Origin of the sequence: Paenochrobactrum pullorum (genome assembly GCF_041929845.1) — a bacterium.
Lineage (GTDB): Bacteria > Pseudomonadota > Alphaproteobacteria > Rhizobiales > Rhizobiaceae > Paenochrobactrum > Paenochrobactrum pullorum.
Window position 1 is genome coordinate 1 of the sequence record NZ_JBHEEH010000017.1, and the last position, 52,863, is coordinate 52,863.

Sequence of the window (52,863 nt, forward strand, 5' to 3'; positions counted from 1 at the left end):
GTGCTCGCTCTAGCGTTTTGTTTTTACGCATGTCTTTATCCCAAAACCGGTGCCCACTTTTGGGAGACATGCTCTAGAGTACGGGTAATATCAACCCGCATTCTGCTTCGCATTTTGAAGTGTTTCTTGCGCATGGCTGACTACAGAGATCCACTCTTGATGATTGCAATCAACAAGGCCGAGTCCGCGCAGAAAAAATAGCCCTTCAATTGCCAGAATGGCTTGTCGGATATCACGACCCTGCTTGGTATCGTTTTGAAAATACTTAAAAATAGCCCAATAAAATTCCCTAGCCGGCTCCGACACTGTCGGAGCATTCGAGAGCGCTGTCATCAATAATGAGGCAGTGCGTAAATGGGTTTCTTCCTGACTTTGGATTTCGGCAATATAGGCTGTCAGCATAGATGCGTCAGAGCGATCCATAGGATCGGATTTTGCCTTCCACGATAGAATGAAGCGGTTTAACTCACGCGCCAGCGCCGCTTCAATCAACGCATCTTTCGTCGGAAAAGCATAAACAAGCCCGCCCTTGCTGACGCCGGCTCTTTCGGCGACAGCATCCAGTGTAAAGCCTCGTCCCATGCTTTCAGCAATGATTTCTTCTGCTGCATCAAGAACGCGATCTTTATCTATTTCTCTCGGGCGGGCCATAAATACATTTCTTTGTTATATCAGCTCCAAATCAGTGTCTGAACACAAATTCCGAGCCGTCAGTAAAGCGGTTCAGACGATAAATTGACGGATCAGCTGTGGTTTTTTCTCCGGCAATCATCTGTGCGATCATTTCGCCCGAAGCAGGTGCGGTGGTCAAGCCGTTTCCGGAAAAGCCTGTGATGACAAAAAGTCCGGGAATATCGGATGTTTCATCAATATATTGGGTGGAATCCGGTGTGGCATCAATCATACCGGCCCATTTTTCCCGAACAACAGCTTGTTCATATTGCGGATAGGCTTTGCGTAAACTGGCCAGAGCGCGATCCGTTTCCTCATTGTCCACGCGGGCTGAAAGCATGCGCACATCTTCAAAAGGTGTTATTTCATCGGCATTCCAACTGGATTTTAAGTGTAATGACGCGAATAAGTCACTTGAAGCACGGACATTGATCAATCCGCCAGCATTTTTAAGTGCGGGTAAAAAATCAAATAAATATCTGAAACTATCTTTTGTGATCGGTGAATTATTGCTTGAAACACCAACAGCCGTTTCACCATTGGCCATATGACGCCATGCAAAATCCGGACCGTAGCCCGCACCGGGCAATGCATTATCTATGCGGCCGAGACGTTGCATCGAAGAATTAATAGCAAGTTGCGGCAGCTTTATGCCCAGATTTCCGGCAAAAAGTGAAGACCATGCACCACCTGCAATTACGACTGCTTTGGTTTTGATATAGCCGTGTTCGGTATGAACGCCAGCCACCCGTCCACCTTCGCGCTCGATTGTCCGTGCCGCAACCGGTGCAAAAATTTGTACACCTTCGCGCATCGCGCCTTTGGCAATTCGAGAAACAGACCAGACCGGTTCGGCGGTACCGTCACTTGCTTGGTAAAGAGCGCCATGATATTTTTCAGAAGCGCCCGGAATTAACGCATCAAGTTCGCTGCCGGTTACCACGCGTGCATCCATTTGAGGTTGCACTTGCAATGCGCTTGTCAGCCATTCGCGGCTTGCATCAACTTCTTCATCTGAACCAAGAAGTGAATAATTACCTGATTGGCGAAAGCCAATATCTTCTCCAAAACGTGCTGCAAAGCCCTGCCAAATTTCTTTTGAACGGTTGCAGAGTTCTAATTTGCCCAAGTCCCAGCCATTGGAATAAATCCAGCCAAAGGCACGGCTTGATTGCTCACCTGCGATAACGCCTTTTTCAAGCACGACAGTGTTTAAACCGCGCTCATTCAAAAACAGGGCGGTAGACAATCCGGCTATGCCGCCACCTATAACAACAACATCGGCACTTGCCGGAATATCTGTTCTGGTGGCGACAGATTCTGCCAGCGGTATATCGGATGGTGCACGCCAGCCATCAGTAGAAGCAAACAGACTTCCACCCGCGCCGCCAAGCACAGCACCGCCTAAAAATAAGCCGCTGCTTTTGAGGAATTTTCTTCTGGATATCGACATAAATAACTCCTTGAGTGCGTCAAAGGGCACTTGGAAAAACACTTAATATGAATGTTGCTCATATATGACTGACCAGTCGAAAATGCAATTATAAATATTTTTGCGACCTGAAACGTCAATTTTGATAAGTATTTTTAAAGTTTGATACGTTGAATTTATAGACTGGAATAGCAGATGGTTTAAATGTATTTTTATTTAACCATTTGAAAACAAATCGCTTTTTAAAGAGCTTCGCAAGTTTCGTTGTGCTTTCTTATTTGCATTATCAAAAAAGTGTGACGTATCAGGCACAGCAGCAGCCGGAAAGAAATGAATGCTTTTTTCTTGTGTTGAAATGTCATCCGTTATCAGATTAAACATGATAAAATAGGTCAACAAATATTAAGTAATGGATGCTATTTCTTTGCAAGACAGGTGATTGGGCAAAACCGGATGGTGCGTGTAATTACATTCTTTCTTTCGGTCGTGTGGCGCGACTTTTCGTAATTTCTAATGCGCGGAGTTTGCTGTCATTTCATATTGAGATGAGTGTTTAAGGTGCAATGATGATTGTACGCAAGAGAGAGTTCGAGACACTTTATCTGGACGAACAACCCGGCTTGTTGCGTCGTGCTATGCGACGTCTGGGCTCTGCCGCTGTCGCAGCCGACTTGGTGCAGGATGTTTTTTTAAGGCTTTGGGAGCGCCGCTCTGAGCCATTGGTGGATGAAGCCGCTTATCTCAATAAATCTGTCAAACACGCTATCATTGATCATATTCGTGCCGAGCGCGTTCGTCAGGATCTATCTGTTAATATATTGCCTGAGCAATATGCTGCTCCGGTTGCAACCCCTTTGGATATCGTGGTTCCACGTGATGAAATGCGCCATATGGATGATGTTATCCGCGCATTGCCGGAGCGTACAAGACATATATTTTTACTCAATAAAGTACATGGTTGCAAATATAGTGAAATTGCCGAAGTGCTGGGCATATCACGTAGTGCCGTTGAGAAACATGTTGCCCGCGCGATGTTGGCTTGTCGTAACGTAAGAGAGTAATTTTCCGGGTGCCTTTGTGGCTGAATGGGTTTAAAAGACAAAATCCGGGTCAGCAGCCATCATTGAAAGTGAGAATATCTTGCCGCAAGCAGAATTGAAGCGGATAAATCAGGAAGCGATAGCTTGGTTTACTCGTATGAACGGTGAACCTTCACCGGCTGATCGGCGAAATTTTGAGAATTGGCATCAAGCCAGTCCGGCCCATGCCAGTGCTTATCAGGAAGTTGTGACAACATGGTCTTCGGCTGATATGCCGGGCGCTGAGGTGGCAGCAGAAGAAGCTGATCAGCTGAACCAGTATTTACTGGCAGTGCAAGCTGTGCGGGTGCGCCGCAACAGGCGCAATGTCTTGGCAGGAACAGCGGCCAGTCTTTTTGTTTTGTTCGCTGGTTTTCATATTTGGCTCGACCATCCGCATTTTTTACAAGATTTGAGCGCTGATTATGTGACCGCGCGTGCCGAGCGCCGCACAATTTTATTGTCTGATGGCAGTCAGGTAACCTTGGATGCTGACAGTGCATTGGCATTTAAAACAAGCGATGGATTGCGTCACGCACAGTTGTTGCGTGGTATGGCTTATTTCGATGTTAAGTCCTCTTCAATACCGTTCGAGGTGGAAGCCGCTGATGGCAAAACCCGCGTGACGGGAACTGCTTTCTCGGTTGAAGTTCACGAGCAGGATGTTGTCGTCAATCTGGAACGCGGTGCGGTCACTGTTTCATCGGCCTCACAAGATCAGCAGGCACATTTAACACCTGGTCAAAGTGTAAATTATAATAAAAATGGTGTAGGTTCTGTTCAGTCTGTACTCATTGATGATGCATTGGCCTGGCGTGAAGGCCGCCTTATATTTGATAATTTCCGTTTGCAGGATGTGATCGAACAAATCGGACGATATCATAATGGCCGTATTGTTATGATTGGATCGTCGCTTGCTGAATATCGGGTGTCCGGCAATTTGCCGATTGATGACACAAAAGCCGCACTCGCCTCTTTACAAGCAACAGTTGGATTTGAAATTTACGAATTAGGCTCACGTCTCATGGTGATAAGATAATAAATATTTAATATAATCAATATGTTATAAAGTTGATGAAAAATACATATTTTTTTGATGTGTACTTTGCCTCTCTCAAACGTGGAGACTTATGAGAGGCAATAGAATGCGAGCCATCCGCACACCTCTCGATTTATTTACACGAGAAGGGTTGCGTTGATGAAAAAGAGCTTTTGTATGAGGGGACGGCTAGGCCTCCTGCTGACCAGCACAATGTTGGGCGCAGGCCTCTTCATGGCAATGGATGCGGTGCCTGCAAATGCGCAGGCAAGCATACAGCAGCAATATAATTTTAATATTCCTGCCAAGCCGGTTCGTCAGGCTCTGAATGACATTTCGCGCATAACAGGAATTTCTGTTGTTTACAGTGATGCTGCGGCAGGAACTACAAGCGGCAAGGCCGTTTCAGGCTTGATGACACGTGAGGACGCGATCCGGACATTGTTGTCGGGCAGCGGTTACACTTATTCCTTCTCGAACGGCAATACAGTTACCATTCATAATAAGGCGCAACAAACCAGTGGCGCTACAATTTCAGAAGATGGAGTAACGGTTCTTGACACGATTGTGGTGACTGGCGACGAGGCCAATATTTATAGTCCTTATGATACAGCGGGCGCAACCAGCTATATTACCTCACAGGAGATTGAGCGTTTTCGTGGCTCAAGTCCGGCTGATATGTTCCGTGGTACTGCAGGCGTCATGTCCGGTGAAGCGCGCAATGGCGCCGGTTCGATTGATGTCAATATTCGTGGCATGCAAGGGATGGGCCGCGTTGCCACCACGATTGATGGTGCTGAAAATGCTGTAACAGTTTATCAGGGCTATCAGGGCGTATCCAACCGCACCTTTGTCGATCCTGACTTTATTGGCGGCATTGATATTAATAAAGGCGCCGACAGTGCTTCATGGGGCAATGCTGGTTCGGTTGCCATGCGTACTGTTAGCGCAGAGGATATTGTCAAACCCGGCGATAGTTGGGGACTGCGCCTGAAAGGTGAAATCGGCAGCAATGCTTCATCGCCGAATGCAGGTGATAAAGCCGGTTATCTCTGGCCCTACGCGCCATGGGATCCAATGGGTGCCGTTCCGGTGGAATCATCTACCGGTATGGATCGCCCGTCCGCTTTGTCGCCAAGGCGTGCTTCAGGTAGTGTTATCGGCGCTTATCAGGGCGAGGACTTTGATCTATTGGCTGGTTATGCCCGCCGCAAACAAGGCAATTATCATGCTGGTAAATATGGCCCGTCTGTTGATCCCGTCAACAAAGGCCGTCAGCAATATTGCCCTAACGGGGTGTGCAATCCGAATGGCACTACCTATTGGGACAATTATTATGAGAACGAAGGCCTTGTAAATTATCGCGGTGGTGAAGAGGTTCTCAACACCCAGCTGGAAACAGAATCCTGGCTTGCTAAATTGACGGCCCGTTTTGCAGATGATCACACAATTCAACTGGGATATACCGGTTTTCGCAGTGAAGCGGGTGACCGCCTTGCTTCGCGCTTAAATGGTAAAAACGGACAATCAGAACAGCAGGCACAAACCGCGGGCACCAGCCTTGATACGGTGACAGCACGTTATCGTTGGAACCCTGAAGATAATGATCTTTTTGATCTGAAGGGTAATCTCTACTGGTCTCATTTGGAACTGCGCAATCCGGTGCGGGGTGGTCGTGGATTAACACCTGAGCAAATCGGTTTGCCATCCGGTTTCCGTGTTGGTTCAAATTCCGATATGTGGGGTGCTGATTTCAGCAACTTGTCCAGGTTTGCCACCGCTTATGGTGATATCGATTTGACCTATGGCTTGTCCTATCGCGGTGAGGATACACGCGCCAGCCGTCATACAGCAGCATTGGAAGCATGGAACTCAGCACGCGATGCGATACGCCATGAGGCGGCAGCCTATACAAAAGCGGCATGGAAGCCGGTTGATTGGGCAACACTCAATGCAGGCCTGCGTTATTCGCATTTCTGGTCGAAGGATCGCTTCGATCCATATGAGCGCGATGATATTGCCACGCGGGTGTTAGGTTTCAAAACCAATGATGGCGGTTTCAGTCCGTCGGTCGGCCTGACATTGGAACCGTTCGATGGCACACAATTCTATGTCAATTATTCAAACACCATGCGTGCGCCAAGCGTTATTGAATCTGTATCCGCATTCAATAGTGTGACAGCCAATGCGGATGTAAAGCCGGAGCGCTCCAGCAACTGGGAAATCGGTACCAATCTGATGCGCGACGACATCTTCACCGATGATGATCGCGGAATGTTGAAGCTTGGTTATTTCAACTGGAATGTTAAAGATTATATTTCCCGTTCCATGAAAGCGAGCGGCCCTTTAAGTCTCAATATTGAAAACATCGACAGGGCGCGGTTCTCAGGTCTTGAACTTTCCGCACGCTATGAGGTTGATGGTTTTACAGCTGATCTTTCGGCCAATTATTTCCTTAATGTGGAATATTGCCGAACTTTGAATTCCTGCGAAAACAAATCGCTTTATGGTGACTATGCCACCAATCACGTGCAACCGGAATATACTATTGACCTGACCCTTTCACAGAAATTGCTGGAAGAGAGATTGACAGTTGGTGGTCGAATTTCACATATCGGGCCGCGTGCGATCGGCCATGGCGATGTAACTGCACAGGGTGCTTCCGAGTTCATCTCAATGGTCAATTGGAAACCATATACGCTTGTCGATGCTTTTGCAGAATATAAGGTCAGCGATAATCTGACCGCTGCCGTGCGTGTCGAAAACCTGTTTGACCGTTTCTATGTTGATCCTTTGGGGCTTGTGACACAACCAGGGCCTGGGCGTACATTTTATGCCAGCCTGACCGGTACACTGAGAGGAGATCAAACATTTAGCGGGTTAAACTCACCGCTTGCAGGTTTGTTTGGCAAATCCGGCAATTCAAATAATCATGTTCAGGCTATTGACTGGACGGGGCTCTATGCGGGTTTCCATACAGGCGGATTGTTTGGTCATACAAAAGGCACGACCACAACGCTGGATGGTTCGGACAATAAAGCTGCCAATCGTGAATCTGCCGATCTGAAAATTGGGGGTGCTATGATCGGGATGCAGGCCGGTTATAATTGGCAGTTTGAAAATGGTGTCGTACTTGGCTTTGAAGGAGACTGGAGCAAAGTTTACAATGCTACCGCCTCCAGAAAGACCTTGGCACTTGATCCAGTTCTGGCGAAAAACGGTCATGTTAATGCCAGCACAAGCTATGATATTGACTGGACGGCGAGCCTGCGTCCAAAGCTTGGCTATGCATTCAATAATCGCTTCTTGGCCTATGCGACGGGTGGCCTTGCGCTGGCACGTGAAACCCAGTGGCGTGACCAATATGTATCAGATATGCAAGATGAGAGCCGGCCGTATGGTGAGAAGACCACTGTCGCTTCTACCGACAAAGCATCTACTACACGTCTTGGCTTTACGCTTGGTGGCGGCTTTGAATACGCTTTGAGCGATAATTGGTCGGTGAAAGCGGATTATGCTTATAGTCACTTCGGTAAAAACAGCTTCAAGTTTAAAACGGCAAGTGAGGGCACAGGACTTAACTATACCACCACTGAAGTGGTGGGCTGGGAAGAAATACCGCCAATGTTTGCACCTGATGATCCAATGTGCTCCGAGGCCGGTTGGGAGTGGGCATGTGAACCGGAGAAGAGACCGATTAGAGAGACAACGGAACATACAGGTTCGTCCAATGTTAAAAACGGACGTAAAGCTTCCAATTCATTGGATATGCATACATTCAAAATCGGTTTGAACTATCGCTTCTGATATTCAAAAAACTTTTGTTCAAACGGGTTATGATTAGTTGAAAAACAAAAAAAGGCGGCAATCATGCCGCCTTTTTTAATATTTTAGTTCAATTAAGCTGCGCTGAAAGAACCGGAGAAGTGACCGCACCAATCATTGGCGGTTACTACTGGCCACAAACCACGGGAGTTGGCTTCTGGCTGTGATACAGGTGGGTTGAAACGGCAAAGACCGGCGCTTTCAACCACTTTTTCAGTATTTGCAACGTGATCTTCATAAAAAGAACAAGCTTTACATGATGCAGAGTTTGACATGAGATATTCCTTTTATTGCTTAATAAGTATTCGAATTAAAGTTGAGACTGCTACTCAATGTTTTAGAATTATTCTAAATAATGAGCTTGTTTGCAAGTGTTTTTTATCGTCTGCGACAGTTTGGAACAATTCTAATGACGGGAAAACGGCGTTTAAAAACATGAGGTTATGAGGCAGGTTTAGTGAAGATGAGGAAATTATTACTATTTTTCACCTGACGATAAATTAGAGTTTTACACTCCAAAATTCTAAGCGCTAAAATTATTAATACTTGATCTATCGCTATTATAAACTGGTATGGCAGCAATGGACTTTGATAAATCCAATAAGCATTAATCTAAAAATGAAAACAAAGTCGGCGACTCGTCTATGGGCACGGCTTTTTCGTGGGTGAGCAGCCATTTTTTGCGTGTTAAACCGCCTGCATATCCTGTTAACGTACCATTACTGCCGATAACGCGGTGACAAGGCACAAACAAACTGACAGGATTGAGACCATTGGCAAGCCCGACAGCACGAGCGGCATTGGGCGTACCGAGTTTGGCGGCCAGTTCGCCATAGCTCCATGTTTTACCAACAGGAATTGTCCGTAAAGCTGCCCAGACACGTTGCTGAAACGGGGTGCCGCCACAATCGACCTCAACATCTTCAATGGCGTTAAGATCGCCATGCAGATAGTTTTCAATGTGGGTGTCAACGAAATGTTTGTCTTGGCTTATGGTTAAGGTCACATCATCACCGAAGCGGCGCTTTAATAATCGTGTCAGACGTGCGTCTGCGGGGCCAAAATCAAGCGCCACCAGAATATCGTTTCGGGTCACATAATAAAGCGGGTCAAGCACGGTGCCTGTTTGGAGATGATGCAATATCAGTTCGTTACTCATGGCGTCCTCAATGGTTTTTCTGCTTTTATCATCATAAATCAGCATGATTAAAGTGACGCTTTGATTCTAAATAACAGCTTATAAAATTAGTAATTGTTACTGTTTTCGACTATGGGCAGGTCAAAAATTCTTATTTTAGCTCATCAATAAGTATAATATTTGCCTTTTAAGCAGCGCCCCAAAGCCGTCATCTGCGCCGGTTGAAAAAGTCTTTATTGGAGCGCATTGAATGTAAGATAAAATTCATAATTGAATCAACCCGCTGCGCATTGGCTATATCATTGTGACAAGTTAACCAATAGCCTCTTTTGAGCTCTACTTCATCAGGCAAAACAATTTCCAGCTCCGGAAAACCTTGCGCGATAAAGTAGGGCAGGACACATAAACCACGATTGCAAAGGGCAGCTTTTAATTGTGCGCTGATGCTGGTTGACTGAAAGTTGGGACGCAAACCGGGCAAGACATCGCGCATGTAATCCAACCCCGGAGAAAAGACGAGATCCTGCACATAACCAATGAAAAAATGCTGCAACAAGTGCTTTTTCTGGGTAATAGGCGGGTGTTTTCTCAAATAAGCGCGTGTGGCATAAATATGCAGCGTATAATCAATAATTTTCTTGTTAATGTAAGGCCCGGCCTTTGGCGGATCAAGCGTAATCGCAACGTCAGCCTCTTTGCGCGAAAGAGCCATAATCTGTTGAATTGTAAGGAGTTCTACTGCAATATGCGGGTGCATTTCAGCAAATGCGGCAAGTTTCTCGACGAAGAAAAAGTTGGAAATTCCTTCTGGCGCACTCAGGCGTACGAGGCCGCGTAATTGGCTGACACTGTCGGAAATTTGTGCTTGTAAACGCTCCGCCTCTGCTTCGATTGTTTCGGCTGTATCAACTAATCTGCGTCCGATGGTGGTCAGCTCATAACCGCGGGGATTACGCTCGAATAATTTGGCTTTTAAAGCAAATTCAAGTTGTTCAATGCGTCGGGAAACCGTGACATGAGTTGTGCGTAAATTACGTGCGGCAGCCGATAATTGACCGGTGCGTGCAACGGCCAGAAAATATTGCAGGTCGTTCCAAGAAAACGCAGTCGTCATGTTTTAATCTTTCCTCCCCAGTGACAGGTTCTGTACAAAAATGAACAGAACCTGTTCGCATTCTGATCAGAGCCGGCTCTTGTGTCAACGCACCATTTGCTCAAACTTAAGTCGTCTGGCACCGCTGAACGGGAGTGGTCATATTAAGATTTTACAAAGCTAAGCTCGGCCTTGGTTTTTTTAAAAAGCTTATAGGCGAGTTGCCATTTTTATCTCTGGGAGGAGAAAATATGAAAACTGCAAAAATTTTTATGTCGGCCATGATGGCTTTGGCTGCAAGCACCAGTGTTTATGCTGCTGATATTTCAGACGGCAAGGTCAAAATTGGCATTTTGAATGACCAATCCGGCGTCTATGCAAGCTTTGGCGGTAAATATTCTTATGAGGCGGCCAAAATGGCTGCGGAAGATTTTGGCGGTACGGTTTTGGGCGCACCGATTGAAGTTGTGACGGCTGACCACCAAAATAAAACTGACGTTGCTTCTAACATTGCCCGCCAATGGTATGATACCGAAGGTGTTGACGTGATCATGGAGCTGACGTCGTCTTCTGTTGGTCTGGCCGTTCAGGCTCTGAGTAAAGAGAAGAAGAAAATCACTATCAATACTGCCGCCGCGACCAATGAACTGACCGGCGCGCAGTGCAGCCCTTACGGTTTCCATTGGGCATTTGACACCAACTCACTGGCTTATGGTACCGGTGGCGCCTTGGTTCAACAAGGTGGTGACAGCTGGTTCTTCCTCACAGCTGATTATGCATTTGGTTATTCGCTGGAGAACAGCACCTCTGAATTCGTGAAAGAAAAAGGTGGTACTGTCTTAGGTGCAGTTCGCCATCCACTTTCAACGGCTGATTATTCATCCTTCCTTTTGCAGGCGCAAGCCTCTGGCGCTAAAGTTATCGGTCTTGCCAATGCCGGCCTTGATACATCCAACGCTATTAAACAGGCTGCAGAATTTGGCATCACTGCCGGTGGACAGCGTCTGGCCGGTCTACTTTTCACTATCGCAGAAGTTCATGGTCTTGGCCTTGAAGCCGCACAAGGATTGACCTTGACTGAAAGCTTCTATTGGGATCGTGATGATGAATCGCGTGAATTCGGCAAGCGTTTTCTTGAGCGTACCGGTGCGATGCCGAACATGGTGCATGCCGGTACTTATTCCGCAGTTTTGAGCTATCTCAAAGCGATTGAAAAAGCTGGTACTGATGATGCGGATGCAGTTGCGAAAGCGATGAAAGAACTGCCGGTTAATGACGTTTTTGCCAAGAACGGCCGCGTTGCAGAAAATGGCCGCATGATCAGCGATCTCTATCTGCTGGAAGTGAAAAAGCCTGCTGATAGCAAAGGTGCATGGGATTATTATAATGTTCTGGCCACAATCCCTGGCGAAGAAGCTTATCTCGATCCGGCAAAAAGCGGCTGCTCCTTGGTATCGAAATAAGTGAGGTTGCTTTGATGATGAATGCAGCTTTGGATAAACATGAGAGCCCCCGTATTGTGCTTTCAGCCAAAGGCCTGACTAAGGTTTTCGGTGACTTTGCGGCGGTCAAAAATGTTGATCTTAATGTGGAACATGCCCGCGTACATGCATTGATCGGACCTAATGGTGCCGGAAAAACCACTGTTTTTAACCTGCTGACGAAGTTTCTTCAGCCCAGCAGCGGAACCATTGTTTTTGACGGCATAGATATTACCAACGCGCGACCTGACAAGGTCGCGCGTATGGGGCTTGTCCGTTCATTCCAGATTTCGGCCGTTTTTCCACATTTGACATTGCTAGAAAATGTGCGCGTTGCACTGCAGCGCCCTAATAAACTGGCAACGCAGTTCTGGCGCCCTTTGTCTTCGCTTAACAGTCTTAATCAACGCGCAGAAGAGCTCTTGTCATTGGTTGGCTTAACCAACGAAACCAATACTTTGGCGGCCGATCTTTCTTACGGGCGCAAGCGCGTTTTGGAAATTGCCACCACTTTGGCGCTCGATCCGAAAGTGTTGCTTCTGGATGAGCCGATGGCGGGTATGGGTGGCGAGGATGTCGAGCATGTCGCAAACCTCATTCGTGAAGTGGCGAAAACGCGCGCAGTTTTGATGGTGGAGCATAATCTGAAAGTCGTGGCGGATATCGGGCATAATATTACCGTGTTGCAGCGCGGGGAAATTCTGGCTGAAGGCAATTACGCGGAAGTGTCGGCAGACCCGCGCGTTCGCACAGCCTATATGGGAACGGAGGAAGACTAAAATGGCAGCACTCCTCGAAGTTTCCGGCCTTGAGGCATGGTATGGCGAAAGTCAGGCGCTTTATGGTGTTGATCTCCATGTCAATGAAGGCGAAATGATCACAATTCTTGGTCGTAATGGTGTGGGTAAAACCACCACTTTGCGTACCATTATGGGCATTATTCGCAAGCGTAAGGGTGTGATTAAACTGGGCGGCAAGGATTTAATGTCCGTGCCTTTGCATCGCACTGCCCGTTACGGTATGGGATTTGTGCCGGAAGAACGCGGAATTTTTGCAACCCTGACAGTTGAAGAAAACTTGAAGCTTCCTCCTGTTGTTGCCAGCGGCGGCATGAGCCTGGACGAGATTTACGAGCTTTTCCCAAATCTTTTGGAACGTCGCAACAGTCCCGGCACCAAATTGTCGGGTGGTGAGCAGCAAATGCTGGCAATGGCACGCATTTTGCGCACAGGTGTCAAACTTTTGTTGCTGGATGAGCCGACAGAAGGACTTGCTCCGGTGATTGTACAGCGCATTGGCGAAGTACTTTTGAAACTTAAAGAGCGTGGCATGACTGTGGTGCTGGTGGAGCAAAATTTCCGTTTTGCGCGCAAAATCGCCGATCGCTTTTATTTGATGGATCACGGCCAGATGGTCAGTGATTTTCCGGTTCATGAGTTGTCTGATCGTATGGACGAACTCAATAAAGTGCTGGGGGTTTGATATGACAATGATCTTCGGCGTACCTATTCAGGCATTGCTGGGCCAGTTGCTGGTCGGGCTGATCAATGGTTCTTTTTACGCACTCTTGTCGCTTGGGCTGGCGGTTATTTTCGGCCTGTTGCGGGTGATCAACTTTGCACATGGCGCGCAATATATGCTCGGTGCATTCGTGGCCTATTTGGGTCTGCAATATTTCGGCATGAATTTTTGGGTGGCATTGGTCGTCACGCCAATTGTTGTCGGTTTGTTTGGCGCATTTGTTGAGCGCTTTATGCTCTCGCGCCTTTATGATCTCGACCATCTCTATGGGCTATTGTTTACTTTTGGTTTGGCGCTTGCGGTGGAAGGTACTTTCCGCTGGCTCTATGGTGCAGCAGGACAGCCTTATTCTGTGCCGCCGCAACTTGCCGGTGGTACTAATTTAGGCTTTATGTTCCTGCCTAATTACCGCGCTTTTGTCGTCGTGGCATCCTTGATCGTTTGCATTGCAACATGGGCATTGATCGAAAAAACCCGCCTTGGCTCTTATTTGCGTGCAGCCACAGAAAACCCGACCCTCGTGCAGGTTTTTGGTATTAACGTACCGGTATTGCTAACGCTGACTTATGCCCTTGGAGCCGGTCTTGCAGGCTTCACCGGTGTACTGGCCGCACCAATTTATCAGGTTTCGCCATTGATGGGCACCAACCTGATCATCGTGGTGTTTGCAGTCGTGGTTGTCGGCGGTATGGGTTCCATTATGGGCGCAATTGTCACCGGCTTTATGCTGGGTGTCGCAGAAGGGCTAACGAAGGTTTTCTATCCGGAAGCTTCCAATATTGTGATCTTCGTGATCATGGCGATTGTTCTTCTTATCCGCCCTGCGGGTCTGTTCGGAAAGGACGCCTGATATGTCTAACACTCTTGATGCAACATCGGTGCAGCAACACGCAAAACAGGCATCATTCAGTCCGGTAAAAACACTGTTGATCCTCATTGGTCTGGCGCTTTTTCTGGTCGCACCAATGTTTGTCTACCCGATCTTTCTGATGAAGCTTTTAACGTTTGCGATGTTTGCCTGTGCATTCAATCTGCTGCTCGGTTATACGGGGCTCTTGTCCTTCGGTCATGCGGCTTTCTTTGGTGGTGCTGCTTATTTCACTGGTTATGCGGTGAAGGAGTGGGGCATTACACCGGAGCTGGGTCTTGTCGTCGGTATGGCAGGTGCGGCAGTGCTTGGACTGGTGATCGGCTTTTTCGCAATCCGCCGTCAGGGCATTTATTTTGCGATGATTACGCTGGCATTGTCGCAAATGTTTTACTTCTTCTGTCTGCAAGCGCCCTTTACCCGTGGTGAAGACGGTTTGCAGGGTATACCGCGCGGCTTTTTGTTCGGGCTCCTTGATCTCAATATCCAGCTCAACATGTATTATACCGTTTTGGCGATTTTCATTTTGGCTGTTTTCGTGATCTGGCGCTTTATCAACTCGCCCTTCGGTATGATATTGAAATCGATCCGCGAGAATGAGCAGCGCGCTATTTCGCTCGGCTATAATGTGCAGATGTATAAGCTTGGCGCTTTCGTGATGTCGGCCACACTGGCAGGTCTTGCAGGTGGTCTTAAAGCTCTGGTGTTCCAGTTTGCAACGCTTACCGATGTGACATGGCAGATGTCGGGTGAAGTGATCCTGATGACATTGCTTGGCGGCATCGGCACGATGACCGGGCCGATCTTCGGAGCAGGACTTGTTGTGACATTGCAAAACTATCTGGCAACATCCGACATACCGGTGACGATTATCACGGGCGTCGTGTTTATGGCCTGTGTGTTGGTGTTCCGTCGTGGTTTGGTGGGTGAGTTCTACGCATCAAGGCTTGGTCGGATGCTTGGTTTTGAACACCGCAAGTAAGTTTTAAATTGCTGAAACAGAATATCTCCGCCCGCGTCTTGGCTGACGCGGGACAGGGGAGGTGTGGAGAAAATTATGGGCGAATATGACTATATCGTCATCGGAGCGGGTAGCGCGGGTTGCGTTCTTGCCAACCGCCTGTCCGAAAATCCCGAAAACCGCGTATTGCTGTTGGAAGCGGGCGGCAATGATAATTATCACTGGGTGCATATTCCTGTCGGTTATCTCTATTGTATCAACAATCCACGCACGGATTGGTGCTTTAAGACTGCTGCCGAACCAAATCTGAATGGTCGCTCGCTGCTCTATCCGCGCGGCAAAGTACTGGGTGGCTGCTCCTCCATCAATGGCATGATCTATATGCGCGGGCAGGCGATGGATTATGATATTTGGCGCCAGCTTGGCTGCGAAGGCTGGGCATGGGATGATGTGCTGCCTTATTTTATGAAGTCTGAAGATCATTATCGCGGCAAAAGCAGCCATCATGGTTCAGGCGGTGAATGGCGTGTCGAGAAAGCGCGTGTGCGTTGGGATGTATTGGACGCGTTTCAAAAAGCGGCCGGTGAAATTGGTATTCCGGCAACGGATGATTTCAACCGCGGCGACAATGAAGGGGCTGGCTATTTTGATGTCAATCAGCGTTCCGGTTGGCGTTGGAATACGGCAAAAGCTTTTTTGCGCCCGGTTAAAAACCGTAAGAACCTGACTATTCTAACCAAAGCGCAGGTCAAGCGTTTGGTGCTGAAAGATGGGGCGGTTATGGGGGTCGAGTTTCACCATCAAGGCAGCTTGAAAACTGAGACTGCACGTAAGGAAGTTATTCTTTCTGCCGGTGCGATTGGTTCGCCACAAATTCTCGAACTTTCCGGCATTGGCAATGGTGCAGTTTTGCAAAAAGCTGGTGTTGACACCAAAGTAGAAGTTAAAAATGTCGGCGAAAACCTGCAAGACCATTTGCAATTGCGCATGGTTTATAAGGTTTCCGGCGTTCAGACGCTCAATGAAAAGGCTTCCTCGCTGATCGGTAAAGCCAAGATCGGGCTGGAATATGCAATGAAACGCTCGGGGCCGATGTCGATGGCACCAAGTCAGTTGGGCGTTTTCACCAAATCATCGCCTGAAAAACAAACCGCTGATTTGGAATATCATGTCCAGCCGGTTTCGCTGGATAAATTTGGCGATCCGGTTCACACATTTCCGGCCATTACTGCGAGCGTTTGTAATTTGCGCCCTGAAAGCCGTGGGTCGGTGCATATCAGCAGCCCTGACTTTAAAGTGCAGCCGGATATTCGCCCTAATTATCTTTCCACCGATGAAGACCGGAAAGTTGCGGTGAGCGCCATTAAACTGACGCGTGAAATCGTGAAGCAACCGTCTTTTGCAAAGTTTAAACCGCAAGAATATCTGCCCGGAATTGCTGCGCAAACGGATGAGGAACTGGTGAAAGCCGCAGGGAATATCGGCACGACGATTTTCCATCCGGTCGGCACTTTGCGCATGGGCAGCGATGAGGAAAGCGTCGTGGATGCCCGTTTGCGTTTCCGCAAGCTCAAAGGTTTGCGCGTGGTCGATGCCTCCGTCATGCCACGCATAACGTCTGGAAACACAAACTCTCCAACCATCATGATCGCGGAAAAAGCCGCCGACATGATCCTTGCTGATAACCGTTAAAGGAATTCAGAATGTCTAAAATTGCTTTTATCGGCCTTGGTAATATGGGATTGCCAATGGCACTCAATCTGACCAAAGCAAATCATGATGTGGTTGGTTTTGATCTTTCTGAAGTAAGCTGTAAAGAGGCTGAAAAGCTCGGCATTAAAATTGCGAACTCCGCTGAACAGGCTGTATTATCCGCCGATGTGGTCATCACGATGTTGCCAAAGGGCGAGCATGTTTTATCGGTTTATCAATCGGTAAAATCATCATTGCAATCCAATGCTTTGTTGATTGATTGCTCAACAATTGATGTTGCGAGCGCTAACAAAGCCCATGCACTGGCAGCTGAAGATGAGCATTTATCGGTCGATGCGCCGGTATCGGGCGGCACCGGTGGTGCGCAACAAGGAACACTAACTTTCATGTGCGGCGGTACGGATAAAGCTTTCGCGCTGGCAGAGCCGATTTTAAAAGCGATGGGCAAAAAGATTGTTCATTGCGGAGATAATGGTGCGGGACAAGCCGCAAAAATCTGCAACAATATGATCCTCGGTATTTCGATGATTGCGGTTTCAGAAGCTTTTGCCTTGGGCGAAAAACTTGGCCTTTCGCATCAAGCGCTGTTTGATGTGGCATCCACGTCTTCAGGTCAATGCTGGGCGCTGACCTCTTATTGTCCAGTTCCAGGTCCCGTGCCGACTTCTCCTGCCAATAATGATTATATTCCAGGTTTCGCAGCAGGATTGATGCTTAAAGATTTGCTGCTTTCGCAAGAAGCAGCTCACCAAGTTGATGCCTTAACGCCACTTGGTGCCAATGCGGCTGAACTTTATCAGCGCTTTACAAATGACGGTAATGGCGCACAAGATTTTTCAGGCATCATCAAAATGCTGAGAGGGCATGCTGATGAATGAAGCAGGTGATAATCGGATTGTTTGGCAGCCTTCGAAAAATCGTATTGAGGCTTCATCGCTTTTTAATTTCGCACAAAAAACGCATGATCAGCATGGCTGTGAGCCGGATGACTATCAAGGGCTGCTTGATTGGTCGATGACAGAGCCGAAAGCATTTTATAATGCGCTCTGGGACGAGTTGGAGATTATCGGCGATAAGGGTGAGCGTGCCATTGCCCCATCTTATAATATCAAGGATGTATGTTTTTTTCCGGAAAGCCGTTTGAATTATGCGGAAAATCTCTTGCGCGAACCAGATGAGCGGCTGGCCATTATTGCACATCGTGATGATGGCACAAGACGCGAGATTTCCCGCAAAGAACTTTACGATAAAGTGTCAAGTCTGGCGCAAGCCTTGCGAAAAATGGGGGTTGTCAAAGGTGATCGTGTCGGGGCGATTGTTACCCATGATATTGAAGCGATCATCGGTTATCTGGCCACCAGCAGTTTAGGGGCTATCTGGTCATCCTGTTCACCGGATTTTGGCCCCGCCAGTGCATCTGATCGCCTAAGCCAAATTACGCCAAAAGTTCTGATTGCGGTTGCGTCTTATCAATATGCAGGCAAAACAATTGATGTGCTACCGACAATTCGTGAAGTCTGCGCAACTGCCAAACCGGAACAGCTCATTTTAATCACTGAGCAAATGCCTGAATTATTTCACGGCGTAACGACACATCAGTTTGATGCTCTGTTGCAGCAATATAGTCCGCGTAAAATTGATTTTGTACCGATGCCGTTTAATGCGCCTTTGGCTATTTTATATTCCTCAGGTACAACGGGCGTGCCGAAATGCATTACCCACTCTGCCGGTGGCTTGCTGTTGCAGCATCTGAAAGAGCTGAAACTGCAAAGCGATATTCGCGCCAATGAGCGCTTTTTCTATTTCACCACCTGCGGCTGGATGATGTGGAACTGGCAGGTGTCGGCTTTGGCTTTGGGGGCAACGCTCGTCACCTATGATGGCAATCCGGCCTATCCGACGCAATCACGGCTGATTGATCTGATTGATGCGGAGAAGATTGCAACATTTGGCACATCGGCGAAATTCATTGATGCCTGCAACAATGCTGGTCTCACTCCGCTTGAGAGCCATGATCTTTTATCATTGAAAACCATTCTTTCAACGGGTTCCACACTCATTCCGTCTGCTTTTGATTATATTTATCAAAAGTGGAAAGGCGATGTGCATCTGGCTTCGATTTCTGGTGGCACTGATATTTGTGCTTGTTTTCTAGGTGGCAATCCGCTGCAACCCGTGTGGCGCGGTGAATTGCAAGGTGCAATGCTGGGTATGGATCTCGACGTGGTTGATGAGGAGGGGAGAAGTCTTCCTCGTCCTGCAATGGCGCAAGAGAACGGACAAGCCGGTGAACTCGTATGTCGCAAAGCGCATTTATCAATGCCGGTGAAATTCTGGGGCGATGAGGACGGCTCCCGCTATCATGCGGCTTACTTTGAGCGTTTTTCTGGTCTTTGGGCGCATGGCGATTTTGCTGAAAAGCGTTTTTCTGGTGGTTACATCATTCATGGTCGCTCCGACACAACCCTTAATCCGGGTGGGGTGCGCATTGGAACATCTGAAATTTATCGTCAGGTGGAAACTATTGATGTGGTTGAAGAGGCGGTAACTGTTGGTCAGGATATTCATGGTGACCAGCGCATTGTCTTGTTTGTGAGGTTGAAGCCTGATGAGACTTTAACGGATGAACTGCGTCAGACAATTCGTACGCGCATTCGCTCTGGTGCCAGTCCGCGTCACGTGCCAGCAAAAATTATTGCAATAGAGGCTATTCCACATACGCGCTCCGGAAAAATTTCTGAAATTGCCGTGCGCGATACCATCCACGGGCGTGCAGTGAAAAATCTGGACGCGCTGATGAACCCTGAAGCACTTGAGCTTTATAAAAATATTGCTGAACTGAAAGACTGAGAATATGGCCGATCATCAAGAACCTAAAATTGCGCTTATTACCGGCTCTACCAGTGGAATTGGTTTGGCGATTGCCAAGCGATATTGTGAAGCTGGTTTTCAGGTGGCGATGCATGGGGTGGAAACACCTGAACAAGCGCAGCCTGCACTTGAAGTTGCGGGGAAAGCGGCAAGGCATCAGCCGGTTTATTTTCAGGCGGATTTGAGTGATGATGCACAAAGCGCTGGCCTTGCACCAGCAGTTATTCAACAGTTTGGGCGCATTGATATTCTGGTCAATAATGCGGGCATTCAAAAAGTACAGCCGATAGAAGAATTTGATTATGCGGATTTCAACCGCATTATACAGATCTCGCTTGATAGTAGTTTTCACACTATTCATGCGGCCTTGCCATTGATGAAAAAGGCAGGTTGGGGACGTATCATCAACATTGCCTCAGCGCATGGCTTACGTGCCTCTGTTAATAAAGCACCTTATGTGGCAACCAAACATGCGGTGGTTGGTTTGACCAAAGCGGTCGCGCTGGAAGCCGCAGAATATGGTATTACCTGCAATGCGATCTGTCCGGGTTTCGTGCTGACACCTTTGGTTGAAAAACAAGTGCGTGATCAGGCCAACGCGCACGGTCTTAGTGAAGAAGAAGCCACTCGTAATGTGATTTTGGCAGGACAGCCAACCAAGCAGTTTGTTGGTACCGATGAAATAGCGGAAATGGCTTTTTATCTTTGCGGTGATTGGGCACGCTCCATTACAGGAACTACAATTTCCATTGATGGCGGTTGGACAGCCAAATAGGTGGTTTAAGCGAAAAGTTAAAAAAATCTGGCGCAGTCTTATTCGAATATCATATAAATCTAATATTTATATAACTGCGCCAGCATTATTTTAGTATTTATTAAAATGAAAAGAATCTCATTTAAATAGAAATAAATAACACAAAAAATTTATCGTATGACCCGTCAAAATTATACGATTTTAATTGAATAAAGGTAGTTTATTCAATTACTTACGCCAATTGTGCAACCTCTGATTTCTCCCTATAGACAGCCTGTATAATCTATGCGTATAGTTATAACGATCTCTACTAAAGAGATGCTATAAAAGGGAACAATTTGGTATGATATCAAGACGTCAATTCTTGACCTATTCTGCTTTGGCTGGAACCACACTGGCTATGCCAGGTCTTATTCGCAGCGCATGGGCAGCGACGGATACATTAAATATTGGTATTCCTGTGCCTATTTCCGGTCCTTTTGCGGCTAACGGAAAATACGCTTCAATGGGCGCTATTATTGCGGCAGAAGAGGCAGAAAAGAAGCACGGTATCAAAGTTAAAACATTCGATATGGACACAGAAGGCAAACCTGCCACTGCTGTTCGTAAAATGCAGGATGCGATCGAGCAAAATGGGATCAAACTGTTTGCCGGTGGTATTTTGTCTTCTGAATCACTTGCCATGGGCAAAGAGGCTACGAAGGCGAAAGCAACTTTCTTTACCACAGCCGGCGCGGATGAACTGACAGGCGTGGATTGCAATGCCGGTACTTATCGCTGGAGCGTGCCGACATTTGGTGCGATTGAACAGACGGTGCGTCCGATCATCGAACAAATGCCGGAAGTGAAGCGTTGGTACACCATCACCCCACAATATGTGTTTGGTGACGGTCTGCTTAATGCAGCTAAAAACGTCTTTAAAGAAAAAGGCGCGGAGCATGTCGGCAACAGCTATCATTCTCTGACAGAAAAAGAATTCAGTGGTTATCTGACCAATGCGATTGCGGCCAAACCGGATGCATTGCTGATTTTGAATTTCGGTGCGCAATCTTCTGATACATTGCGCCAAGCCATCAGCTTCGGCCTTAAAGATCGTATGAAAATTGTGGTCGCATGGGCGTCCGGTCTTGAGCAATTTGAAGGTTTGGGCCCTGATTTAAGCGAAGACGTTTATTTCGGCGCACAATATTGGCATGGTGTGGATGCACCTGCCAATAATGAATTGGCTACTCTGACCCAGGCCAAATATGGCGAGACACCGAACTATTCGCTGGCCGGCTCATATTTGATGACCAAATTGTTGATCGATGCAGCTGTGCAGGCTGGCAGCACCGATGGTGAAGCCATTGCAAAAGTGTTGAACGATATGAAATATGCCGGTCTTACCGGTGAAGAACTTATTCGTGGCGGCGATCATCAGGTCATCAAAGATTATTACCTTCTGAAAGGTAAAGCCAAATCCGCAATGAAGGATAAGGTTGATTATGCTGATGTTGTGTCAGCGGGTAAATCATTCCTCGACCCGGAAGCTGCCGGTTGCAAAATGGGCTGATGCCTTTTGCAAGATTAATAAGGTGCGGGCAGATATATTGCCCGCCCGGCTTTATTCATTATCAGGAGAATTCTGGTGATTTATTTATTCCAGATGCTGAACGGCATCGGGTTGGGGATGCTTTACTTCCTGCTCGCCGTCGGACTTAGCGTTATTTTCGGACTATTGCAGTTTGTAAACTTTGCCCATGGTGCATTTTATCTGTTGGGCGCTTATCTGGCTTATGATCTGGTTGAACGCGGTTTCAGTTTCTGGGTAGCAATGCCCGTTGCAACAGTGATTGTGGCAGCACTGGCAGCAATAACTGAAGCATTATTGCTGCGCCGTATTTATAAACTGCCACATACATTCCATATTCTGGTGACTGTTGGAATGGCGCTAGCCATTCAGGAATTTGTCATCATCATTTGGGGGCCTTTGGGCGGCAGTGTTTCTGCACCGGCTGCATTAAGCGGTGTCTTCATCTGGGGTGATTTTATTTACCCGCAATATCGTATTTTTGTGATTGTCTTTACAGCTATTCTCGCGGCCCTGTTGTGGTGGTTGCTTGAGGGTACACGCCTTGGCGCGATCGTACGCGCCGGTTCGGAATCCTCCGATAATATGGCGCTGCTTGGTTATAATACATTGCGCATCAATACCGCTATTTTTGCACTCGGTGCCGGTCTTGCCGGGCTTGCCGGTGCGCTTGTGGCTCCAATTCGCGGTGTTGAACCGTTCATGGGTATTGATGCTCTTGGCATCGCCTTCGTTGTGGTCGTGATTGGCGGTATGGGCAGTTATACCGGTGCCTTGGTTGCCGGTATTCTGGTTGGCGTGTTGCAAAGTTTGATGGCTACGATCTGGCCGGAAGGTGCGCGTCTGATCATTTATGTCGGTATGGCACTGGTTATTATTTCAATGCCGCGCGGCCTGTTCGGGAGAGCATAAATCATGAAAACCCTGAACAATCCTTATTTTCAGTTTTTACTGGCCGTTGCGGCTGTTCTGATCATGCCGATCTTTATGAAATCCGGTATTCTCGCAACGGAAATCCTGATTTTTGCGCTTGCTGTAACAGCTTGTAACTTGCTGCTTGGCTATACCGGCCTTTTATCCTTTGGGCAGGGGATTTTCTTTGGTTCCGGTAGTTATATCGCCGGTATCTTGCTCACCCGCACCGGCCTTCCGGTAGGCGTTATGTTGCCGATAGCAATAGTGAGTGGTGCAGCCTTGGCCACTTTGGTCGGTTGGTTTGCCATTCGCAGACAAGGTGTTTACTTTGTAATGCTGACGCTCGCCTTCTCACAGTTGTTTTTCTTCCTCGCTTATACTTTCAGCGATATTACCGGTGGTGATAACGGTCTTCTGGATGTACCGCGCCCAAGCTTTGGCGGAACTGTGCTTTCATCGACATGGTCATATTACACCTATGTCGCGATTATCTTCCTCGTGGTTTTTGCTCTTCTTTTACGTGCAATTCAATCCACTTTCGGCCGTACGCTGATTGCCATTCGTGAAAACGAAGAACGCGCCATTGCGGTTGGTTTCCCGATCAAAGCGTTTAAAGTGGCAGCTTTTGCCATCTCCGGCGCGGTCACTGCATTGGCAGGCGCATTGCATGCGATGTTGATTGGTGTCGCACCACTGACAAGCATTGAACACCACACCAGCGAAATGATCCTGATTATGACCATTATCGGCGGCAGTACCAGTCTGATTGCTTCCGTTATTGGTGCCGCAAGCTATCTGCTCTTGGCTGATTGGCTTTCGGTGATCTGGCCGCGCTGGCTGCTGTTGTTGGGATTGGCACTGATCGTTGTTTCGCTTTTTGCACAAAAAGGACTCTGGGGTCTGTTGGAAAAATTAGTGGCGGCACTCACTTCAAAAGAGGAAAGCGCAAAAAAAACAGATGCAGGCGAGGAGAAGTGACATGAGTGCAATGCATCAACCAAACTCTGCCACTCAAGTAGCTCTTGAAACAAAAGGCGTTGGCATCACTTACGGTAAATTCGTGGCTCTGGCGGATGTTGATCTGTCGATCAAAGCCAATAGTGTGCATTCGATCATCGGCCCAAATGGTGCTGGTAAAACGACCCTCTTTCATGCTCTGACCGGACGTGTGAAGGCCTCTTCAGGCTCAATCCATCTTTACGGGAAAAATATTACGCCAGCATCTGCCGAAGAGCGCGTACAGCTTGGCGTTGCCCGTTCTTTTCAGGTGACCAGTCTTTTCCCGACGCTGGATGTCTATGAAAATTTGCGTCTTGCAGCGCAGGGCAAAACGCCTTGGGCTGCGCTGGCACCATGGCGCAGTGCCGATAGCAATGTGGAAACACGCGAAACCGCAGAATATGTGATGGAGCGTTTGAACCTCACTCATGTGCGTTCGCGTGCGGCTGGTGAACTTTCCCACGGCCAGCAAAGGCGTTTGGAAGTCGGCATGGCAATGGCCTCCAAGCCGCTTGTTATCCTGATGGACGAACCGACATCCGGCATGGGGATTGATGATATTGAAGATATGAAGCGGCTGATCAAAGATTTAGGCCGCGATCATACTGTGCTGTTTATCGAGCATAATATGGGCATTGTAATGAATATCAGCGATACCGTGACGGTAATGAGGGCAGGGCGCAAACTGGTTGAAGGCCCACCGGCATTTGTGCGCGACGATCCGGAAGTGCAACGTGCTTATCTTGGCAATATGATCACGGGAGATATCGCATGAGTGCTTTTCTTCAGGTAGATAATATTCATAGTTACTACGGCAAAAGCCACATCATTCAAGGCGTCTCGCTGGAAGTGAATGAGGGGGAAATTGTCACGCTTCTTGGCCGCAATGGTGCTGGTAAAAGCTCGACGCTGAAATCGATCAGTGGCTTGCTGACACCAGCCAAAGGCAAGATCACGCTGGGCGGAAAAAACATGGCAGGCTTGCCTGCCTATAAGGTTTCGCAGCAAGGCTTGGCATTGGTGCCGGAAGATCGCGGCATTTTCAGCATGCTGAGCGTTGAAGAAAATCTTCAGATTTCCCAGCGTAAAAATTCACCCTGGTCGATGGCCGATATTTATCAGATTTTCCCGCGCCTTGAGGAGCGTCGGAAAAATGGTGGCAGTCAGCTGTCGGGTGGTGAGCAGCAGATGCTCTCGATTGCGCGTGCGCTGCTCAATAATCCCAAGCTCTTGATGCTGGATGAGCCGGTCGAAGGTTTGGCACCTGTCATCGTTGAGGAAATCGTCAGCCAGATCCAGAAAATCCGTGCTGCAGGCGTACCTATTTTGCTTGTTGAACAGAATTTGGCGGTTTGTACGGCATTGGCCGACCGCCACTATATTCTGGAGCTGGGACGTATTGTTTATCACGGAACTGCACAGGAATTTATTGCCGATACCGATGCACGCGACCGCTATTTAGGTGTGAAAGCGAATTAACATGCCGTGTTTGCCGAAGGAGGCACACTTTCTATGTCTAATATGATTGTCGATGAAAACCGCTTATGGAACATCCTGATGGAAACCGCCAAAATGGGCGGTCTTCCAAATGGCGGTGTAGCACGATTAACGCTCACCGAGCATGATAAAAATGTCCGAGATTGGCTGACAGCCCAATGTGAAGAACTTGGCATGAGCGTTAAAGTTGACGAAGTTGGTAATATGTTTGCACTGCGTGAAGGGCGTAATAATACACTTGCTCCTATCGCGATGGGCAGCCATCTGGATACGCAGCCGACCGGCGGCAAATTCGATGGTATCTTGGGTGTTTTGGGTGGTTTGGAAGTTCTGCGCACATTGGATCAGAGTGGCTATGTCACCGAAGCGCCATTAATGTTGGTCAACTGGACCAATGAAGAAGGTTCCAGATTTTCGCCTGCCATGCTTGGTTCTGGGGTTTATGCTGGTGTTTACAGCCGTGATTATGCCGATAATCGTGAAGATGTTGAAGGCGTGAAGTTTGGCAACGCTTTGGATGATATTGGCTATCGTGGCGAAGCAACAAAGCAAGAAACAGCATTTGGCGCTATGTTTGAACTCCACATCGAGCAAGGGCCTATTCTGGAGGCAGAAGAAAAGCTGATCGGTGTTGTTCAGGGCGTACAGGGCATGCGTTGGTATGAAGGCCGCCTGTTTGGTTGTGCGGCTCATACCGGCTCTACCCCGATGTCCATGCGTCGCAATGCTTTGCTCGGTGTTTCGCGTTTGATTTCTTATATTGATGATCTGGCACACACCCATGCACCGCATGCAGTGGGTACCATCGGCTTTATGGAAATTACGCCAAATTCAACCAATGTTATTCCGGGCGAGGTGCATTTCACCGTCGATATTCGCCATCCGGATGATGCGGTACTCGATGAAATGGAAGCTCGTATATTTGAAATGTTTGAAACGCAGAAAGAACAGATCGGTCTGACCGGCTCGCTGAAATGTATTTCAAAAACTGATGCGGTTGTATTCGATGCTGATTGTATTGAAGCGGTTCGTCGTGCGGCTGACAAGCATGGTTATAGCAATATGGATCTCATTTCTGGCGCTGGACATGATGCAGCGCATACGGCGACAATCGTGCCGACGACTATGATTTTCGTGCCGAGCGAGGGCGGTTTGAGCCACAATGAAGCCGAAGCTACCAGTTTGTCGGAATGCACTGCCGGTGTACAAGTGCTGCTTGATGCTGTGCTTTATTATGACCGCAAGGTTGCAGAACAGCAGAGTGCAGTTTGAGGATAAATAATGCGCATTTTGATTGCTCGTCTTAACCACGAGACCAATAGTTTTTCTCCTGTAGTTACAAATTTACAGTCCTTCAATCCGCATTATGGTGATGACGCTGCAAAGTTTGCCGATGGCTCTAATACGGCATTGGGTGCCTTCTATGCTTATGCTTTGGCCAAAAATGCAGAGATTATCGTGCCATTGGCGGCAACGGCCAATCCAAGCGGCCCGGTTGAAGACGAAGCGTTTGAACGCCTCGCCGCTGCCATCACTGATGGGGTTACCAAGGGGTGCGATCTTATTCTGCTTGATCTGCATGGTGCGATGGTCACGCGCTCATTTGATGACGGTGAAGGGGAGTTGTTACGCCGTGTGAGAGCTATTGCACCAACTACACCAATCGGTGTGGCGCTCGATCTGCATGGTAATATTACGCAGGATATTTTGGATAATTGCGATTGCATCGTTGGTTTTAAAACCTATCCGCATATCGATATGTATGCGACAGGCGAGCACGTCACCCGTATCATCGACAAGATATTCGATGATGGTTTGCAGCCGAAACAGGCGTTTAACCATCCACCAATGCTTGCCGCGACATTGCGTATGAATACCAATGAAGATTGTGCTATGACGGATATCATAAATTTGGCAAAGGAGGTAGAAAAGCGCGAAGGCATCCATGCGGTTTCAGTTTTTGGTGGTTTCCCGATTGCCGACTTGAAAGAAACCGGCCTTTCAATCGTTGTGGTGGCAGATAGTGATGCTCTGGCTAAGAATGTTGCCGCTGAAGTGGCACAAGTGGCATGGCAACGTCGTGACGATTTTTTGTATACCGAAACGCCGCTGGAAATATCTGTGAGCGAAGCAAAGGCTGAGCGTCAGAAACACAACAAAGGTTATGTGCTGATGCTCGATCATGGTGATAATTGCATGTCCGGCGGCACTTGCGATAATATGGATGTGTTGCAGACGTCCATTCAGGCAGAGCTGAAAAATATAATTGCTGGTCCTTTTAGCGATCCTGAGGTAGTCGAGCAATTATTTGCAGCTGGTGTCGGGGCCGAAGTGACCATTGAACTTGGCAATAAGATCGTCGCAGATGATTTTGTTGCACCTCAACCACCACTTAAATTAACCGGTACAGTAACCGCGCTAAGTGACGGTGATTATGTCGTTTCTGGCCCGATCTATACCGGTCAATTGTGCCATATGGGACGTGCTGTTGCATTTAAGACCAATGCAGCAATTATTCTGATTACAGAAATGCCGCATGAGCCTTGGGATTTAGGCGTTTTCAACTGCGCCAATATTGACCCTTTGCAATGCGATTACCTGATATTAAAGTCGCGCATGTATTGCCGTCCGGTATTCGAACCTCAGGCTCTGGCTGTTGTTGAATGTGCGAGCGGTGGCGTAACAAGTTCTAATTACCAATTGTTTTCGTTTAAGAAATTAGCAAGGCCGATTTATCCGTTAGATAATGAGAGCGTCTGGCAGTGACAGGATGAAATATGGATCAAGTGTCAGGCAAAAATGATAAGACGGTTAAGTTCAAGCGAATTAAACTTTCTGATCAGATAGCCGAAGATTTACGACGCACAATCGCGCGTGAAAAAATGGTTCCCGGTGATCGCTTGCCGCACGAAAAAGCATTAATGGAGCATTACGGTTGTGCCAAAGGCACGATCAGAGAAGCGCTGAAAGCTTTGGAAGTTGAAGGCTTGATTGCCATGCAATCCGGCCCCAACGGGGGGCCGGAAATTCAACCGGCATCGCTTGAAATTGCTATTCAGCAATTGCGTCAATATATGCATTTTCAGACACTGACGTTTCAAAATGTTTATGAAGTTCGCAAATCCATTGAAGTGGCGCTGGCGCTGAGCGTTGTCGGCAAATTGACGGATGCAGATTATCGCAAACTGGAAAAGAATATTGCGATTTGCGTGGAAGCCAACCGTGACGGCGATCGCGCTGTAGGGCGCACGGCGGAAACGGAGTTCCATGATATACTGTGTGATGCTTCCGACAATCCACTGTTGATTTTCATCTGCCGTTTTCTCAACAGTCTGTTGCGTGATCTGGTGAGTTTTCGCTCGCCAAGCCTTACCGAGCATGAGCAGTTTGGTGATCATAATGTGGAAAGCCATATTGCACTGGTTGAAGCTTTCAAGCGGCAGGACAGAGATGCTGTTGTGCATATTATGAAAGAACATATGTGTTGTGCCGAAGATTTTATGTGCCGGCTCGATGCTGCTTTTAACAGCGATTTGCTGAGCCGCACCTCGGGATAAAACAAAAAAAGCCGCGATTTACACGGCTTTTTTAAAGTTTTGAACGAACTAAGTATTTAGTTCGTTTTTATAAACCTGACCATCTTTCATAATCAGTTTGAAGTTTTTGTCCGGATTGGCAATGAGATTGATGTCTTCCAGCGGGTTGCCGTCCACCAGCAGCATATCCGCAGCCGCACCGGCTTCAATCACACCGATAGGCAATGCATAAGGGTTGCGCGGGCCTGACATTGCCAATAATTGCGCATTGGTATGGGTTGCCATTTTCAAGACATCGGCATTATCAAACCAGCGGGCAATTTTTGCTAGTTGTTTGCCTTGGGTGAGAGTTCCTTTTGGGTTAAACAGAATATCCGTTCCCCATGCCATTTTTACATTATATTTTTGTCCCAGATCAAAAGCGCGCATTGTGCCTTGAGCCACCATTTTTTGTTGGTCGCGTTGAATTTGGGTTGGATACACATTGGAATCTTCATCAGCCAAAAACGGCTGTAAGCTCCACCATGCACCGGCATCAGCAATTTGTTTGACGGTTTCTTCATCTGCAAGCTGGCCATGCTCAATCGACTTCACTCCACAAGCAAGCGCACGCTGGATACCCGCAGATGTGTAGACATGAGAGCACACATAAGTACCCCAATCGGAGGCTGCAGCAACGGCTGCGCGGATTTCGGCTTCCGTGAACTGGATTGAATCAAAAGGGTCATAGGTCGAGGCAACACCACCACCAACCAAAATTTTAATCTGACTGGCCCCCAGCATTAATTGCTCGCGCACACGACGCAGTACTTCTGCCTCGCCATCTGCAATAGCCGCAATGCCGGCTGCTTCTGAAAGGCTTAAATCATTGCTGCTATGGCGCGGAACGTCGGTGCGCAAACGGAAATCGCCGTGGCCGGATGTTTGCGAAATCATCGCGCCGGACGGATAAATACGCGGGCCTACGATGCGGCCTTCATCGATCGCACGTTTCAGCGCAAAAGAAGGGCCACCAACATCTCGAATGGTGGTGAAGCCGCGCATCAATGTTCTTTGCGCTTCTTGCGCTGCAACCAGATGGATGTAAGCCACATCAGATGTCATCGCGACCATCTGCGGAATGGCTGCCAGAATACTGTGCCAATGGGCATCAATCATGCCGGGCATGAGAACACGATTGCCGCCGTCAATTATTTTTGCATTCTCAATACTTTCATTGGCAGCAATGAAATTTTCAATACGATTTTTGACGATAAGGAGGCTTTTGCCTTCGATAAGTTTGGCATCTCGACCATTAAAGATACGGATATTCTTTAGCACCGTTGGCTGGTCCACATTTTCTGCGGCTAAGGCAGAACTGCTGCCAACTCCAACGGCTGCCATAGTTGCCATAAGACCATGCAAAACAGAACATCTTGAGATCGACTGGCTAACTCGATCGGTCAATTCCATGATGATATTACTGTGGCACAGACAACCAAAGCCATGGGCATAATTTTGATAACGCGCACCTAATCCGACAATCATAGGAAACCTCAACCTTTTGAATGATCTGTTATTTTTGTAGCATAAGATCGTCGGGCTGGAATATGTAATTTCAAAATATTTTTAATATACGGCAAGCAACTAGCCATGATATATTTTCGTTTTATGATGAAGATGGGTTTTTGACCTAATTTGTTCAAAATTGTAACTTAAAATACTTATTGTTTAATATTTATCAATTGCTTTGGGAAATACAAATGGCAACTTATCATCCGCCTAAAATTCCGTCATCTCAGATAACACCACAGCGTGTTTATAATCAGCGCCGGGAGTTTTTAAAACTGGCGGCAATTGGTTTAACATCACTCAGCGGTACGATGAATGCCGGAGCGGCAGCACTTAATACGATTGCCAGCGCGTATAAAACAGACGAAAAGCTTACAGCTTTCAAGGATGTTACTACTTATAATAATTTTTACGAATTTGGCATGGCCAAGGATGATCCATCAAAACTTTCCGGCAATTTCAAGCCGCTACCGTGGACGTTGACAATTGATGGAATGGTTAAAAAGCCGGTCCAATTTGATCTCGATAGCTTGATGAAAGAACTGACCATCGAAAACCGTATCTACCGGATGCGCTGTGTTGAGGCGTGGTCGATGGTTATTCCGTGGGATGGTTTTCCTTTGTCTGCATTACTCAAAAAGGTTGAGCCATTGGGTAGAGCAAAATATGTGCAATTTGAAACGGTTGTTCGTCCTGATGAAATGCCGGGGCAAAAAGGTTTTTTTCAAGCACTCGACTGGCCATATGTGGAGGGCTTGCGTCTCGATGAAGCTATGCATCCGCTGACATTGCTGGCAGTTGGTCTTTATGGCGAAACATTGCTAAATCAAAATGGCGCACCGCTTCGTCTTGTCGTGCCATGGAAATACGGTTTTAAAGGTATTAAATCGATTACGCGGATCACATTAACAGATCAGGAACCTAAAAATACCTGGCAGATTGCCAATCCGCTGGAATATGGTTTTTACGCCAATGTTAATCCAAACATCGATCATCCGCGCTGGAGCCAAGCAACGGAACGCAGAATTGGCGAAGGTGGTTTTTTTAGCTCCAATCGCCGGCCGACACTTCCCTTTAATGGTTATGCCGATGAGGTGGCAGGTCTTTATGCGGGCATGGATTTGAAAGCGCATTTTTGATGCGACAGATATCTTTTCATAGCGTTAAAAAATACCAGCCGGTTGTTAATTTGGCGATTTACTTGATGGGAATGATACCAGCGATCTGGTATTTTTATTTAGGGGCAGTCAATCAGCTGGGGGCTGATCCAGTCAAGACCTTTGAACAAGCGCTTGGTCTTTGGGCTTTACGATTTTTAATTTTGACTTTGGTAATATCGCCGCTGCGTGATGTGGTTGGTTGGAATTTTGTTCGTTACCGCCGCGCTCTTGGCTTGTTGAGTTTTTATTATGCTCTCATGCATCTGGCAGTCTATCTGCTGCTTGATCAGGCAATGGATTTTTCAACTTTATGGGATGATGTGATGAAACGGCCATTCATCATGTTCGGCATGATCTCGTTCATTCTGCTCGTGCCATTAGCACTGACATCCAACAATTTTGCCATCCGCAAAATGGGGCGCAAATGGTTGTGGTTACACCGGCTGATTTATGTCGTTGCAATATTGGTGTTATTGCACTTTTCTTTATCAGCTAAAGTGCTGAGCCTTAATCATTATTTTTACATCAGCCTGATCATCTTGTTATTATTATATCGTATTCGTCGACTTTTCATAAAAAAACGCCGCAATATGCAATAAATTTAATGAAATTGCTTATTGCTTGGGCTTGAGATGGATGACAACATCCACTTTTGCAATCTCATAACCAGCCGGTGCTTCCGGCAGACGATTAATAATCGTATCGCCGGCAGGTGCATCGACAATGCGGTCTTCATCCTGCACATAAAAATGATGGTGATCACCGGTATCCGTATCAAAATAGACCCGTTCACTGCCTGTACAGATGCGGCGCAACAAACCTGCCTCACTAAAGTGATGAAGCGTATTGTAGATTGTCGCTAGGGATAAATTTTGGCCTGTTGTTTGAATCTCCTGAAATAAATCATCTGCTGTGATGTGGCGGTGTGTAGCGCCGAAAAGCAATTTACCAATATTCAGGCGCTGCTTTGTCGGGCGTAAACCCACTTTTCTGAGGCGTGCAGAAATTTCCAGCGCACGCAAATCTTCTGTTTTATCTGATGATAAAAATCGTTTGCGGGTTTCCTCAGGTATGAAAAGCATGTGATAATCCGATATTTTGCAATTGAGTGATCGGCTTTGATTTTTAAAAATACAAAGCTAATCACCACAATAGGCGAAAATAAATTTTGGTCAATATATTTGCAATTGATTTGCAACTGCATTTGATTAAATGGCTATATCAGGATTATAGTTTTAAAATAAATTTAAGAACGAGCTCTGTCTTGCCGGAAGGGGCAGTTTCCGCCTCAGGCAAACCAGTTTGTAGAAAACGGGCTTTATATAAAACATGCGCCGATGCCGGATTGTCTATTACAGTTCTGGCTCGCAATTGTTGAAATCCTAATGCGCGAGCATAGTCCGTTGCCAACATCAATGCCTGATAAGCAATATTGCGACCTCTGAAATCAGGCCCGACCCAATAACCAATTTCGGCATCTTGATCGGTAAAATCAAACAAGACCAGACTACCGACAAATCGATCAGTTTCAGCGTCAGCAATTGTTAAGACTGCCAGTTCCCCACTGCGCAAGCCATCAGCGATAGCGCCAACAATCATTTCGCTCATAATAGCGGGTGTGTAATGTTCAAGCGGTAAATGGCCAAATTGTTTAACCGCAGCATCCGCAGTGCCGGCGGCATAAGCGTGAGCATCATCTTGTTTCATTGCGCGTAAAATAACCTGCCCATTGCTGACTGGTAAATGCTCTAACAAAGATGTTTGGGGTGTATTGCGTGTCATACCGAGCTTTTGCCTTTTTGATTATTTAGTTTACTCAATCAGTATCAAACGTAATTCGCTTGACTCGAACAGTGTTCGATAAATAAACATATACACGGCAAAAAAGTCAAGCAGCAGGGAAGTAACGATATGACGGAACAATCAGGTAAAGTGAAAACAGGGCAATCTGTCTGGTTAAAACCAGCTAAACCTGTGCGCGATGTTCCCGCCTTATCAAAAGAGCGTATTCTGGATGCCGCCCTGGAAATTCTTAATAAGGAAGGACTGGCAGGGCTAACGATGCGCAAGCTAGCCCGAAATTTGAATGCAGGCGCGGCTTCACTTTATTGGTATGTAGAAACCCGTGATGAAGTGCTGGAACTTGCACTTGATGCAGTATTAGGCGATATTGGCTATCCACCCGAAAGCGAGGATTGGCAAGCCACATTGATTGCCTATATGCATGAATGGCGGCGCGTTTTATTGCGCCATCACTGGGCACCCGCATTGATCGGTTTTCGCCCTTTTATTGGGCCTAATGCCTTGGAACGCTCTGAATATTTACGACGAACTTTGATGCATTCAGGTCTTGATACAGTGGAAGTCATTCAGGCAGGCTATGCATTATCGAATTTTATGATCGGCTCGGTGGTCACCCAAATTGCATGGCAAAGCGGAGGCGGGGATAATACACACCCGCAGATCAAAGAATTCATGCAGGCTCAAGCGCAAAAATATCCGCTGCTTGCATCGCAAATGGCCTATGATTTAGGCGACTGGGATGCCAGCTATATCAAAGGATTAAACTGGATTATTCGCGCTCTTGTTAAGGCATAAAACCTAATGTTCAAAATAATTGCTTGCGAATCGCATAAGTATTCACTTATGTATTACGTATGACTGAAAACGATATTTTTAAAGCACTTGCTGATCCGACACGCCGTGCAGTTTTTGAAAAGCTGGCGAACGGACATATGAATGCCAGCTCTTTAAGAGAGGGGATGGCTATCAGCCAGCCAGCTATGTCGCAACATTTGGCAGTATTGCGCAGTGCCGGCTTGGTTCGTGAAGAAAAAGTCGGGCGTTATGTTAATTATGAGGTTAATCCGGATGGGTTGGCGCTTATAGCGCAATGGTTTGATAAATACCGTACTTATTGGCCGACACGAATTGATGATCTGAAGCTGTTGCTGAAGGATATGGATCAATGAGCGAGAAAAACGTTGCAGATAAAAGCAAGACCCTTGTTTTTGAATATGAGCTGGAAGCAACACCGCAAAAACTATGGCGGGCACTGACTATCGCTGAGTTTCGTGCCAAATGGCTGCCCGAGTTGGCGCAACAGCAAGCCGAGCCAGGCTCGCTCATCCCGCAGAAACAGATTTGTTATAAAATACGTGAGAAAACGCCACCGTTTCTGGAATCGCATGTTACATTTCGCATCTCCGTTAGAGACGATGGTAAAGCTTTATTGACGATTATTCATGAACTGACAGATACATGCGTCCGCCCGATGTCCCAGCCAGCTAACAATAATCAATCATCATTGATGATGGCTGCCTAAAGGCATTCTTTTCAATAAAAAAGTGAATAACGGAGGTCGTCGATGCACGAAACCCTTCAACTCGTCCCTATGGTAATTGAACAATCAGAAAAAGGAGAGCGCTCTTTTGATATTTACTCCCGCTTGTTGCGTGAGCGGATTATCTTTTTGAATGGCGAAGTTAATGACACGATTTCTGCGCTTGTTTGCGCGCAATTATTGCTGCTTGAAGCGGAGAGTCAGAAAAAGCCGATACATCTATATATCAATTCTCCGGGTGGTTCTATGACCAGTGGCCTGGCCATTTACGATACAATGCAGTTTATCCATGCACCGGTGCATACATTATGTATGGGCACAGCCCGATCCATGGGATCATTTTTATTAATGGCCGGTGAGACTGGGCACCGCTATGCTCTACCCAATGCCAGTTTGCATGTGCATCAACCATTAGGCGGATTTCAAGGTCAGGCATCGGATATTTTTATTCAGGCTGAGGAAATGCGTAAAACCAAACATAAAGTAATCGATTTTTACGCCAGCCATTGTGGTCGCTCTTATCAAGAGGTTGAGCGCAAACTGGATCGTGACTGCTTTATGGATGCGAAAGAAGCACTTGAATGGGGCTTAATTGATCATATTTTGCAGAAAAATACACCTGTTTAAGGTGAAAAACATAAAAATGAGGTGCTTTTCGAAGGTTAAATTGACTTTTTGAAGCGCTGCATCTAAATATAGAACACAAATTGCTCAGGAGATTTATGCGCAGAAGCTAAGAAATTGGATCGCGTCAAGCGGCTGATAAACGGGAAGTTACTTCGCCGTGCTTTTGTGCTGTGCTCTATAAAGCTCTCAATCATTATGTCTGTTTCAGAGTTTTGGTCCACTCGATCAAAATATCAATATTCTGCTGCAAGCTGATGATTTATTGGCACAGAGTGCCTGCTTACACTGATCCCACATTTTAAAAATATGCAAAAACGCGGCTTTTATAAGCCTTTCACCATTTCTGCATCTCTGCATTTTTCAAATGGCACCTGCATATATTTTTTTAAAAAACAGGTGTTTGGGTGATATGATGAATATATCAAAATTGGAGCGCAAGGTGCTCGAAATGCTGTCACGTGGCGGCAGGGTTGTGTTGGAAAAAGATGAACGTAATAAAGTGATCGATGCCGATTTTATTACACGTGAAGGCTGGTTTATGGATGGTGTTGGTTTGCCACAATTCATCAATTTACGAGCCAAAAAATTGATCCGCTCAACACAAGGCAGTGACTATTACATCTCTCGTGATGGCATAGTTAGCCTGCAAACTTCCCGACAACAGGCGAAGAAGTGAGCTCAATCTCGCTCATATCTGCTTTTTCTGCTAAAAACTGCTTGCGCTTTCGCCAAAACAAAGTGCAAGCAGCGTTTTTTAGTCTTTAACATATTGGTCTTTTAACAATGAACTCATTGAAACTGGCAGATAATCGTCAATTGGTATGGCATGAGTGGGGCGCACTTGATGGCCGTGTTGTCATTTTTTGCCCGGGCGCCGGAATGGCCGGTCGTTTCGTTTTTGGTGAACGAGATGCAGAAGAACTCAATTTAAGAATGATCTCTGTTGATCGTGCAGGATTGGGTGGTTCAGATGCTGATCCGCAGAAAACCCTTGCAAGCTGGACACAAGATATTGAGCAATTGCTCAATCATTTAGAGGCGGAAGCACCGCTTGCCATAGGCTTTTCACAAGGTGCAGTTTTTGCTTATGCATTGGCGGCAGTCAATCTTGTTGAAGCGCTCACGATTGTTTCAGGGCAGGATGAATTGTCTCATCCTGCAGTTATAAAGCAATTGCCGGATTCTGTTGCTGTGATGGTCGAACGTGCAAACTCTGATAAATTGGCATTGGAAACAGAAATTGCACAATTTGCGACTGCTGAATGGCTCTGGCAGATGATTGAAACTATGAGCGCCGAGCAAGACCGTGCTTATTATGCACAAGGAGATTTCGCTCCGCATTATCGCGTTGCACTCGATGCTGGTTTTGTTCAAGGTGCAGCGGGTTATGCCCGTGATACTATTTTGGCAATGGCACCATGGCCATTTAAACTTGAGGAAATTAATTGTCCGGTGCAATTATGGTATGGTCTGGCTGATACCAGTCCTGTGCACTCTCCGGATTTTGGCGAGACACTGAGCAAGCGGCTTCCTTGCGTTAAACTTAATCAAATTGAAAGCAGCGGAAGTGCAGTTTTATGGACACAGTCGCGTGAGATATTGATGCAGTTAGCGGCGGGAAAATATTAATATTTGAGAAGTTTGCTTTGTCATGCTCTCCTTCATTATAAAAGTAAGTAATTTGCTCTTTGACAAGTGATAAAAATGCTTTGAAAACTATCTCTTATTAAAAATTGGTCATAAAAGGGGAAATGCTCCCCTTTTTATGCTTGATTTTAAGCTTAATCAATTCGCTGATTTTAACTCAAGACTTCCAGTTTGTGTCATACCGGAAGCCAGATAACCACCATCGACAGCAAGAATATGACCATTGACGTATTTGGCTTGAGGGGACGCCAGATAACAAACAGCTGCGGCAATATCATCTACTTCTCCCAAATGACCGGAAGGGATCATTGGTAGCAATTTTGCTCTTGTTTCATCCGTATAAGCAGCTTCTGTCATCGCAGTCACAATAGCGCCCGGTGCAATTGCGTTGGCTGTGATTCCATAAGCGCCAAGTTCCAGAGCAAACTGGCGTGTGAGGCCGGAAATGGCGGCTTTTGAAGTGCCATAGGCCACGCGCCCCACACCTGCGCGGCTACCGCTAATCGATGCCATATTAATGATGCGGCCATAGCGCTTCTTGACCATGTCACGGGCTGCACGTTGCGAACATAAAAATGTGCCCGTCAGGTTTATAGCCATTAAGCGGTTCCATGCATCAAGCGGAAAATCAAGAAGCGGCTGTACCACTAAAATTCCGGCGCAATTAACCAGAATATGGCAACTGCCACGCCAATGGGCGGTTTGCGTGAATGCATTCTCGACTGATTGCGGGTCGGAAACATCAAGCTTGATACCAAGCGCTTTTTGGCCTTGTGCATGAATAAGGGCAACTGTTTCGTCAATGCCTTCCTGATTGAGATCGGCGACAACGACAGATGCACCTCTATCAGCTAATTGAAGTGCGCAGGCGCGCCCGATGCCGGAACCTCCACCTGTCACCAATGCTACGTCATTGATTTCATTATTATCCATTTCAGCGCCCCATCATTGTGTCTGGTAGCCATGTCACGATGATAGGGAATAAGAAGATGAGCACAACTGTGAAGAGCTCCATAATTACAAACCAAAATGATCCTTTAAAGACATCCGACAGTGATGTTTCGCGGTCGATGCCAGCTATCACAAAGCAATTGAGCCCGACTGGGGGTGTGATGAGGCCGATTTCACACATTTTGACGCTGAGAATACCGAACCAGATCGGATCAAAACCAAGCTGAACCACTGTCGGGAACATGATCGGCAGCGTGATCACCATCATCGAGAAAGCATCCAGAAACATGCCAAGCGGGATGTAAACCAACAACAGCAGTGCAATCACGGCATATGGTGGAATATCACTGCTGACCACAAAACTGGCGATCGCATGGGGTAACTGGATAAGTGTTAGAAAATAACTAAAAATACCTGCACCAATCATGGTGAAAAGGATCATGACGGTAGTGGCTGAGGTTGAGCGGAAGCTTTCAACCAATTCACTACGCAAATGACCAGAGCGGTGAGCAAGCAACATCAAAAATGCGGCTATTGCACCTATCGCTCCTGCTTCCGTTGGAGTGACGATGCCTAAGTAAATACCACCCAGTACAACAATAAACAGAACCAGCACCTGCCACGCTTCCACGGTTCCGCGGATACGTTCACCCCAAGGTGTTGCCGGTACACGTGCTGCCTGGTTCATGCCGGTGCGGCCGATAATGCTGATGCCGATCATAAAGACAACAGTTGTCAAAATACCCGGAATAAAACCTGCAATCAGCATTTTACCGGCTGAAACTTCGGTTAATGCTGCATAGAAAATCAGCAGAACACTTGGTGGGATCAAGACGCCAAGAACACCACCAGCGGCAACACTACCGGCTGCAAGACGTGGATCATAGCCGGCCTTTTTCATTTCCGGAATGGCAACGGCGCCAACGGTGGCAGCAGTTGCAACACTTGAACCAGAGGTGCAGGCAAAACCGGCACTGGTTAAAATACCAGCCATCGCTAAACCACCGGGTAAATGCCCGACCCATTTATTTGCAACACGAAATAAGCGTTTGCCGACCTGCGCATGATGGGCAAAAGCGCCCATAAGAATAAAGAGTGGAATAACGGTGAGCGTATAAGAAGCCGACTGAGTAAAAGAGAATGATTTCAGGCGATTAAGCAAAAATGGCAGATCTTCAATCATGACAATGCCTAAAGCACCAGAGAGCGCAAGCGCTGCAAAAACCGGTGTGCCAATCGCCATCAATACAAAGATCATTGTAACCGCAATTGTTGCGACTAATGTTGTATCCATTGGTAAATTCCGTTTTGACTAGTCAACCAATTGTTGACCTTAAAATATGCGGGCAGGGCTTTTACAAAAGCTGACTGGCGGTGACTGCAGGCAGTTGACGGTGCGGATCGCGCCCTGTCAAAACCAGTAAGGCATGGAGAAGTGTTTGCACAACTGCCAGCCACAAGCCGATGGCTACTGCGATTTTTGCCCACCAAATTGGAACCTGAAAATATCCCCAGCGAAACTCACGGATCGAAAAAGAATAGATTGCCTCAAGTGTGGCGGGATAAGCCAGCATCAGGAGTGCGAGCGCTGCCAAAAGCCATGCAAGCGTTGTTGAAAGACGCTGCCATGTCGGGTTGAATTTATCCGTCAGCATGGTCACTCTGATATGGGCGTCATCACTTTGTGCCCAACCAAGCCCCATGAAGACAACCATCACCATCGACATTTCCGACATTTCGAAAAGGCCGGGCACCGGTTTTCCTGTTAAAGTCCGAAGCACAACATCAAGCGTGATGCCAAACATCATGAAGGACAGAAAGCCGAGCGCTATCCAGCCGGTAATATTGGTTAATCGATTTATATATTGATGGAGCTTAATCATCCGCATCCCCTCCCGGAAGCGGTCGCCGGAAATAATAACGTATAACCGGCGACATAAAGCAGTCTGATTATTTCAAAGACTGTGCAATTTCGTATGGACGCAGCATTTTGCCTTGTGGCGCATGTTTTTCGATTGCTGCATCTATAAGTTTTTGCATGGCCTCACCGTCGATACCGGCAGGCTTAGCCACAGTTTCTACCCATGCATCCACTTCTGCCGGTTGGACCAAAGCTTTCGCACGTACTTTTTCTTCATCGGATAATGTGTATAGTTTTCCACCTTCAGCGGTTACTTTTTTGACATAATCAAGTAGCACTTTATCGTAAATTTCGGTGAATTTACCGGCGTAGAGTTCATCTGCCAAATCGGTAGCAACTTTTTGCACGTCAGGTGAAAGACTATTCCATACGTCTATATTCATGACAGTTGTGGCGGGCGCATGTGGACCATCACCAATATCATAGAAATTTGGAGCCACTTCATGCAGCTTGTAGGCAACAGCGGTGACAAAGTCGAAACCGTAAACACCATCAAGAACACCGCGTTCCAATGCCTGATAAACATCGGGTGCAGCCATTGGCACCGCGATGCCGCCTAGGCGTTCGATCACGTCGGTTGCAATACCGTAACCACGGATTTTCTTGCCTTTGATATCGTCAATGGAATTGATCGGATTACGCATGACAAGCGGGGCATAGTTCCAGTTTGTCCAATAGAGAACTTTTGCACGGTGGCGTTTTTCCCACTCATCACGCAGAGGCTCGAATTGTTCATAAACATCGCGGCAGACGAGCTGCAGACTATCGGCACGATCCATGCGGAAATACCATTCAAGACCGCGGGTTACCGGTAATTCAACCTGATAATAGCCCGGAGAAATAAGCGACATTTCAGATGTTTTGTCACGTACCGCAGCAAGGTGCTCACCCACTTTGTTGAGACTGCCTGCCCAATAGCGGCGAATGGAAACCTCACCATTGGTACGTGTTTCCAGCTCTTTCAAAAACCATTCATCAACCCATGAAGGGCCAGCTGTTTCTGAAATGTAACTATCGAATTTCAGCGATGTTTTGGCAAATGCTGAACTTGCCAATGAAGGCACCAAGCCTGTGCCTGCCAAAGCCGCGGACATTTTAAGAAAATGACGTCTATCCATTGTATTTCCTCCCGTTATTATTTGGCTATGGTTCCTCTGCCATAACCGACTGCTTTCAATTATTTTCTAATGCTAGTTGGCGCAATTCTGTTTTCAGTACCTTGCCATAGCTATTTTTGGGTAACTCTTTGACAAAAAGATATTTTTTAGGTTTCTTGAATGATGCCATCTGCGATTGGCACCATTGATCGAGCAGTGATTTTTCAGCTGCTCTGTCTTCACGCATGACAATATAAGCCACAATGTTCTCGCCCCATTCAGGGTCTGGAACACCAATCACTGCGACTTCAAAAACATCTGGATGTTGCAACAGAGTTTCTTCCACTTCGCGTGGATAAATATTGGTGCCGCCGGAAATAATTACGTCTTTGGAGCGATCGGTGAGATGCAAGAAACCATCTTCATCAAGATGGCCGAGGTCGCCTGTCATGAGCCAGCCATTGTTTAATGTACTGGCTGTTGCATCAGGATTATTCCAATAGCCTTGCATGACGGTTTGACCAAAAACCGCAATTTCACCGGTGGAGCCATGCGGTAATGACTTGCCATTATCATCACGAATTTCGACTTTGACGCATGCCTGCGCGGTGCCAACGGATGCGCGTCGTGAGCGCCAATTGGCATGACTTTGATCTTTAACCAGATCGCGTGACAAAGCGGTAATGGTCATCGGGCTTTCACCCTGACCATAAATCTGCACAAACCGATCACCGAAATAATCGAGTGCTTCGTCAATATCGGCAGCATACATCGGGCCGCCGCCATAAATAATGGTGCGGATACCTTCGCCTCGATAATCAACCGTCTTTGAATGTGCGATCAGCCGTTTCACCATCGTGGGGGCAGCAAAAAACACCAAATTTTTCTGGGTTTTTGCCAGATTAATGATTTCAGCTGAATCAAATCCCTTGGATACCGGTATCAAGTGGCGGGCGCCTGCACGCATGAAAATCATGTTATATAGGCCGGCACCATGAGACATGGGCGCTGCATATAAAGCCGTGTCACTACCAAAAACCTGATCGACATCAAGGCTGTAACACAGGCTCATATGGATCAGATTGTTATGGCTGAGCATCACGCCTTTAGGGCGTCCCGTAGTGCCGGAAGTGTAAAACAGCCAAGCAATTTCATTGCTGTCGCAATCAGCCGGTTTATCTTTGTGTGAAGCTGAAACAGCCTGATTATATTCAGCACCGGCAATTTTGATGATTGTTTGCAGGCAAGGCGCATCTTCAAAACTGCAATCTGTATCAGTGAAGATAGTTTTTGCACCAGAATCTGCAATGATCCATGCTGCTTCTTTGGCATGAAGCTTATGGTTGATGGGTACAATAACCGCCCCCAACCACCAGATTGCATGCATGATTTCCAGATATTCCGGACAGTTTTGCGCAAAAAGCGCCACTCTGTCGCCACGGAACACTCCGTGATGATGATACAGCCAATGCGCCAATGAAGCCGTGCGCGTTAAGAGCGCGTCATAAGTTGCAAAGCACTCATCACCTGAGAGAATTGCTTCACGGTTTGGCCATGAACGGGCAGTTTGATAAAGCCAATATGCAATGTTCATTTCAATAATACTCAGGCGCGGTCTGCATGAAGAATGGTGGCGTAATTGGCAACGGCTGCCCCCCCCATATTGAACAATAGTCCCCACTCAGCACCCTTGCGCTGAATGTCGCCAGCTTGCTGTGTTAACTGGCGGAAGCCGAGCGCGTGCATGGAAACGCCGGTCGCGCCGACCGGATGGCCTTTTGCTTTCAAGCCACCGGAAAGATTAACCGGTAGTGCACCATCTGCAAAAACAGTGCCGTTTTTGATGGCGTCTCCACCGCGACCGGCTTCTGCCAGCCCCATGGCTTCATAGGTCAGTAATTCGGCGATAGTGAAACAGTCATGTACTTCGGCAAAATTGATGTCTGATACGCTGACGCCTGCCTGTCTATAAGCCTGCATCATTGCAAGCTGCGGGCCTTCGAATTTGAGGAAATCACGGCTCGACATCGGCAGAAAATCACTGACATGCTCGGCAGCGGCAATGCGGACACGGCGCTTCATATCAGCTGCCGCATCGGCAACAGACAAGATAATGGCCGCCGCACCATCGGTGACAAGCGAACAGTCAGTGAGCCTCAAGGGAGGGGCAATCAACGGGTTTTTATCGCTGACAGTGTTGCAGGCTTCAAAGCCCAAATCGCGTTGCATTTGTGCCAGCGGATTTTTCATCGCATTATGATGATTTTTGGCGGCAATATGTGCCATTGCAGTGAGCGGATCACCATAGCGTTCGGTATAAGCGCGCGCGGCAACACCAAAAACCTGCGGGAAGCTGAGGGCAGCTTCTGCTGCATCATTTTGATAACCGGCACCAGCCAGTGCGGTTGTGACGTCAGCGGTGGTGCGATGGGTCATTTTCTCGGCACCCACCACCAGAACATGACGCGCTTTGCCGCTTAAAATGGCATTAATACCAGCATGAATGGCCGCCGCACCGGAAGCGCAGGCATTTTCACAACGTGCTGCCGGTGTAAAACGTAATGCCGGATCTGCTTGATGAATGAGAGAGGATGCAAAGCCGTCGCTGACGAGGCCGGAATTGAAATGGCCTAAATAAACGGCATCAATTTCACTGGCCGGAAGGGCTGCTTCATGAAGCGCCTCACGCGTGGCCTGCACGATCAGTTGTTCCAGATTTTCTGTCAGTTTACCAAATTTGGTGTGACCAGAACCGGTGATATAAATAGTCTTATCCATAACTGCTTCTCCTCATCCCTTTTAAAGAAAAGCGAAATAGACAGGCTTCGTCTATTCGTAGTACTACGTAGAACTATACGTATTTCATTTGTGGGGAGAAAATTATGAATTACAATGACTTAACATCGGAACAGCTTACTGAAATTGCTTTTCAGGATGCACCGATTGCGATTTTGGTTTTAAGTAACCGGCAAATCAAAGCCTGTAACAAAGAAGTTTCCGAACTGTTTGGCTGGCAAGAAAGAGAGCTTATCGGGCAGTCAATCCGTGTGCTTTATCCGTCAAAATTTGACTATGAGGCAACGGGGGAACGTTGGCTTCGCTGGCTAAAAAGTCGTCCTCGTTACGCCGATGAGCGTTTCATGCAATATCGTGGCGGCGAGGTGTTTTGGGCACGCGCACGCGGGCGCACATTAACACCGGAAAAGCCGTTTGAATTGATGGTTTGGACATTTGAACGACTGACCGCAGAGGTAAGTCCGGCATCGGATTTAACCCCGCGTGAACGCGAAGTGGCGCAGCATATCGTGAATGGGGCTTCGTCTAAAGATATTGGCGTGATGCTTGGTATTTCACATCGCACTGTAGAAGTGCATCGTGCAGCGGTGATGCGTAAATTGAATGCCAGCAATACGGCGCAATTAATCTCTAAAATTTTTGTGCGTGATGGAGATCATTAAAAATGTGGCTGATGATGTCAGCCACATTTTAACTTTCGAAAGAATTGGTTTAAGCCAGCTTCGGTATCGCGTTGAGAAGCATTTTTGTATAAGGTTCCTTTGGTGCCTCAAAAAGCTCTTCCGCCATCCCTTCTTCAACAATCTTGCCGTGATGCATAACGATGATGCGGTCACACAAGTGGCGGACAACCGAGAGATCATGACTGATGAAAAGTAGTGTCAGATTGAGCTCTTTACGCAATCGCAATAATAAATTGAGAATTTGTGCCTGAATGGAAACATCAAGCGAGGCCACCGGTTCGTCACAAACGATTACTTCCGGTTTCATCGCTAATGCACGTGCAATAGCGATACGCTGACGCTGACCGCCGGAAAACTGATGCGGAAAACGATCGGCAAAAGCTGGATTGAGGCTGACCGCCTTTAGCCAATGCGCAACATAATCACGAGCATTGGCAGAGGTTGTCAAACCATGCGCAATCGGCCCTTCAGCGATTGATTGCCCGACAGTGCGACGCGGATCAAGGGACGCAAACGGATCCTGGAAGATCATCTGCACTTTGGTGGTGAGCTTGTTACCGCTATCCGACATAACCGGCTGACCGGCAAGCCGGATTTCGCCAGCTGTCGGCTCATAAATGCCGCAAACCATCCGGCCAAGAGTGGATTTTCCGGAGCCGGATTCTCCAACCAAGCCTAAAGCTTCACCGCGTGCGATGGAAAAGTTGACATTGTTGACAGCCAAAACGGGCTTTTTAGGTTTTATGAGACCGATTTTTTGCCCTAATTTTCCCCAAATATCTGTCTTACGCTCGAAACGTTTAACGGCATTTTTGACGGTTACATAATTTGGATCATCCACGGTTACACGTGTTGTATCCGAAAGTGCAGCAATTTCTTCATCTGTAGCTTTGCCAAGCATCTGCCCCGGCTTGGAACGCGATGGCAAGGCATCCAGCAAACCTTGTGTATAGGGATGGCTTGGCGCTTTCAAAACTTCTGTTGCGGGACCAGTTTCGATAATTTTACCCGATTTCATCACCGCAATGCGCTGCGAAATAGAGGCAACTGTTGCCAGATCATGGCTGATCCAGATCATCGAAATGCCAAGCTCTTTGACGAGCGCTTTCACTTCGGTAAGAATTTCAGCCTGTACCGAAACATCCAGTGCTGTGGTGGGTTCATCCGCGATCACGACTTTGGGATTGTGCAGTAGCGCAATCGCAATGGCCACGCGCTGACGCATCCCGCCGGAAAATTGATGCGGATAAAAATCCACCTTGTGTTCGGGATCAACGATGCGCACGCGGCGCAACGCTTCTACACATCGGATGCGAGCTTGACTATCGGAGATCGTTTCATGCGCCCGCAATGCCAGTGTCATTTGATCAAGCACTGTCAGGACAGGGTTCAGCGTCATCATCGGGTCTTGGAAAACCATCGAGATTTCACGACCGCGCAATTTACGCAAATCATTCTCGCTTAAACCGACAAGCTCGCGGCCTTCCAGCTTGATGGAGCCTTGTTTAATATGACCTGGCTTATCAATCAGGCCGATCAGTGAGAAGCCGGTGATGGATTTTCCGGAGCCGGATTCACCAACAAGACCTAAAATTTCACCGCGGTCGAGGTAGAAAGAAACACCATCGACAGATTTAATTGTACCGTTGCGGGTTTCAAAATATGTGTGAAGGTCGGTGACTTCAAGAAGATGTGTCGTCATTTGTTCAACCTCGGATTCAGCTGGTCACGAATTTGATCACCAACAAGATTGATGGCCATGATCAGGACAATCAGTGCAAGACCCGGATAGATCGAAATCCAGTAGCGACCGGACAATAAATATTGGAAGCCATTGGCAATCAACATACCGAGTGATGGTTCTGTCGGTGGCAAGCCAACGCCTAAGAATGAAAGGGTTGCTTCCAATGAAATGGCTGATGCGACTTGAACCGTTGCCACCACAATCAAGGGCGGCAAGGCGTTGGGCAAGATGTGACGGGTGACGATAAACCAACCGCTCATCGGCACAGAAAGGGCAGCTTCTACATAGTCTTTGTTGCGCTCTGCTGCCGCCGCGCCATGAGCGGTGCGGACAAAATAGGCATATTGCGAAAAGACAAGTGCGATAATCAACTGGCTTTTGCCTTGTCCGAGCAGTGCCGCAACCACGAAGGCCAGCAAAATTGCTGGGAAGGAAAGTTGCAAGTCGATGACGCGCATGATGAAGCTCTCAAATCGCCCGCCGATATAAGCAGCACTGGAACCAACCAATGCACCAATGGTAAAAGCGATGGCACCTGCTAAAAGTCCCATTTGCAAAGAAATGCGCAATCCATAAAGAATAGCCGAGAAAAGATCACGTCCTTGACCGTCGGTGCCCAAAAGATGGACATAGCCACCTTGGCCGACATAGCCCGGTGCGCGTCTGCCATCCCGCAATACGAGGCTTGAAAGATCGTAAGGATCTTGGGGTGCGATAAGAGGCGCAAAAACAGCCAGTAAGATGATCACAACCACTACGAATGCAGCAACAAGCGGCACTGGATGGCGTTTGAATTCTGACCAGAATTGCAATAATCTGCTATTGAGCAAAGCCATTATTTACCGCCTCCCTGACGCATACGCGGATCAAGCAGGGCATAAGAGAGATCCACAATCAGATTAATCGTGATAAACAACAGTGACACAAGCATGAGATAAGCCACCATAACGGGACGATCGAGCGAGGTGATGCTGTCGATGATGAGTTTGCCTAAACCCGGCCAAGAGTAAATGGTTTCAGTCACCACAGCAAAGGCGACAGTCGAGCCAAGCTCCAAACCGAACACGGTAACAAGGGGAATAGAAATCAAACGTAGAACGTGACGACGCAAAATGGTTCGCTCGGTAATACCGGCAGCACGGGCAAATTTGATTGTATCTGTCAGCATGATTTCACGTGTGCCGGAGGCGGCCAAACGGATCATCAATGCCAACTTGAACATTGACAAATTTATAGCTGGGAGTGCCAGATGATGAAGACCATTCAAGGTTAAAAAGCTTAGTGGTACACCGAAAACTGATACGGTTTCTCCGCGACCACCAGCCGGCATAATACCAAGCTGCACTGCAAAAACCATAATAAGCATAAGGCCGATCCAGAATGTCGGTACCGAAAAGCCCAAAATGGACAAAGCCATAATGGTTTTTGAACCCCAGCTGTCTGGTTTATATCCGGCGTAGATACCAAGCGGAATACCGATCAGGCTTGCCATGAAAACGGCGGTGAGAGCCAGTTCGGCAGTTGCCGGCAGGCGCGATGCAATCAGTTCTGCAACCGGCATATTATAGACAAAAGAACGGCCTAAATCGCCATGCAACAGATTGTTCATGAATTGCAAATATTGTTGCCAAACCGGTAGATCTAGGCCGTATTGCGCGATAACGCGATCACGAATTTCCTGTGTTGCATCCGGCGAAATCAGCACATCAACCGGATTGCCGATGACGAAAACGCCCATAAAAACCAATAATGACATGACAAGCATAATCAGGACAGCTTGCCACAAACGTCTGACAATAAATGCAATCATCAGCAATGCTCCCCAAGCGGATAATCTATAGCTTTGCTATTTTTTCCGCTTTGTTTCTTTTAATTTTCAGGCGAAGTGTACCCGCCTGAAAACTATGATAAAATTTATTAGTGCCAGCCGTTTTCCAGCTCAAAACGGGTTTCGCGTACGGCCACATCCCAAATAGCCAGCATGTCTTCATCAGGACGAACAAACAGCCCCTGATAATTGCCTTCTGTTGCTTCCAGCATGGCGCGTTTGCGCCCGGCATCGACACGTGCCATGCCTGCATAGTCGGCGCGTTCTACTGCATGGCCCGGCTGCTCGACGCCCTCAAGGCGCGTCCAAGGGAAGTTTTCCATCCATGAAGCGTGTGAAGCACGATTATCGATTTCGAGTACTTTTCCCATGGTCTTTGGTGCCCGCCACCAATCATGCATTTTCACGCTGGCATCACGGTTGCGGTTTAGCCATTCTGACACAACGGTACCAGCTGGTGTGTTGCCGCCGTGACCGTTGACGATCAGAATGCGACGGAAGCCGGAGCGATAAATGCTATCGAGAATATCTTCTATAACGCCGATGTAAGTGCGCAAGCTGAATGACACTGTGCCCGGAAAATCTTCAAAGCTTGAAGCAAGGCCGTAAGGTACAACTGGAAAGACCGGAACGCCGAGTGGCTCTGCTGCATCAAGGGACACTTTTTCAGCCAGAATCATATCTGTTCCGAGGCTCAAACGGGCATGTTGCTCGACACTACCGATTGGCAAAATACAGCGGTCGTCAAGCTTGACACGCTCTTCAACCTGAGCCCAGTTCATGGCGTTGATATGCATATAAAAATCCTCTCTTCCCATAGGTTACCGAGTCTTTGTAGCGGGTTCCCTAAAACCTCATATTCGTAATTTATTACACAAACAAGTTCCAATTGGAACAAAAATTACGTTTGACATTCCATAAACTAGCGTTATCTTGTTCTATATGGAACTTAATGACTAAAAGTCATATTGGGAGGGGCGATGGAAAAGCGGGTGGAGATCGCTCTTTTAGAGGGGCGGGCAGGGCGCAGCGAGGCGCGTGACGACAGGCTTAGCGAGAGCGATATTCTGCATACAAAATTGTGGAAAAATCCGTGCTGGCTTTCGTTTCGGATCAATTATTTAGCACTGCATTACAACAACCCTGTTTATGGGATGATCGGAACTGACCACGATCTGTTGCGGCCGGAATTTGTGGTGCTTTATTCGCTTTTTTTACGCGATAAAACGACCCTTTCAGAGGTTGTTGCAGGCTCCGGCTTTCCAAAAAACACCCTTAGTCGTGCAACTAAGAAACTAACCAAGTTGAAGCTGGTGAGTCGTGAAGAAGATGCGAGCGATTTACGTCGCGTCGTCTTGTGTCTGACAGATGCAGGGCGAAACATTGTGGAAGCCAAGATGGCGCCCATGCTGGAACGCGAACGCCTGATGCTTGAAAAATTAAGTCCTGCCGAGCGCATGATGCTCTCGGATTTACTTGCCAAACTTGTCATCGCCTCACGCGAATGGCCGGAAACAATCACGTCAGATGCCACTGAATGTGATGACTATCTCGAATAAATATCAAATTGGGAACCTAAAATGAAACACACATTGCGCGCATTTATGCTTGGCTCCACATTGCTGTTTAGCGCTGGCCAGCTTTTCGCAGCCGACCTCGTTATGGCGATCAAGTCGGGGCCGGCTTCAATGGATCCGCATTTCACGGCCACGGCTGCGAATGCTGAAGCAACCAAACATATCTTTGATACGCTGATCCGTTCAGGTGACAATCTGGAGCTGGAACCTTCATTGGCGCTGAGCTGGGAGCCGCTTGACGATACCACTTGGGAATTTAAGCTGCGTGATGGTGTTAAATTCCATGATGGTTCTGATTTCACCGCAGATGACGTGAAGTTCTCCATTGAGCGTATTCCGCATGTCACTGGTCCTAATCCGGCAACTATTTTTGTGCGTCGTGTGAAGGAGGTTGAAGTTGTTGATCCGCTGACCGTGCGTGTGACCACAAATTCTGCCGCGCCGACCCTGCCAAATGATTTCATTCGTTTGTTTATTACGTCACATAAAGCAGCAGCTGATTATTCAACGCAAGAAACAGCGGCGGAAGGTTTCAATAGCGGTAAAGCAACAATTGGTACCGGCCCATATAAGTTTGTTTCATGGGCACCAACACAGGATCTGGTGGTTGAACGCTTTGATGGCTATTGGGGCGAAAAACAACCTTGGGATCGTGTCATCCGCAAGGAAATTCCTAATGATGCCGCCCGTGTTGCGCAGTTAAAAGCAGGACAGGTAGATTTGATTTCCAAGGTTCCGGCTTCTGACGTGCCGGTATTAGAACAGGATTCATCGCTTACTGTCACCAAACATGAAAGTATTTATATCAGCTATCTGGAATTCGATTTCCGTGAAAACAGTCCGATGGTCTGGGATAAGAGCGGCAAGAAACTGGATAAGAATCCATTGCTTGACCCACGTGTACGTGAGGCCTTTGATCTGGCCGTTGATCGTGAAACCATTGTAGAGTTCGCGCTTGAAGGCATGGCTGCTGTGCCAACACAGCTGGTGACATCAAATATCTTTGGCTATGATAAGTCGATCCAAGCACCGGAATATAATGTTAAGCGGGCAAAAGAGTTGTTGGCTGAAGCTGGCTATCCGGATGGTTTCAAGATCACTTTAAGCTATGCCAATGACCGTATGCCGAATGAATTGGGGCCGACCATTGCTCAGATGTTGGCTGCAATTGGTATCACTGCCGAGGTGAACGGTGTTCCTGCCGCTGTGTTCAACCCTGCCAAAACCCGTGGTGAATATTCACTCTATATGGCCAGCTGGGGTACATTGACTGGGGAGGCAAACTACATGCTTTCCTCATTGATGCATTCTAATGAGCCCGAAAAATCACTGGGTGCTTTCAACGTTCGCGGCTATGCCAATCCGGAAATGGACAAGCTGATTGAAGATGCGGCTGCTGCAATGGATGCGGATGAGCGTCGTACATTGCTTGAAAAGGCTAACAATCTGGTGGCGACCGACCGTCCTGATCTGCCGCTGGCAATTCTGCTCAATGCATGGGCTATGAAAAAAGGCAAGGTTACTTTGACACCGCGTGCGGATGAAGACACGCTGGCGATGAATATCAAGCCGGTGCAATAAGCTGGGTTAACCTGAAATAGCCCGCTTAAAGCGGGCTATTTTTTAATTAAATAGCTAACTCATAACTGGAATATTATTCTTGGTTGAAAAAGGTATTCTGTCTCTGTTTTAAAAAAAGGGATTTTTATGCGTAATACATTATCTTCTATATTGCTGTCGATCACAATTGTTACTGGATTTGGAATGGGCGTGGCCAACGCAGGTAACTGGTGCGATGCTGCGATTGAAGAGGCGGCCAAGCCACCATCCGCAAATCCGGGTGCAGGTAATCCATTTCAAAATGGCAATGAGGAGCAACATTGGGGAATGCGCTCGGGCAACTCCTTTTTTGCTTTTTAGACTGGTAATTAATGTTTTTGAAATTGAATTTACTACGCATTTAACTTGATGCAATGGCGTGAAATGCGCCAATGCATTCACTATTATATAAAAATAATTCCTTCCGGCTCTTTTTTTAAAGAAAAACAACCTATCTAGTAATGCCAAACTTTCCAAGTAATAATTGTTAAAAATCATTAAAATGGGAATTGGCACATTGCAAAAAATTATCGGTCTGATTGGCGGTATGAGTTGGGAAAGTTCAGCTGAATATTATCGTATTATCAATGAACTGGTCAGAAAGCGGTTTGGTGGTTTGCGGTCCGCTCAGTGCTTGATGTGGTCGTTTGATTTTGCAGAAATTGAAGCTTTGCAAAGTGCAGGGCGCTGGGATGACGCCACCCAAGAAATGATCCAGGCTGCGCAGCGTTTGGAGCGTGGTGGGGCTGATTTCATTCTCATTTGTACCAATACAATGCACCGGATGGCGGACGATGTTCAGGCATCCATTAATATTCCTCTTTTGCATATTGCTGACCCAACTGCAGAGCGCATGAAGGCTGCAGGTCTAAGTAAAGTGGGGTTGCTCGGAACCGCTTTCACTATGGAGCAGGATTTTTACAAAGGACGCCTTATCAATAAACATGGCTTTGATGTCTTGGTGCCTGATGATGAAGATCGCAAATCCGTGCATCAGATTATTTATGATGAGCTGGTGCAGGGGATTGTGAAGGAAAGCTCCCGTCAGGCTTATCGAGAGATTATTGGTCGTTTGGTGGCGCGTGGAGCGCAAGCGATTATTTTAGGCTGTACAGAAATTATGTTGCTTATCAAGCAAAGCGACAGTCCTGTACCTGTTTACGATACGACTACGATCCATGCACAGGCGGCAGTTGAGCAAGCATTGAGTTGATTGGATAAACGAACGAAGATAATACTGTGGCGTGCAGAATAGGCAATGGATCTAAAGCTTCAACTTGTTGATCAGAGACTTTGAATGCTCTCCAGCATTATTAATGATGGATGTAATGGACTTGATGTGGTGGACGGCCTCCTGATCCGCTTTTGTGCGATA

The 52,863-nt window shown here is 47.3% G+C and carries 51 protein-coding genes; 33 read left to right on the forward strand and 18 right to left on the reverse strand.

Annotated features, from left to right (window positions below):
• Positions 1-90: 90 nt before the first annotated feature.
• Both JNC77_RS15455 and JNC77_RS15460 read right to left on the reverse strand, forming a co-directional pair.
• On the reverse strand, positions 91-651 hold the full coding sequence (locus tag JNC77_RS15455) for a TetR/AcrR family transcriptional regulator (protein WP_374834093.1): 561 nt from the start codon (positions 649-651) through the stop codon (positions 91-93).
• Between the two features lie 31 nt (positions 652-682).
• The gene (locus JNC77_RS15460) at positions 683-2,125 is read right to left on the reverse strand and encodes an NAD(P)/FAD-dependent oxidoreductase (protein ID WP_374834095.1); all 1,443 of its coding nucleotides are present in this window, start codon (positions 2,123-2,125) and stop codon (positions 683-685) included.
• 545 nt (positions 2,126-2,670) lie between these two features.
• On the opposite strand from JNC77_RS15460, the gene JNC77_RS15465 reads away from it, so the two are divergent.
• From JNC77_RS15465 to JNC77_RS15475, 3 genes are all read left to right on the forward strand, one after another.
• A complete protein-coding gene (locus JNC77_RS15465) occupies positions 2,671-3,165 on the forward strand; it encodes an RNA polymerase sigma factor (protein WP_374834097.1) in 495 nt (164 codons plus the stop codon).
• 94 nt (positions 3,166-3,259) lie between these two features.
• Entirely contained in the window at positions 3,260-4,222 is a 963-nt protein-coding gene (locus JNC77_RS15470; RefSeq protein ID WP_374834191.1) for a FecR family protein, read from the forward strand.
• A 177-nt stretch (positions 4,223-4,399) separates the two neighbouring features.
• Positions 4,400-8,029: a TonB-dependent receptor domain-containing protein gene (locus tag JNC77_RS15475; protein ID WP_374834099.1), complete on the forward strand. Its 3,630-nt coding sequence runs from the start codon at positions 4,400-4,402 to the stop codon at positions 8,027-8,029.
• A gap of 92 nt (positions 8,030-8,121) precedes the next feature.
• On the opposite strand, the gene JNC77_RS15480 is transcribed toward JNC77_RS15475, so the two are convergent.
• The 3 genes from JNC77_RS15480 to JNC77_RS15490 all read right to left on the reverse strand — a co-directional run bounded on the left by JNC77_RS15480 (position 8,122) and on the right by JNC77_RS15490 (position 10,299).
• On the reverse strand, positions 8,122-8,322 hold the full coding sequence (locus tag JNC77_RS15480) for a hypothetical protein (protein WP_374834101.1): 201 nt from the start codon (positions 8,320-8,322) through the stop codon (positions 8,122-8,124).
• 332 nt (positions 8,323-8,654) lie between these two features.
• Positions 8,655-9,206 carry a methylated-DNA--[protein]-cysteine S-methyltransferase gene (locus tag JNC77_RS15485; protein ID WP_374834103.1) on the reverse strand — a complete coding sequence of 184 codons (552 nt, stop codon included), beginning with the start codon at positions 9,204-9,206 and terminating at the stop codon, positions 8,655-8,657.
• A gap of 187 nt (positions 9,207-9,393) precedes the next feature.
• A complete protein-coding gene (locus tag JNC77_RS15490; RefSeq protein WP_374834105.1) occupies positions 9,394-10,299 on the reverse strand; it encodes a LysR family transcriptional regulator in 906 nt (301 codons plus the stop codon).
• A gap of 251 nt (positions 10,300-10,550) precedes the next feature.
• Here JNC77_RS15490 and JNC77_RS15495 point away from each other — a divergent pair, with 251 nt between their 5' ends.
• The 17 genes from JNC77_RS15495 to JNC77_RS15575 all read left to right on the forward strand — a co-directional run bounded on the left by JNC77_RS15495 (position 10,551) and on the right by JNC77_RS15575 (position 28,985).
• Positions 10,551-11,741, forward strand: a complete 1,191-nt coding sequence (locus tag JNC77_RS15495; RefSeq protein ID WP_374834193.1) for an ABC transporter substrate-binding protein — start codon at positions 10,551-10,553, stop codon at positions 11,739-11,741.
• Between the two features lie 14 nt (positions 11,742-11,755).
• Complete coding sequence (locus JNC77_RS15500) at positions 11,756-12,538, forward strand: ABC transporter ATP-binding protein (protein WP_374834107.1); 783 nt, start codon at positions 11,756-11,758, stop codon at positions 12,536-12,538.
• Between the two features lies 1 nt (position 12,539).
• On the forward strand, positions 12,540-13,241 hold the full coding sequence (locus JNC77_RS15505) for an ABC transporter ATP-binding protein (RefSeq protein ID WP_374834109.1): 702 nt from the start codon (positions 12,540-12,542) through the stop codon (positions 13,239-13,241).
• 1 nt (position 13,242) lies between these two features.
• Positions 13,243-14,130, forward strand: a complete 888-nt coding sequence (locus JNC77_RS15510) for a branched-chain amino acid ABC transporter permease (RefSeq protein ID WP_374834111.1) — start codon at positions 13,243-13,245, stop codon at positions 14,128-14,130.
• A gap of 1 nt (position 14,131) precedes the next feature.
• The gene (locus tag JNC77_RS15515; RefSeq protein ID WP_374834113.1) at positions 14,132-15,130 is read left to right on the forward strand and encodes a branched-chain amino acid ABC transporter permease; all 999 of its coding nucleotides are present in this window, start codon (positions 14,132-14,134) and stop codon (positions 15,128-15,130) included.
• 75 nt (positions 15,131-15,205) lie between these two features.
• Positions 15,206-16,801: a GMC family oxidoreductase gene (locus JNC77_RS15520; protein WP_374834115.1), complete on the forward strand. Its 1,596-nt coding sequence runs from the start codon at positions 15,206-15,208 to the stop codon at positions 16,799-16,801.
• Between the two features lie 11 nt (positions 16,802-16,812).
• Complete coding sequence (gene mmsB / locus JNC77_RS15525) at positions 16,813-17,700, forward strand: 3-hydroxyisobutyrate dehydrogenase (RefSeq protein ID WP_374834117.1); 888 nt, start codon at positions 16,813-16,815, stop codon at positions 17,698-17,700.
• Positions 17,693-19,672, forward strand: coding sequence for an acetoacetate--CoA ligase (locus tag JNC77_RS15530; RefSeq protein WP_374834119.1), 1,980 nt, complete (start codon positions 17,693-17,695; stop codon positions 19,670-19,672). Before mmsB ends, JNC77_RS15530 begins: the two co-directional genes overlap by 8 nt.
• Before the next feature lie 4 nt (positions 19,673-19,676).
• A complete protein-coding gene (locus JNC77_RS15535; RefSeq protein WP_374834121.1) occupies positions 19,677-20,468 on the forward strand; it encodes a 3-hydroxybutyrate dehydrogenase in 792 nt (263 codons plus the stop codon).
• 322 nt (positions 20,469-20,790) lie between these two features.
• Positions 20,791-21,999: an ABC transporter substrate-binding protein gene (locus tag JNC77_RS15540; protein WP_374834123.1), complete on the forward strand. Its 1,209-nt coding sequence runs from the start codon at positions 20,791-20,793 to the stop codon at positions 21,997-21,999.
• A 75-nt stretch (positions 22,000-22,074) separates the two neighbouring features.
• Entirely contained in the window at positions 22,075-22,929 is an 855-nt protein-coding gene (locus JNC77_RS15545) for a branched-chain amino acid ABC transporter permease (RefSeq protein WP_374834125.1), read from the forward strand.
• A gap of 3 nt (positions 22,930-22,932) precedes the next feature.
• Positions 22,933-23,910, forward strand: coding sequence for a branched-chain amino acid ABC transporter permease (locus tag JNC77_RS15550; protein ID WP_374834127.1), 978 nt, complete (start codon positions 22,933-22,935; stop codon positions 23,908-23,910).
• A gap of 1 nt (position 23,911) precedes the next feature.
• Positions 23,912-24,706: an ABC transporter ATP-binding protein gene (locus JNC77_RS15555; protein WP_374834129.1), complete on the forward strand. Its 795-nt coding sequence runs from the start codon at positions 23,912-23,914 to the stop codon at positions 24,704-24,706.
• Positions 24,703-25,410 (forward strand): ABC transporter ATP-binding protein, encoded by a 708-nt coding sequence (locus JNC77_RS15560; protein ID WP_374834131.1) that lies wholly within the window; start codon positions 24,703-24,705, stop codon positions 25,408-25,410. Before JNC77_RS15555 ends, JNC77_RS15560 begins: the two co-directional genes overlap by 4 nt.
• 33 nt (positions 25,411-25,443) lie before the next feature.
• A complete protein-coding gene (locus JNC77_RS15565; protein WP_374834133.1) occupies positions 25,444-26,700 on the forward strand; it encodes a M20 family metallo-hydrolase in 1,257 nt (418 codons plus the stop codon).
• Between the two features lie 9 nt (positions 26,701-26,709).
• Complete coding sequence (locus JNC77_RS15570) at positions 26,710-28,194, forward strand: M81 family metallopeptidase (protein ID WP_374834135.1); 1,485 nt, start codon at positions 26,710-26,712, stop codon at positions 28,192-28,194.
• A gap of 11 nt (positions 28,195-28,205) precedes the next feature.
• Complete coding sequence (locus tag JNC77_RS15575; RefSeq protein WP_374834137.1) at positions 28,206-28,985, forward strand: FadR/GntR family transcriptional regulator; 780 nt, start codon at positions 28,206-28,208, stop codon at positions 28,983-28,985.
• 48 nt (positions 28,986-29,033) lie between these two features.
• On the opposite strand, the gene JNC77_RS15580 is transcribed toward JNC77_RS15575, so the two are convergent.
• Positions 29,034-30,491 carry a metal-dependent hydrolase family protein gene (locus tag JNC77_RS15580; protein WP_374834139.1) on the reverse strand — a complete coding sequence of 486 codons (1,458 nt, stop codon included), beginning with the start codon at positions 30,489-30,491 and terminating at the stop codon, positions 29,034-29,036.
• Between the two features lie 215 nt (positions 30,492-30,706).
• Between JNC77_RS15580 and msrP the strand changes: the two genes are divergently transcribed.
• On the forward strand, positions 30,707-31,654 hold the full coding sequence (gene msrP / locus JNC77_RS15585) for a protein-methionine-sulfoxide reductase catalytic subunit MsrP (protein ID WP_374834141.1): 948 nt from the start codon (positions 30,707-30,709) through the stop codon (positions 31,652-31,654).
• Entirely contained in the window at positions 31,654-32,274 is a 621-nt protein-coding gene (msrQ, locus tag JNC77_RS15590; RefSeq protein ID WP_374834143.1) for a protein-methionine-sulfoxide reductase heme-binding subunit MsrQ, read from the forward strand. Before msrP ends, msrQ begins: the two co-directional genes overlap by 1 nt.
• A 15-nt stretch (positions 32,275-32,289) precedes the next feature.
• Here the strand turns inward: msrQ and irrA are convergent, their stop codons facing one another.
• Both irrA and JNC77_RS15600 read right to left on the reverse strand, forming a co-directional pair.
• Positions 32,290-32,757 (reverse strand): iron response transcriptional regulator IrrA, encoded by a 468-nt coding sequence (gene irrA / locus JNC77_RS15595; RefSeq protein WP_374834145.1) that lies wholly within the window; start codon positions 32,755-32,757, stop codon positions 32,290-32,292.
• A gap of 145 nt (positions 32,758-32,902) precedes the next feature.
• Complete coding sequence (locus tag JNC77_RS15600; protein WP_374834147.1) at positions 32,903-33,457, reverse strand: GNAT family N-acetyltransferase; 555 nt, start codon at positions 33,455-33,457, stop codon at positions 32,903-32,905.
• Between the two features lie 129 nt (positions 33,458-33,586).
• On the opposite strand from JNC77_RS15600, the gene JNC77_RS15605 reads away from it, so the two are divergent.
• From JNC77_RS15605 to JNC77_RS15630, 6 genes are all read left to right on the forward strand, one after another.
• Entirely contained in the window at positions 33,587-34,273 is a 687-nt protein-coding gene (locus JNC77_RS15605) for a TetR/AcrR family transcriptional regulator C-terminal domain-containing protein (protein ID WP_374834149.1), read from the forward strand.
• A 59-nt stretch (positions 34,274-34,332) separates the two neighbouring features.
• Positions 34,333-34,647 (forward strand): ArsR/SmtB family transcription factor, encoded by a 315-nt coding sequence (locus JNC77_RS15610; RefSeq protein ID WP_374834151.1) that lies wholly within the window; start codon positions 34,333-34,335, stop codon positions 34,645-34,647.
• Complete coding sequence (locus JNC77_RS15615) at positions 34,644-35,000, forward strand: SRPBCC family protein (protein WP_374834153.1); 357 nt, start codon at positions 34,644-34,646, stop codon at positions 34,998-35,000. The genes JNC77_RS15610 and JNC77_RS15615 overlap by 4 nt, the downstream gene beginning before the upstream one ends.
• Positions 35,001-35,042: 42 nt before the next feature.
• Positions 35,043-35,645, forward strand: a complete 603-nt coding sequence (locus JNC77_RS15620) for an ATP-dependent Clp protease proteolytic subunit (RefSeq protein ID WP_374834155.1) — start codon at positions 35,043-35,045, stop codon at positions 35,643-35,645.
• Positions 35,646-36,009: 364 nt separating this feature from the next.
• The gene (locus JNC77_RS15625) at positions 36,010-36,321 is read left to right on the forward strand and encodes a YjhX family toxin (RefSeq protein ID WP_374834157.1); all 312 of its coding nucleotides are present in this window, start codon (positions 36,010-36,012) and stop codon (positions 36,319-36,321) included.
• Between the two features lie 107 nt (positions 36,322-36,428).
• Positions 36,429-37,274 (forward strand): alpha/beta fold hydrolase, encoded by an 846-nt coding sequence (locus tag JNC77_RS15630; RefSeq protein WP_374834159.1) that lies wholly within the window; start codon positions 36,429-36,431, stop codon positions 37,272-37,274.
• A gap of 156 nt (positions 37,275-37,430) precedes the next feature.
• Here the strand turns inward: JNC77_RS15630 and JNC77_RS15635 are convergent, their stop codons facing one another.
• The 6 genes from JNC77_RS15635 to JNC77_RS15660 form a co-directional block, all read right to left on the reverse strand.
• Positions 37,431-38,225, reverse strand: a complete 795-nt coding sequence (locus JNC77_RS15635; protein WP_374834161.1) for an SDR family NAD(P)-dependent oxidoreductase — start codon at positions 38,223-38,225, stop codon at positions 37,431-37,433.
• Position 38,226: 1 nt separating this feature from the next.
• A complete protein-coding gene (locus JNC77_RS15640; protein WP_374834163.1) occupies positions 38,227-39,537 on the reverse strand; it encodes a TRAP transporter large permease in 1,311 nt (436 codons plus the stop codon).
• A 61-nt stretch (positions 39,538-39,598) separates the two neighbouring features.
• A complete protein-coding gene (locus tag JNC77_RS15645) occupies positions 39,599-40,126 on the reverse strand; it encodes a TRAP transporter small permease (RefSeq protein WP_374834165.1) in 528 nt (175 codons plus the stop codon).
• A 67-nt stretch (positions 40,127-40,193) separates the two neighbouring features.
• On the reverse strand, positions 40,194-41,282 hold the full coding sequence (gene dctP / locus JNC77_RS15650; RefSeq protein WP_374834167.1) for a TRAP transporter substrate-binding protein DctP: 1,089 nt from the start codon (positions 41,280-41,282) through the stop codon (positions 40,194-40,196).
• Positions 41,283-41,337: 55 nt separating this feature from the next.
• On the reverse strand, positions 41,338-42,855 hold the full coding sequence (locus JNC77_RS15655) for a class I adenylate-forming enzyme family protein (protein WP_374834169.1): 1,518 nt from the start codon (positions 42,853-42,855) through the stop codon (positions 41,338-41,340).
• An 11-nt stretch (positions 42,856-42,866) separates the two neighbouring features.
• Positions 42,867-44,039, reverse strand: a complete 1,173-nt coding sequence (locus JNC77_RS15660; protein WP_374834171.1) for an acetyl-CoA acetyltransferase — start codon at positions 44,037-44,039, stop codon at positions 42,867-42,869.
• 104 nt (positions 44,040-44,143) lie between these two features.
• Between JNC77_RS15660 and JNC77_RS15665 the strand changes: the two genes are divergently transcribed.
• Positions 44,144-44,719, forward strand: a complete 576-nt coding sequence (locus JNC77_RS15665; protein ID WP_374834173.1) for a LuxR C-terminal-related transcriptional regulator — start codon at positions 44,144-44,146, stop codon at positions 44,717-44,719.
• Positions 44,720-44,768: 49 nt separating this feature from the next.
• Here the strand turns inward: JNC77_RS15665 and JNC77_RS15670 are convergent, their stop codons facing one another.
• The 4 genes from JNC77_RS15670 to JNC77_RS15685 form a co-directional block, all read right to left on the reverse strand.
• A complete protein-coding gene (locus JNC77_RS15670; protein WP_374834175.1) occupies positions 44,769-46,442 on the reverse strand; it encodes a dipeptide ABC transporter ATP-binding protein in 1,674 nt (557 codons plus the stop codon).
• Complete coding sequence (locus JNC77_RS15675; protein ID WP_374834177.1) at positions 46,439-47,320, reverse strand: ABC transporter permease; 882 nt, start codon at positions 47,318-47,320, stop codon at positions 46,439-46,441. The genes JNC77_RS15670 and JNC77_RS15675 overlap by 4 nt, the downstream gene beginning before the upstream one ends.
• Positions 47,320-48,294 carry an ABC transporter permease gene (locus JNC77_RS15680; RefSeq protein ID WP_374834179.1) on the reverse strand — a complete coding sequence of 325 codons (975 nt, stop codon included), beginning with the start codon at positions 48,292-48,294 and terminating at the stop codon, positions 47,320-47,322. Before JNC77_RS15680 ends, JNC77_RS15675 begins: the two co-directional genes overlap by 1 nt.
• 107 nt (positions 48,295-48,401) lie before the next feature.
• On the reverse strand, positions 48,402-49,109 hold the full coding sequence (locus JNC77_RS15685) for a creatininase family protein (RefSeq protein ID WP_374834181.1): 708 nt from the start codon (positions 49,107-49,109) through the stop codon (positions 48,402-48,404).
• 183 nt (positions 49,110-49,292) lie between these two features.
• Between JNC77_RS15685 and JNC77_RS15690 the strand changes: the two genes are divergently transcribed.
• From JNC77_RS15690 to JNC77_RS15705, 4 genes are all read left to right on the forward strand, one after another.
• Positions 49,293-49,871: a MarR family winged helix-turn-helix transcriptional regulator gene (locus tag JNC77_RS15690; protein WP_374834183.1), complete on the forward strand. Its 579-nt coding sequence runs from the start codon at positions 49,293-49,295 to the stop codon at positions 49,869-49,871.
• Positions 49,872-49,892: 21 nt separating this feature from the next.
• Complete coding sequence (locus tag JNC77_RS15695; RefSeq protein WP_374834185.1) at positions 49,893-51,470, forward strand: ABC transporter substrate-binding protein; 1,578 nt, start codon at positions 49,893-49,895, stop codon at positions 51,468-51,470.
• Between the two features lie 126 nt (positions 51,471-51,596).
• Positions 51,597-51,809 carry a hypothetical protein gene (locus JNC77_RS15700; RefSeq protein WP_374834187.1) on the forward strand — a complete coding sequence of 71 codons (213 nt, stop codon included), beginning with the start codon at positions 51,597-51,599 and terminating at the stop codon, positions 51,807-51,809.
• Between the two features lie 196 nt (positions 51,810-52,005).
• On the forward strand, positions 52,006-52,701 hold the full coding sequence (locus tag JNC77_RS15705; RefSeq protein ID WP_374834189.1) for an aspartate/glutamate racemase family protein: 696 nt from the start codon (positions 52,006-52,008) through the stop codon (positions 52,699-52,701).
• The last annotated feature ends 162 nt before the right edge of the window (positions 52,702-52,863 follow it).

Bases quoted from the DNA above. Each gene is read 5' to 3' on its own strand.
- msrQ (WP_374834143.1), top strand. From the start codon at position 31,654: ATGCGACAGATATCTTTTCATAGCGTTAAAAAATACCAGCCGGTTGTT.
- JNC77_RS15580 (WP_374834139.1), bottom strand. From the start codon at position 30,491: ATGATTGTCGGATTAGGTGCGCGTTATCAAAATTATGCCCATGGCTTT.
- JNC77_RS15640 (WP_374834163.1), bottom strand. From the start codon at position 39,537: ATGGATACAACATTAGTCGCAACAATTGCGGTTACAATGATCTTTGTA.
- JNC77_RS15625 (WP_374834157.1), top strand. From the start codon at position 36,010: ATGGCACCTGCATATATTTTTTTAAAAAACAGGTGTTTGGGTGATATG.
- JNC77_RS15695 (WP_374834185.1), top strand. From the start codon at position 49,893: ATGAAACACACATTGCGCGCATTTATGCTTGGCTCCACATTGCTGTTT.
- dctP (WP_374834167.1), bottom strand. From the start codon at position 41,282: ATGGATAGACGTCATTTTCTTAAAATGTCCGCGGCTTTGGCAGGCACA.
- JNC77_RS15620 (WP_374834155.1), top strand. From the start codon at position 35,043: ATGCACGAAACCCTTCAACTCGTCCCTATGGTAATTGAACAATCAGAA.
- JNC77_RS15690 (WP_374834183.1), top strand. From the start codon at position 49,293: ATGGAAAAGCGGGTGGAGATCGCTCTTTTAGAGGGGCGGGCAGGGCGC.
- JNC77_RS15655 (WP_374834169.1), bottom strand. From the start codon at position 42,855: ATGAACATTGCATATTGGCTTTATCAAACTGCCCGTTCATGGCCAAAC.
- JNC77_RS15565 (WP_374834133.1), top strand. From the start codon at position 25,444: ATGTCTAATATGATTGTCGATGAAAACCGCTTATGGAACATCCTGATG.
- JNC77_RS15605 (WP_374834149.1), top strand. From the start codon at position 33,587: ATGACGGAACAATCAGGTAAAGTGAAAACAGGGCAATCTGTCTGGTTA.
- JNC77_RS15540 (WP_374834123.1), top strand. From the start codon at position 20,791: ATGATATCAAGACGTCAATTCTTGACCTATTCTGCTTTGGCTGGAACC.
- JNC77_RS15600 (WP_374834147.1), bottom strand. From the start codon at position 33,457: ATGACACGCAATACACCCCAAACATCTTTGTTAGAGCATTTACCAGTC.
- JNC77_RS15515 (WP_374834113.1), top strand. From the start codon at position 14,132: ATGTCTAACACTCTTGATGCAACATCGGTGCAGCAACACGCAAAACAG.
- JNC77_RS15465 (WP_374834097.1), top strand. From the start codon at position 2,671: ATGATTGTACGCAAGAGAGAGTTCGAGACACTTTATCTGGACGAACAA.
- JNC77_RS15570 (WP_374834135.1), top strand. From the start codon at position 26,710: ATGCGCATTTTGATTGCTCGTCTTAACCACGAGACCAATAGTTTTTCT.
- JNC77_RS15575 (WP_374834137.1), top strand. From the start codon at position 28,206: ATGGATCAAGTGTCAGGCAAAAATGATAAGACGGTTAAGTTCAAGCGA.
- JNC77_RS15495 (WP_374834193.1), top strand. From the start codon at position 10,551: ATGTCGGCCATGATGGCTTTGGCTGCAAGCACCAGTGTTTATGCTGCT.
- JNC77_RS15665 (WP_374834173.1), top strand. From the start codon at position 44,144: ATGAATTACAATGACTTAACATCGGAACAGCTTACTGAAATTGCTTTT.
- JNC77_RS15520 (WP_374834115.1), top strand. From the start codon at position 15,206: ATGGGCGAATATGACTATATCGTCATCGGAGCGGGTAGCGCGGGTTGC.
- JNC77_RS15535 (WP_374834121.1), top strand. From the start codon at position 19,677: ATGGCCGATCATCAAGAACCTAAAATTGCGCTTATTACCGGCTCTACC.
- JNC77_RS15700 (WP_374834187.1), top strand. From the start codon at position 51,597: ATGCGTAATACATTATCTTCTATATTGCTGTCGATCACAATTGTTACT.
- JNC77_RS15490 (WP_374834105.1), bottom strand. From the start codon at position 10,299: ATGACGACTGCGTTTTCTTGGAACGACCTGCAATATTTTCTGGCCGTT.
- JNC77_RS15660 (WP_374834171.1), bottom strand. From the start codon at position 44,039: ATGGATAAGACTATTTATATCACCGGTTCTGGTCACACCAAATTTGGT.
- msrP (WP_374834141.1), top strand. From the start codon at position 30,707: ATGGCAACTTATCATCCGCCTAAAATTCCGTCATCTCAGATAACACCA.
- JNC77_RS15455 (WP_374834093.1), bottom strand. From the start codon at position 651: ATGGCCCGCCCGAGAGAAATAGATAAAGATCGCGTTCTTGATGCAGCA.
- JNC77_RS15505 (WP_374834109.1), top strand. From the start codon at position 12,540: ATGGCAGCACTCCTCGAAGTTTCCGGCCTTGAGGCATGGTATGGCGAA.
- JNC77_RS15615 (WP_374834153.1), top strand. From the start codon at position 34,644: ATGAGCGAGAAAAACGTTGCAGATAAAAGCAAGACCCTTGTTTTTGAA.
- JNC77_RS15560 (WP_374834131.1), top strand. From the start codon at position 24,703: ATGAGTGCTTTTCTTCAGGTAGATAATATTCATAGTTACTACGGCAAA.
- JNC77_RS15460 (WP_374834095.1), bottom strand. From the start codon at position 2,125: ATGTCGATATCCAGAAGAAAATTCCTCAAAAGCAGCGGCTTATTTTTA.
- JNC77_RS15480 (WP_374834101.1), bottom strand. From the start codon at position 8,322: ATGTCAAACTCTGCATCATGTAAAGCTTGTTCTTTTTATGAAGATCAC.
- JNC77_RS15675 (WP_374834177.1), bottom strand. From the start codon at position 47,320: ATGGCTTTGCTCAATAGCAGATTATTGCAATTCTGGTCAGAATTCAAA.
- JNC77_RS15510 (WP_374834111.1), top strand. From the start codon at position 13,243: ATGACAATGATCTTCGGCGTACCTATTCAGGCATTGCTGGGCCAGTTG.
- JNC77_RS15500 (WP_374834107.1), top strand. From the start codon at position 11,756: ATGATGAATGCAGCTTTGGATAAACATGAGAGCCCCCGTATTGTGCTT.
- JNC77_RS15685 (WP_374834181.1), bottom strand. From the start codon at position 49,109: ATGCATATCAACGCCATGAACTGGGCTCAGGTTGAAGAGCGTGTCAAG.
- JNC77_RS15555 (WP_374834129.1), top strand. From the start codon at position 23,912: ATGAGTGCAATGCATCAACCAAACTCTGCCACTCAAGTAGCTCTTGAA.
- JNC77_RS15610 (WP_374834151.1), top strand. From the start codon at position 34,333: ATGACTGAAAACGATATTTTTAAAGCACTTGCTGATCCGACACGCCGT.
- irrA (WP_374834145.1), bottom strand. From the start codon at position 32,757: ATGCTTTTCATACCTGAGGAAACCCGCAAACGATTTTTATCATCAGAT.
- JNC77_RS15485 (WP_374834103.1), bottom strand. From the start codon at position 9,206: ATGAGTAACGAACTGATATTGCATCATCTCCAAACAGGCACCGTGCTT.
- mmsB (WP_374834117.1), top strand. From the start codon at position 16,813: ATGTCTAAAATTGCTTTTATCGGCCTTGGTAATATGGGATTGCCAATG.
- JNC77_RS15680 (WP_374834179.1), bottom strand. From the start codon at position 48,294: ATGATTGCATTTATTGTCAGACGTTTGTGGCAAGCTGTCCTGATTATG.
- JNC77_RS15550 (WP_374834127.1), top strand. From the start codon at position 22,933: ATGAAAACCCTGAACAATCCTTATTTTCAGTTTTTACTGGCCGTTGCG.
- JNC77_RS15645 (WP_374834165.1), bottom strand. From the start codon at position 40,126: ATGATTAAGCTCCATCAATATATAAATCGATTAACCAATATTACCGGC.
- JNC77_RS15630 (WP_374834159.1), top strand. From the start codon at position 36,429: ATGAACTCATTGAAACTGGCAGATAATCGTCAATTGGTATGGCATGAG.
- JNC77_RS15635 (WP_374834161.1), bottom strand. From the start codon at position 38,225: ATGGATAATAATGAAATCAATGACGTAGCATTGGTGACAGGTGGAGGT.
- JNC77_RS15530 (WP_374834119.1), top strand. From the start codon at position 17,693: ATGAATGAAGCAGGTGATAATCGGATTGTTTGGCAGCCTTCGAAAAAT.
- JNC77_RS15670 (WP_374834175.1), bottom strand. From the start codon at position 46,442: ATGACGACACATCTTCTTGAAGTCACCGACCTTCACACATATTTTGAA.
- JNC77_RS15475 (WP_374834099.1), top strand. From the start codon at position 4,400: ATGAGGGGACGGCTAGGCCTCCTGCTGACCAGCACAATGTTGGGCGCA.